General features: G+C 54.3%; 52 protein-coding genes and 1 pseudogene. 30 read left to right on the forward strand and 23 right to left on the reverse strand.

The genetic code is table 11. The features are described 5' to 3' along the window. Positions 1-543: 543 nt before the first annotated feature. The 10 genes and pseudogenes from ACT6RZ_RS08340 to ACT6RZ_RS08385 form a co-directional block, all read right to left on the reverse strand. Complete coding sequence (locus tag ACT6RZ_RS08340; RefSeq protein WP_444701662.1) at positions 544-1,557, reverse strand: D-alanine--D-alanine ligase family protein; 1,014 nt, start codon at positions 1,555-1,557, stop codon at positions 544-546. A gap of 34 nt (positions 1,558-1,591) precedes the next feature. Further along, entirely contained in the window at positions 1,592-2,098 is a 507-nt protein-coding gene (locus ACT6RZ_RS08345; protein WP_444701663.1) for a hypothetical protein, read from the reverse strand. A gap of 9 nt (positions 2,099-2,107) precedes the next feature. Next, positions 2,108-2,791, reverse strand: a complete 684-nt coding sequence (locus ACT6RZ_RS08350; RefSeq protein WP_444701664.1) for an alpha/beta hydrolase family protein — start codon at positions 2,789-2,791, stop codon at positions 2,108-2,110. Positions 2,792-2,884: 93 nt separating this feature from the next. Next, positions 2,885-3,523 carry a peroxiredoxin gene (locus ACT6RZ_RS08355; protein WP_444701665.1) on the reverse strand — a complete coding sequence of 213 codons (639 nt, stop codon included), beginning with the start codon at positions 3,521-3,523 and terminating at the stop codon, positions 2,885-2,887. 44 nt (positions 3,524-3,567) lie between these two features. Continuing rightward, positions 3,568-4,200 carry a class I SAM-dependent methyltransferase gene (locus tag ACT6RZ_RS08360; protein ID WP_444701666.1) on the reverse strand — a complete coding sequence of 211 codons (633 nt, stop codon included), beginning with the start codon at positions 4,198-4,200 and terminating at the stop codon, positions 3,568-3,570. A gap of 70 nt (positions 4,201-4,270) precedes the next feature. Continuing rightward, positions 4,271-5,299: an ABC transporter substrate-binding protein gene (locus ACT6RZ_RS08365; protein WP_444701667.1), complete on the reverse strand. Its 1,029-nt coding sequence runs from the start codon at positions 5,297-5,299 to the stop codon at positions 4,271-4,273. 170 nt (positions 5,300-5,469) lie between these two features. After that, positions 5,470-7,311 carry an ABC transporter ATP-binding protein gene (locus tag ACT6RZ_RS08370; RefSeq protein WP_444701668.1) on the reverse strand — a complete coding sequence of 614 codons (1,842 nt, stop codon included), beginning with the start codon at positions 7,309-7,311 and terminating at the stop codon, positions 5,470-5,472. Continuing rightward, on the reverse strand, positions 7,304-9,166 hold the full coding sequence (locus tag ACT6RZ_RS08375; RefSeq protein WP_444701669.1) for an ABC transporter ATP-binding protein: 1,863 nt from the start codon (positions 9,164-9,166) through the stop codon (positions 7,304-7,306). Before ACT6RZ_RS08375 ends, ACT6RZ_RS08370 begins: the two co-directional genes overlap by 8 nt. An 84-nt stretch (positions 9,167-9,250) precedes the next feature. Beyond that, on the reverse strand, positions 9,251-11,707 hold the full coding sequence (locus tag ACT6RZ_RS08380; protein WP_444701670.1) for a TonB-dependent receptor: 2,457 nt from the start codon (positions 11,705-11,707) through the stop codon (positions 9,251-9,253). A 208-nt stretch (positions 11,708-11,915) separates the two neighbouring features. Continuing rightward, a pseudogene (locus tag ACT6RZ_RS08385) lies at positions 11,916-12,386 on the reverse strand (malonic semialdehyde reductase); the annotation flags it as partial. A 115-nt stretch (positions 12,387-12,501) separates the two neighbouring features. On the opposite strand from ACT6RZ_RS08385, the gene ACT6RZ_RS08390 reads away from it, so the two are divergent. The 23 genes from ACT6RZ_RS08390 to ACT6RZ_RS08500 all read left to right on the forward strand — a co-directional run bounded on the left by ACT6RZ_RS08390 (position 12,502) and on the right by ACT6RZ_RS08500 (position 41,855). Further along, the gene (locus ACT6RZ_RS08390) at positions 12,502-12,720 is read left to right on the forward strand and encodes a hypothetical protein (protein WP_444701671.1); all 219 of its coding nucleotides are present in this window, start codon (positions 12,502-12,504) and stop codon (positions 12,718-12,720) included. A gap of 104 nt (positions 12,721-12,824) precedes the next feature. Then, positions 12,825-13,904, forward strand: a complete 1,080-nt coding sequence (locus tag ACT6RZ_RS08395) for an ABC transporter substrate-binding protein (protein WP_444701672.1) — start codon at positions 12,825-12,827, stop codon at positions 13,902-13,904. A gap of 24 nt (positions 13,905-13,928) precedes the next feature. Then, a complete protein-coding gene (locus ACT6RZ_RS08400) occupies positions 13,929-14,645 on the forward strand; it encodes a class II aldolase/adducin family protein (protein ID WP_444701673.1) in 717 nt (238 codons plus the stop codon). Between the two features lie 80 nt (positions 14,646-14,725). Further along, complete coding sequence (locus ACT6RZ_RS08405) at positions 14,726-16,081, forward strand: LLM class flavin-dependent oxidoreductase (RefSeq protein ID WP_444701674.1); 1,356 nt, start codon at positions 14,726-14,728, stop codon at positions 16,079-16,081. A 589-nt stretch (positions 16,082-16,670) separates the two neighbouring features. Next, complete coding sequence (locus tag ACT6RZ_RS08410) at positions 16,671-17,996, forward strand: LLM class flavin-dependent oxidoreductase (RefSeq protein ID WP_444701675.1); 1,326 nt, start codon at positions 16,671-16,673, stop codon at positions 17,994-17,996. A gap of 107 nt (positions 17,997-18,103) precedes the next feature. Then, entirely contained in the window at positions 18,104-18,643 is a 540-nt protein-coding gene (locus tag ACT6RZ_RS08415; protein ID WP_444701676.1) for a cytochrome b, read from the forward strand. A gap of 709 nt (positions 18,644-19,352) precedes the next feature. Continuing rightward, positions 19,353-20,414 (forward strand): microcin C ABC transporter permease YejB, encoded by a 1,062-nt coding sequence (locus ACT6RZ_RS08420; protein ID WP_444701677.1) that lies wholly within the window; start codon positions 19,353-19,355, stop codon positions 20,412-20,414. A gap of 2 nt (positions 20,415-20,416) precedes the next feature. Beyond that, positions 20,417-21,478 (forward strand): ABC transporter permease, encoded by a 1,062-nt coding sequence (locus ACT6RZ_RS08425; protein ID WP_444701678.1) that lies wholly within the window; start codon positions 20,417-20,419, stop codon positions 21,476-21,478. Continuing rightward, positions 21,478-23,079 (forward strand): ABC transporter ATP-binding protein, encoded by a 1,602-nt coding sequence (locus ACT6RZ_RS08430; protein ID WP_444701679.1) that lies wholly within the window; start codon positions 21,478-21,480, stop codon positions 23,077-23,079. The genes ACT6RZ_RS08425 and ACT6RZ_RS08430 overlap by 1 nt, the downstream gene beginning before the upstream one ends. Before the next feature lie 9 nt (positions 23,080-23,088). After that, positions 23,089-24,975 (forward strand): extracellular solute-binding protein, encoded by a 1,887-nt coding sequence (locus tag ACT6RZ_RS08435; protein WP_444701680.1) that lies wholly within the window; start codon positions 23,089-23,091, stop codon positions 24,973-24,975. Positions 24,976-24,986: 11 nt separating this feature from the next. Then, positions 24,987-26,291 carry an efflux RND transporter periplasmic adaptor subunit gene (locus ACT6RZ_RS08440; protein ID WP_444701681.1) on the forward strand — a complete coding sequence of 435 codons (1,305 nt, stop codon included), beginning with the start codon at positions 24,987-24,989 and terminating at the stop codon, positions 26,289-26,291. 13 nt (positions 26,292-26,304) lie between these two features. Further along, positions 26,305-29,421 carry an efflux RND transporter permease subunit gene (locus tag ACT6RZ_RS08445; protein WP_444701682.1) on the forward strand — a complete coding sequence of 1,039 codons (3,117 nt, stop codon included), beginning with the start codon at positions 26,305-26,307 and terminating at the stop codon, positions 29,419-29,421. Then, the gene (locus tag ACT6RZ_RS08450) at positions 29,418-32,522 is read left to right on the forward strand and encodes an efflux RND transporter permease subunit (protein ID WP_444701683.1); all 3,105 of its coding nucleotides are present in this window, start codon (positions 29,418-29,420) and stop codon (positions 32,520-32,522) included. Before ACT6RZ_RS08445 ends, ACT6RZ_RS08450 begins: the two co-directional genes overlap by 4 nt. A 1-nt stretch (position 32,523) precedes the next feature. Further along, positions 32,524-34,014, forward strand: coding sequence for an efflux transporter outer membrane subunit (locus ACT6RZ_RS08455; protein WP_444701684.1), 1,491 nt, complete (start codon positions 32,524-32,526; stop codon positions 34,012-34,014). A 16-nt stretch (positions 34,015-34,030) separates the two neighbouring features. Further along, a complete protein-coding gene (locus tag ACT6RZ_RS08460) occupies positions 34,031-34,633 on the forward strand; it encodes a nitroreductase family protein (RefSeq protein WP_444701685.1) in 603 nt (200 codons plus the stop codon). Positions 34,634-34,665: 32 nt separating this feature from the next. Further along, positions 34,666-35,373, forward strand: a complete 708-nt coding sequence (locus ACT6RZ_RS08465; protein WP_444701686.1) for an HAD family hydrolase — start codon at positions 34,666-34,668, stop codon at positions 35,371-35,373. A gap of 141 nt (positions 35,374-35,514) precedes the next feature. After that, the gene (pyrF, locus tag ACT6RZ_RS08470; RefSeq protein ID WP_444701687.1) at positions 35,515-36,363 is read left to right on the forward strand and encodes an orotidine-5'-phosphate decarboxylase; all 849 of its coding nucleotides are present in this window, start codon (positions 35,515-35,517) and stop codon (positions 36,361-36,363) included. Beyond that, a complete protein-coding gene (locus tag ACT6RZ_RS08475; protein WP_444701688.1) occupies positions 36,347-37,168 on the forward strand; it encodes a class I SAM-dependent methyltransferase in 822 nt (273 codons plus the stop codon). Before pyrF ends, ACT6RZ_RS08475 begins: the two co-directional genes overlap by 17 nt. A gap of 268 nt (positions 37,169-37,436) precedes the next feature. Beyond that, a complete protein-coding gene (locus ACT6RZ_RS08480; RefSeq protein ID WP_444701689.1) occupies positions 37,437-38,498 on the forward strand; it encodes an LLM class flavin-dependent oxidoreductase in 1,062 nt (353 codons plus the stop codon). A gap of 19 nt (positions 38,499-38,517) precedes the next feature. After that, on the forward strand, positions 38,518-39,678 hold the full coding sequence (locus ACT6RZ_RS08485) for an LLM class flavin-dependent oxidoreductase (protein ID WP_444701690.1): 1,161 nt from the start codon (positions 38,518-38,520) through the stop codon (positions 39,676-39,678). Between the two features lie 73 nt (positions 39,679-39,751). Beyond that, positions 39,752-40,273 carry an orotate phosphoribosyltransferase gene (pyrE, locus tag ACT6RZ_RS08490; protein WP_444701691.1) on the forward strand — a complete coding sequence of 174 codons (522 nt, stop codon included), beginning with the start codon at positions 39,752-39,754 and terminating at the stop codon, positions 40,271-40,273. Positions 40,274-40,358: 85 nt separating this feature from the next. Next, positions 40,359-41,255, forward strand: coding sequence for a dienelactone hydrolase family protein (locus tag ACT6RZ_RS08495; RefSeq protein ID WP_444701692.1), 897 nt, complete (start codon positions 40,359-40,361; stop codon positions 41,253-41,255). 96 nt (positions 41,256-41,351) lie between these two features. Next, the gene (locus ACT6RZ_RS08500; protein WP_444701693.1) at positions 41,352-41,855 is read left to right on the forward strand and encodes an isopentenyl transferase family protein; all 504 of its coding nucleotides are present in this window, start codon (positions 41,352-41,354) and stop codon (positions 41,853-41,855) included. Here ACT6RZ_RS08500 and ACT6RZ_RS08505 read toward each other — a convergent pair. The 4 genes from ACT6RZ_RS08505 to ACT6RZ_RS08520 form a co-directional block, all read right to left on the reverse strand. Continuing rightward, positions 41,811-42,236 carry a DoxX family protein gene (locus ACT6RZ_RS08505; protein ID WP_444701694.1) on the reverse strand — a complete coding sequence of 142 codons (426 nt, stop codon included), beginning with the start codon at positions 42,234-42,236 and terminating at the stop codon, positions 41,811-41,813. The two genes, ACT6RZ_RS08500 and ACT6RZ_RS08505, sit on opposite strands and share 45 nt — an antisense overlap. A gap of 119 nt (positions 42,237-42,355) precedes the next feature. Continuing rightward, entirely contained in the window at positions 42,356-42,862 is a 507-nt protein-coding gene (locus tag ACT6RZ_RS08510; protein WP_444701695.1) for a DUF1993 domain-containing protein, read from the reverse strand. 37 nt (positions 42,863-42,899) lie between these two features. After that, on the reverse strand, positions 42,900-44,657 hold the full coding sequence (locus tag ACT6RZ_RS08515) for an ABC transporter ATP-binding protein (protein ID WP_444701696.1): 1,758 nt from the start codon (positions 44,655-44,657) through the stop codon (positions 42,900-42,902). A 288-nt stretch (positions 44,658-44,945) separates the two neighbouring features. After that, the gene (locus ACT6RZ_RS08520; protein WP_444701697.1) at positions 44,946-45,410 is read right to left on the reverse strand and encodes a MarR family winged helix-turn-helix transcriptional regulator; all 465 of its coding nucleotides are present in this window, start codon (positions 45,408-45,410) and stop codon (positions 44,946-44,948) included. A gap of 44 nt (positions 45,411-45,454) precedes the next feature. Between ACT6RZ_RS08520 and ACT6RZ_RS08525 the strand changes: the two genes are divergently transcribed. Next, positions 45,455-46,174 (forward strand): siderophore-interacting protein, encoded by a 720-nt coding sequence (locus ACT6RZ_RS08525; protein ID WP_444701698.1) that lies wholly within the window; start codon positions 45,455-45,457, stop codon positions 46,172-46,174. A 79-nt stretch (positions 46,175-46,253) separates the two neighbouring features. Here the strand turns inward: ACT6RZ_RS08525 and ACT6RZ_RS08530 are convergent, their stop codons facing one another. Continuing rightward, entirely contained in the window at positions 46,254-47,057 is an 804-nt protein-coding gene (locus ACT6RZ_RS08530; protein WP_444701699.1) for a hypothetical protein, read from the reverse strand. A 307-nt stretch (positions 47,058-47,364) separates the two neighbouring features. On the opposite strand from ACT6RZ_RS08530, the gene ACT6RZ_RS08535 reads away from it, so the two are divergent. After that, positions 47,365-47,859, forward strand: coding sequence for a hypothetical protein (locus ACT6RZ_RS08535; protein WP_444701700.1), 495 nt, complete (start codon positions 47,365-47,367; stop codon positions 47,857-47,859). A 48-nt stretch (positions 47,860-47,907) separates the two neighbouring features. On the opposite strand, the gene ACT6RZ_RS08540 is transcribed toward ACT6RZ_RS08535, so the two are convergent. The 5 genes from ACT6RZ_RS08540 to ACT6RZ_RS08560 all read right to left on the reverse strand — a co-directional run bounded on the left by ACT6RZ_RS08540 (position 47,908) and on the right by ACT6RZ_RS08560 (position 51,209). Then, the gene (locus ACT6RZ_RS08540) at positions 47,908-48,399 is read right to left on the reverse strand and encodes a hypothetical protein (protein WP_444701701.1); all 492 of its coding nucleotides are present in this window, start codon (positions 48,397-48,399) and stop codon (positions 47,908-47,910) included. Positions 48,400-48,425: 26 nt separating this feature from the next. After that, positions 48,426-48,824: a hypothetical protein gene (locus tag ACT6RZ_RS08545; protein ID WP_444701702.1), complete on the reverse strand. Its 399-nt coding sequence runs from the start codon at positions 48,822-48,824 to the stop codon at positions 48,426-48,428. A 164-nt stretch (positions 48,825-48,988) separates the two neighbouring features. Further along, the gene (locus tag ACT6RZ_RS08550) at positions 48,989-49,816 is read right to left on the reverse strand and encodes an alpha/beta hydrolase (RefSeq protein ID WP_444701703.1); all 828 of its coding nucleotides are present in this window, start codon (positions 49,814-49,816) and stop codon (positions 48,989-48,991) included. After that, positions 49,791-50,426: a glutathione S-transferase N-terminal domain-containing protein gene (locus tag ACT6RZ_RS08555; RefSeq protein WP_444701704.1), complete on the reverse strand. Its 636-nt coding sequence runs from the start codon at positions 50,424-50,426 to the stop codon at positions 49,791-49,793. Before ACT6RZ_RS08555 ends, ACT6RZ_RS08550 begins: the two co-directional genes overlap by 26 nt. A gap of 33 nt (positions 50,427-50,459) precedes the next feature. Next, positions 50,460-51,209: a glucose 1-dehydrogenase gene (locus ACT6RZ_RS08560; protein WP_444701705.1), complete on the reverse strand. Its 750-nt coding sequence runs from the start codon at positions 51,207-51,209 to the stop codon at positions 50,460-50,462. 139 nt (positions 51,210-51,348) lie between these two features. Between ACT6RZ_RS08560 and ACT6RZ_RS08565 the strand changes: the two genes are divergently transcribed. From ACT6RZ_RS08565 to ACT6RZ_RS08585, 5 genes are all read left to right on the forward strand, one after another. Next, the gene (locus ACT6RZ_RS08565) at positions 51,349-52,269 is read left to right on the forward strand and encodes a LysR substrate-binding domain-containing protein (protein ID WP_444701706.1); all 921 of its coding nucleotides are present in this window, start codon (positions 51,349-51,351) and stop codon (positions 52,267-52,269) included. A gap of 172 nt (positions 52,270-52,441) precedes the next feature. Continuing rightward, positions 52,442-53,245, forward strand: coding sequence for a MipA/OmpV family protein (locus ACT6RZ_RS08570; RefSeq protein WP_444701707.1), 804 nt, complete (start codon positions 52,442-52,444; stop codon positions 53,243-53,245). A gap of 231 nt (positions 53,246-53,476) precedes the next feature. After that, a complete protein-coding gene (locus ACT6RZ_RS08575; RefSeq protein WP_444701708.1) occupies positions 53,477-54,358 on the forward strand; it encodes a LysR family transcriptional regulator in 882 nt (293 codons plus the stop codon). A gap of 125 nt (positions 54,359-54,483) precedes the next feature. After that, a complete protein-coding gene (locus ACT6RZ_RS08580; RefSeq protein WP_444701709.1) occupies positions 54,484-54,858 on the forward strand; it encodes a DsrE family protein in 375 nt (124 codons plus the stop codon). 37 nt (positions 54,859-54,895) lie between these two features. Beyond that, positions 54,896-55,375, forward strand: coding sequence for a nuclear transport factor 2 family protein (locus ACT6RZ_RS08585; protein ID WP_444701710.1), 480 nt, complete (start codon positions 54,896-54,898; stop codon positions 55,373-55,375). A gap of 58 nt (positions 55,376-55,433) precedes the next feature. Here the strand turns inward: ACT6RZ_RS08585 and ACT6RZ_RS08590 are convergent, their stop codons facing one another. The 3 genes from ACT6RZ_RS08590 to dinB all read right to left on the reverse strand — a co-directional run bounded on the left by ACT6RZ_RS08590 (position 55,434) and on the right by dinB (position 57,569). Continuing rightward, the gene (locus ACT6RZ_RS08590) at positions 55,434-55,961 is read right to left on the reverse strand and encodes an SRPBCC family protein (RefSeq protein ID WP_444701711.1); all 528 of its coding nucleotides are present in this window, start codon (positions 55,959-55,961) and stop codon (positions 55,434-55,436) included. A 40-nt stretch (positions 55,962-56,001) separates the two neighbouring features. Then, on the reverse strand, positions 56,002-56,337 hold the full coding sequence (locus ACT6RZ_RS08595; protein WP_444701712.1) for a DMT family transporter: 336 nt from the start codon (positions 56,335-56,337) through the stop codon (positions 56,002-56,004). Between the two features lie 77 nt (positions 56,338-56,414). Beyond that, entirely contained in the window at positions 56,415-57,569 is a 1,155-nt protein-coding gene (dinB, locus tag ACT6RZ_RS08600) for a DNA polymerase IV (RefSeq protein ID WP_444701713.1), read from the reverse strand. Between the last annotated feature and the right edge of the window lie 102 nt (positions 57,570-57,671).

Genomic DNA, 57,671 nt, shown 5'->3' on the forward strand with positions numbered 1-57,671 from the left:
TTATTAAAGAAATTTAACTATAATCCACTGTTAACATAAGTTAAACCCGTAATTATTTTTCTAGCAGAAGTGATGAAAATTTGATTTTTATGTAGTTTAATTGCCGAATCTAGGCAATTAATCGCGTAGCTGGTCACCGCCTGTTAAGTTACTTGTCTACCGAGGTTCTTGAAATCAGAGACACATGAGGGTGCTTGATTGAACTGGGCTTTCCAGTCACTGGTTTTTGCCTGAATAGCAATCAAAGGCCCACGACTATTTGAATCAAATAATCGTTGTGACAAATCACCGGAAGCCCGGTATCCAGGCAAGTCACAATCCAGGCTTGCCTATTTTTATCTACACATCGCTAAAATTGAACCTCGCCTGGATTCCCGCCTGCGCGGGAATGACGGCAACGGGAGGAACTACTTTATGGTGAATCGTCATAAGGGGAGCTAAAGGTATGCGCTGTAAACCCCGAGGCAACTTTTTGCCAGTATGGTGTCATTTTCTGATAGAAAGCAGGTCTTTACTGTAAAACGCATTGGCTTTGAACAAAGGTTACGTTTTGCGGTTTTGCAACGCAAGCCGGCAGATGCGGTCACATAGCTCGGCAAAAGAGATTCCAGACACCTGCGCCGATTGCGGCATCAGGCTGGTAGCGGTCATACCTGGCAAGGTGTTGGTTTCCAGGCACCATAGTTTGCCGTTCTCATCCAGCCTGAAATCCGAGCGGCTATAGCCAGCTAGCTTTAATGTCTTGTGCGCCAGTGCTGCCAGGCGCTGCGCCTCGGCATAAATATCTGCCGGTAATTCAGCCGGGAAGATCTCGCGCACTTTGCCGGCCTGATATTTGGATTCATAGTCAAAGATCAATGCCTGATCGAGCACGATCTCGCCTACGCCCAGCGGTTCGCCGTCCAGTACGCCTACACTTAATTCCCTGCCGGCAATGTACTGCTCCAGCATGACTTCGTCGCCGAACTGGCTGGCCAGGGTGATGGCCGCATTCAGCGTGGTCAGGTCATGGATGATGGACAGGCCGACCGTAGAGCCCTGAGCGTTAGGTTTGATCACCAGCGGCAAACCCAGAGCCTGCAGTTCTTTTTCTGTGTAGTCCGCGGCCATGCGCCAGGCCGGCGTGCGGATATTGGCCATTGTATACAGCCGTTTGGAAATATCCTTATCCATAGCCACGGCGCTCGCTAACGCGCCGCTGCCGGTATAAGGCATATCCGCCATAGACAGCATGGCCTGTATGCTGCCATTCTCGCCGCTACCACCATGCAAGGCGAGAAAATACACATCAACATCGTTCACTTGCTGGGCAGGCAGGATATGCGTCTGGCTGATCAGTGCCAGCGTATCGTTATCCGGCGGCAGTGCCGCGACCTTGCCTGTCAGCAATAAGGATTCTTGTACGCTGCTGAGTACGCCAGTGGCGGTATCGATGGCGATCACTTGATGGCCGATCTCGCGCAGTGCGCGGATGACCTGGGCCGCGCTGGCGATAGAGACATCACGCTCTTCGCTGACACCGCCAAACAAAACAACGATTCTTAAATTGGGCTTCATGGGGTGTATGGTGTCAGCAAGGCAGGCTGGCTGCTCAGTCTGGTACTGGGTCTTTGAATTTTTTCAGAATAATGCTGCCGGCCACTGTCCACACCAGTTCCGGCTCATGGTTGAATTCGCAGTCGTGGTTATTCACTGTTCTGTAGTAATAAGCTTTGACGGTATTGCTGTCCACCTTGGTCAGGTTCAGGTTCCAGGTTTCTACCCATGCACAATCGGCATCTGTGCCTGACACCGTGTGGTACATGACGGCATTGGTCTCATATGAAGCAACCGTGAATGTCACATTTCTGATCCCCCAGAATCTCTGCCAATGATCTGTTTTCCACTCGGAGATGATGCCCTTGGCACCGTTGATATCTATCCTGAGTTTTTTCTTGACCATAGGGGTAGTGCTTGGGCTGAGATTGGCACCGCTGATACGCTCGGGTTCGCCCACCCATGCACCGTCAAACTCTGGCGAACTTAAATCAGGTGTGGCCTGCGCTGCTGCATGAAACAGCGTGAACAGTATGGTCAGAAGATAGGTTGTTATTTTCATCGCTAATCTTTAATTCTTGCTTAAAGTCTTGATAAAGTCAGCCGAGAATTCTGCTGTTAAATGGCTGGTCGCATCGCCAGCCAGGCCATGGTCACCAGTCACTATCGCTGCTCTGGCCGTGCCGCCTGCCTTTGCCAGAAAGCCATATAGCGTTTTGATGTTGCAAGCTGAGTCAGCGTCGCCTGCGATCCACAGTGAGGGTCTGCGTTCGCTGGCAAGGTCAGGGTAGAGCTGGTCGGCGGTGTAGCCTTCTTTGCTGCACACCGGGGTGAGCTGCAAGATGCCTTTTAAAGTCGGGTCGTTGCGCAGTATCTGCCAGGCGATGACAGTGCCGCGTGATTTGCCGCCGACGATAATGGCTTTGGGGTCTACGTGTTTATCGGCTTTCGCGAGTGCGACTACTGTAGAAAAATCTTCAAGCTCTGGACTGCGATCAGTGTCGGACGGTTTGTTGTTCTTGTCTTTGACATAAAAGGCCCATTCAAACCGATAGACGGCGATATTATTTTTTAGCAGTTCGCGTTCGACGACGTCATTGATCTTCTGTTTCATGGTGCCTGTGCCTGGCCCCAGGATCACGGTGGTGAATGGTCCCGGACCTTCAGGGAAGTTGGCTACCACAGTGATAGGCGCGCCACGCGGCGTAGTCACCGTCACTGGGTCAGCTGCCTTTGCGGGCAGGCTGGCTAACATAAGGGCTGTGATCAAACAATGTATGGATAAGCGCATTGAAGTTATTCCGCTAGTAGATAAAAGGTCCGGGGCTCATGCGCCGGACCTTGCGTGTTATTTATTCGGTTGCGGTGTAAGACGCAAATAAGGCTTCACTGCCTTATAACCTTTGGGAAATTTGGTTTTTAGCACCTCGGGGTCGGTGATGGATGGCAGGATGACCACGTCCTGGCCGTCTTCCCAGTCGGCGGGTGTAGCCACACTGTGGTATTCGGTCAGTTGCAATGAGTCGATCACGCGCAACAGTTCATTGAAGTTGCGGCCTGTGCTGGCCGGGTAGGTGAGCGTGAGGCGGATCTTTTTGTTGGGGTCTATCACGAATACCGATCGTACCGTTGCCGTCGCGCTGGCATTCGGGTGTATCAGGTCGTAAAGCTCTGAGACTTTTCTATCCGCATCGGCAATGATGGGGAAGTTGACTTCGGTAGACTGGGTCTCGTTGATATCCTTGATCCAGCCATGGTGCGACTCTACCGGGTCGACGGACAGGGCGATGGCTTTCACATTGCGCTTTTTAAACTCACCCGCCAGCTTGGCAGTCGCGCCCAGCTCGGTGGTGCAAACCGGGGTGTAATCAGCCGGGTGCGAGAAGAATATGGCCCAGCTACCGCCCAGCCACTCGTGAAACGAGAGCGGGCCTATGCTGGAATCCTGTGTGAAATCAGGGGCGATATCACCTAATCTTAAACTCATGTTGAAGCTCCTTTTGAAGGTAGTCGTTATATGGATGACGCCAGCTATGTATGACAGTGGGCCTGATGCAATGCCAGGCCGCCTTTGTTCAACAGCAGCTCGACCTGGCTGAATCCGGCAGCCAGTAAGGCCGAGCGTTGTTCGGCCACCGACATATACAGCTCGGTGTTTTGCATGCCGCCGGCATCGCTATGGTGGTCACAGAGCAAATAGTGACCATCGCCTTGCAGCAGGCTTTTGACCTGCTGGTGCAGCGTAGTGGCGCGTGTCTTGTGGCGCAGCTCATGCACGGCTTGCATGGTGACCACCACATCAAATACACCCAAACCCTGCGACCAGTCGGCGCTGAGGAAGTCTCTTTCCAGAAAGTGGATATGCTCTTTGCCCAGGCTGATGCGCTGCCTTGCCAGCGCATGCATGGCGGCAGAAAAGTCCAGTGCGACGTATTGGCTTTTTGGCAAGGCCTGCAATAAATGCTGGGCCAGAAAACCTGGCCCTGAACCCAGTTCAAGGATGCGCACGGCGCCAGTCGGAAAGTGGTTGAGTATGCTGTCGGCAAAAGCCTGGAAAAATTCCGGCCGCCATGGGCGTTTGACCAGGGCTGATTGTGCCCAGTCTGCGGCAGTGGCAGGGTCTCTTAAATCGATAGGGCTGGGGATCTCAGGCTGCATGTTCATCTATCAGTTAAAAGTAAAAGTGGCAGGTGCCAAGGCGCACCTTGAGCAGCTGCCACATCAGTGCTAAAAATTAAGCAGCTTTTTTCTTCAGGCGTTGTACTTCTGCCAATGCTGAAGGGTCTATCCAGGCCTGTACATCAAAGTCTTCCTTGATGAAACCCCATTCCAGCAGGAAGTTCTTGTAACCTTCCAGTGCGGCAATAGATTCAGGGTTCAGGTCTGTGCCCTGGTGCAGGTGCACGTCGTGGCCATAGGCTTCACGTACCCATTGGTCAGTAGAGCCGGATTCCTTGGCGATGTAAGCCACGGTTTCCGCTTCGTGGTGGGCAGCCCAGTCAGATACTTCTACGATCTGGCTCAAAAAGCGCACCACCAGGTCAGGACGGTCACGCAGCAATGCGGCGTCGACCGTGATCGGGCGTGGCGCGCCATTGTTGGCTCTGACTTTAGGGTCCGGGTGCTGGCGCACATCGTAAACAATGGTCACGCCGTGTTCGTTGGCGCTTTCATAGCCACGTGCACCTTTAACGAAGATCGCATCGACCTCGCCGTTTTTCAGCGCGGCGTATTCAGCGGCATAAGCTGCGCGCTTGCCTGATTGCCAGCCTATGGTAGGCGGTTGTCTTTCAACGGCCACATCGACCAGTTCTACATCTTTAGGGCTCAGGCCGCCGACTTCCAGCGTCACGACGATGCCACGCAAAGCGCTGGCACGTTGGTGGTCTATGCTGATCACGTGTTTAGGCACGGCAATGCGTTTGCCTTTCAGGTCTGCCGGTTTGCTGATGCCAGAGTTTGGCAGGGTGACGATCAGTTGTGCTTCGTCTACCCAGTTCAAACCGATCACTTTAGTATCGGTGCCTCTGGATTTTGCCCAGATAGCCGGTACGTTACCGCCCTGACGGAAAGAGTGCGGCAAACGGTGGTCGTAGTGTGACTCCAGCAATTCCGGGTCTTGCGTTTCTTGCAAGGTGTTGATGGTGATGCCATCTTGTGCAAATTCCTGGCTGATCCAGCCTTCACGAGCGGCCAGTCCCAATGGGGTAGGCACCGGGCAGCGTGTGTACCAAATGCTATCAATCTTGTCTTGTGCAGACATATCATCTCTCCTGATGAGTAAATAAGTTTGGAACACCTGCTATTGCAGGAAGCATGCCAGTGTCATTAGTTGTTTATAATCAAACGCATACGATATTCACGTGTTGCCGGGCTAGCGTATTTTGTTTGCCCAGCAACATCCGTCTCAGGCTAACTGTTGTTCTGCCAGCATCAGGCAGCCACGCTGGCTTCAGAGGCTTCCTGATAGGCTTTATACAATCCTGAATAATGGCCGTGCAGGGCGATCAGTTCGCTATGCGAGCCTTTTTCAACGATCTGGCCGTCGCGTATCACAGCGATGGCATCGGCATCACGTATGGTAGACAGCCGGTGCGCGATGATGATGGCGGTGCGGCCTTCGCTCAGTCGCCGGAAAGCGTTCTGGATCTTTCTTTCCGTGTGCAGGTCGACCGCTGAAGTGGCTTCGTCCAGCACCAGGATGGCCGGGTCAGCCAGGTAGGCGCGGACTATGCACACCAGTTGCCGCTGGCCATGGCTGAGAAAAGCGCCCAGCGGGCCGACTTCGGTGTAATAGCCTTGCGGCAATCTTTCCAGGATCTCATCGGCGCCTAATTCTTTCACCGCTTGAATGAGCGTTTCGTCAGTGGCTTCAGGCGCGGCCAGGCGCAGGTTATGCAGCACACTGCCGCTGAATAGCACGTTGTCCTGCAATACCAGGCCCACCTTACGCCGTAGCACGGTCTGCTGGTAGTCTTTGACATTGACGCCATCGACCAGCACCTCGCCGGCATTCACCTCATAAAAACGCGTCAATAACTGGACTATGGTGCTTTTGCCATGCCCGGTCGGGCCGACGATGGCCAGGACCTGGCCGGCCGGGATCTCCAGGTTAAGCCCCTGTATCACCAGTTTTGCCGCATCCGGGTTGTATTTGAAATGCACATTGTTAAACGCTACATGGCCGCTGACCGGCGGCAACTGCGGTTGCGGCGGGTCTATGATCTCAGGCTCGGTATCCAGCAGTAAAAAGATACGCTGCGCTGAAGAGGCGCCGGTGGAATAACGTTCGAACAAGTCATTCAACTCCTGCAATGGGCCGAGGAACAGTTGCACGTAAAACAGGCTTTGCGCGATCTGGCCTACGGTCAGTTGCTGCTCGACGATGCCCAGGGCGCCGGTGCCGAGCAGGAATGCCATGCCTACCGTGCTTAACACCTGGGTGAACGGCAGGAACCAGCTGGTGCGGATATTGCCTTTGATCAGCGTGGTGTTGAAGTCGTGCAACAGGTTGCGGTAACGCTGCGCGTTATCTGCTTCGGTCACGGTCTGCTTGATGATGCGCACGCCGGATACCGTCTCGACCAGGTGGGCGGTAAACCTGGCCCTGGCTTCAGCGACTTTGGCCCAGTTTTTTTCCGAGATACGTTTGAATAGCCAGGTGGCGGCAAACAATGCCGGCACTATACTGGCCAGCGCCAGCAACAGCTTGGGCGATATCCACCACAGGGCGACTGCGGCGACCACAAAGCGTAGCAGGGCAGATAACAGCTCGGGTGGCCCCTGGATAAGCAAGGGTTCCAGGGCGTCGATATCGCGGTCGGCACGCGAAATGATGCGTCCGGCCTTGGTCTGGTCAAAATAACGCATACTCAGGTGTTGCAAATGTGCAAATACCTGCACGCGCAGACTGTTGAGGATATGCACCGCAGCACTGCCGGACAGGTATTGCGACAAGCCGGAGATACCGAAGCGTACTATCCAGCTCACAGCCATGCCTATGCTCATCCAGGTCAGCAGTGGCGTATTCAGCACTATGCCTTGCGCGGTCTGGATAAAGCCATTGTCTATCACCTCGCGCAAGAACCAGGGCCGGATAAAGATCACACCGACCAGCACTGCTTCAAGCAGGATGACGGTGGTGACCTGCTGCCACACCTGTTTCAGCAGTGGCAGCAGGCGCCAGAACATATTACGGTCCAGGCTTTTTTTAGCCAGCGCCTGTTCCAGCTCTATATCATTGAGTGCGCGTTCTTGTCTTAATTTTTCAGCCATGTTGAACTCCAACTAAATCCCGGTAAGCCCAGCTGGCGCCGGAAGAAGAATCCGCATTGATCAGGGATTCGTGCGTGCCTTCTGCAATGATCTTTCCATCAGCAAGCATGGCGACACGGTCGGCCAGCAGGATGGTGGAAAGCTTGCTGGCGATGATCAACACCGTGATGTTCTTGCCGGTGTGCTCGCGCAAATGACGGATGTTATCCAGCACCGTGCGTTCGGTGATCGCATCCAGCGCACTGGTGGAATCATCCAGCACCAGGATAGAAGGCTGCGACAGGAATGCCCTGGCCAGACTGATGCGCTGGCGCTGCCCGCCAGACAGGGTGATACCGCGGTCACCTATCTTGGTGTGCAGGCCATCACTGAGTTTTTCCAGCACCTCGTCAGCGGCGGCCAGGTGCAGCGCTGCTAACAGTTCTTCGTCAGTCGCATCGGGTTTGGCCAGGCGTAAATTGGCCGCCAGCGTATCCGAGAATAAAAAGCTTTCTTGCGGAACTACATGCACCAGTTTGCGCAACTGGTGCAGGTCCAGCGTCTTCACATCATGCCAGCCTGCCCAGGCCGAGCCGACTTCGACGCTGCCTTGCGCTGCATCGAGCAGGCGGGGTAGCAAGCCTGCCAGCGAGCTTTTGCCGGCGCCGGTGGCACCGACGATGGCAATAGTCTCGCCGGGGCTGACTTCCAGGCTGCAATGCTGCAGGATGGCTTTGTCGCTGTTAGGTGCCAGGGTGGTGATGTCCAGCAAGCGAAAGCCCATCGCCTGTGGTTGTATCTCTGTGTTGCCGGAAAGGATCTTGGGTTGTTCGTCCAGCAGTTCCCATATCCTGGCGGCCGAGGCGCGGGCATCGGCAAACACCTGCATGACCCGGCCTATGCCTTCTACCCTGAATACCAATGCGTTGGCGATCAGCAATGCAGCCACCAGCTGGCCGACATTGAGCACGCCTTTGCTGACCAGATAAGCACCCAGGGCCAATATCCACACCTGGCTGAAGCCGATCACGATCTGCGGTAAAGGGATGCGTTTTGCCGCATAAGCCAATGCCGCTCTGGCATGGGTGACAAAGGTATCTACCAGACTGGTGAAGTGCACAGTGCGTTGTGTCTCCAGGCCGAATGCCTTGATCACGCGTATGCCGTTCACCCCTTCACTGAGCTCCTGGTTGACCTGGTCATAGGCATCGCCCACTTCACGGTCCAGTAATACCAGGGCATTGGTGTGCCTGATGAACAGCAGCATGCCGGCCACCACCAGCAACAATGTGCCTATGCCTATCAGCGGGTGGTAAATGCTGAGTACGGTGACAGAGATGACTACCCAGATGCTGGCTTCAAACACCTGGCGCCAGAAGTTGATCAGCGCATCGCGCACTTTGTCAGCGTCACGCGTGGTGCGCGTCACGATCTCGCCTATGCCATGCTGCCAGTGGTAGGCCAGGTCCAGTCTCTGCACCTGGTAGAGGATGCGCTCGCGCAGTATGTACAGCAGCTCCTGGCCTATGATCAGCGACATCACGCCGCCTATGTATTGCAATACCGCCCGGCCTATGGCGACCGCGATCAGCAGTGTCAGCCAGTAGCGGGCGTTAGAAAAATCGAGTATGCCCTGGGCATTACGGGTAATGAACTCACCGATATGTATGGATTGGATCACCTGGCCGACCAGCCATAATTGCCAGGCCATGCCGGCGTTCACCAGTATGAACAGCAGGGCGGTGATGCTGAATTGCCATGGCATGTACGCGTACAGTGTCAGGCAGCGTATGAGTGGGTGTGTGCGCTGGAAATCAGCAAAGCGTGACGCGGTTTGCGTCTGCCCCTGGATTTCGGTCTCTATGTAGGACTTCAACAGGCGCTCCTTTAAGTAGGGTCAATATCAAAAAACGCCAGAACACACAGGGTGCTCTGGCGCTATCACTAGGGTGTAAAACGATCAGAATACAGCGGTGAATGAAGCTCCAACCACTCTTACGCCACCCTGGATGATGTTGTCACCAAAGATACCCTGGCCAGCGTTATAGGATGGGGTCGAGTGCTGCAGATACTCTTTGTCGAACAGGTTGTTGGCATACGCGGTCAGCGTGTACTTGTTGCCTGGTGTGACATAAGAGATACGTGCATTGACGATGGTGAAACCACCTTGTTCCAAACCTGTACGGTTCACGCCACTGGCATCAAAGCCTTGTGGTGTCACATAGTAGTATTGTTGTGAAACATAACGTGCATCACCACCCAGCACCACTTTGGCACCGTTATCGACGTGGAAAGTGTAGTTGGTCAGGATGTTGGCCGTGACGTTAGGTGAACGCACCAGACGGTTGCCATCAAAGTTACCACCGTTGTTGAGGATCTCGGCATCTTCAAACTTGGTACTTAACAAGCCCAGGCTGCCACTGACGAACCAGTCGTTGGTTGGCAACGCCTGTATCTCCAGTTCCAGACCGTAGGTCTTGGCCTTGTCTACGTTTTGCAGGTAAGAAACGGTTTGACCTGCCAGCGCGTTAAAGCCGACCACGTTGACTTGTGCATCCTGGTAGTCATAGTAAAACGCAGTCGCGTTAAAGGTCAGGCGGCCAGCCAGCCACTCAGACTTGTAACCCACTTCGTAGGAATCCAGTTCCTCTGGTTTCACCGTATTCACCGCAGCCAGGTTAGTCGCAGCCGTGTTGAAACCACCAGACTTGATACCGTGTGCGTATTTGAAGAACACGCGGTCACTCGGGCTTAATTTGTATTCAGGTGTGAAGTCGTAGCTCCAGCGATTCCAGGTAGCTGAATCACTCGTGCTGAATGTGCCTGAGCCTAAAGTACCGGCAGGTGTAAAGCCAGCGCCAGACGGGGTGAATGAGTTCCACCATTGTGCCAGGTTAGAGAAGCTGCCATTCACACCAGTGTTGCCAGTACCTCTACGGTTCAGGTCATAATCTTTTTTCTCGCGGCTCCAGCTCAAACCGGCTGAAGTTGCAAAATCATCAGTCCAGTTGTAGGTGGTGTTACCAAACAAGGAGAAGCTGGTTGTTTCGTGCTTGAGGTTGGTTTCGTTAAAAGTCACCGCTGTGCCAGAATCGGCAGGGCTGGAGTTAGCTACCTGGCCAGCAGGCAACTTGGCGTTCTGGCTATCCAGGTCCAGTGTTTCTTTAAACAGGTGTACACCACCCAGCCAGTTCCATCGGTCTTCACGTGGTGAAGTGATGCGGAACTCTTGCGAAACCTGGCGTGACTGGCTGTCGGTATGGCTGCGGGAAAGTTCCAGTGGGGAGTTATCACCGTCACTCAAACCTTCGTTCTTGAAACCTTCAAAACCGGTGATGGAGGTGAAAGCCAGTTTGCCCACGTTCCATTTCAGGTTCAGGTTGGCACCTGTTTGTGACGCATCACTCCAGTTATCGGCGTTGGTGCTGACATCGTTGTAACCAGTGCTAGGTCTGTAGTTGGCGCGTAATACGCCATCCCCACGGTAGCTGTTGGTGTTGGTGATGGCACCATCGGTCTTGTATTTACGGTAGTGGACATTCAGCAATGCTTCAAAGTCATCGGAGATCTTGCCCAGCAACTGGCCGCGCAATGCGCCATCTTGCAGGCCGCCATCTTTGGTGCCTTTGAACTGGTTGCGGAAACGGCCATCGGTATCTTCGTTATAGAAAGAGATACGTGCACCCAGACGGTCTTCGATCAGTGGAATGTTGACGCCGCCCTGCAAGATCTTGTCGTTGAAAGTGGCATATTCAGCTTTGACATAATCATCGCTTTTGCCTTCTTTCAATGAAGGTTTTTGCGAGATGATATTCACTGCACCACCAGTGGTGTTCTTGCCGTATTTGGTGCCTTGCGGGCCACGCAGCACTTCTACGCGCTCCAGGTCAAATAACGGGAAACCAGTCGCGTTGGCGTTACTGATATACACATCATCCAGATAGAAACCGATAGGGCTGGCCAGATCCTGCTGTTGCTGACCGGCGCCGATACCACGTATCCACCAGCGTGGCCTGCCGTGCTGTTGACCGACCGCAGTCGCGTTCGGCACGTAGTTAAAGATCTCTTGTGATGAGCGGCCTACACCTTGTTGCAGCAAGTCTTTGCCTTTGAGCACCGTGATAGGTGTCGCGATCTTTTGCGCGTTTTCTTTACGTCTGTTGGCCGTAACCGTCACGCTACCCAGTGAAGACTCTTGTGCCTGGGTCTCTTCGGCAGCTTTCTTGGTCTCATCGCTGGCCGCAGTTTCTGACACTTGCGCTTCCTGGCCTTCAGCCACTTTTTCTTCTTCGGCAGCCCAGGCCGGGTTCAGTGCCAGTGATCCGGCAAAGGCACTCAGCACGGCAACTTTAACCGTTCTTAGTTTCCATAAATTTCTCGGCTGTTCTGCGCCGATAGTCTGACTCGTTCTTTTCATAATGTTCCCTTGAGTTTGAGATGAAGCACTTATAAAAGTGTTGCAAGCTCAAGGGCACGAATCATGCCAATCGAAAAATATATCTTTAACTGTATGATTTATATATATATTTTAAATTTAAGGCTGAATTTTAAAATCTGCTGAATTGTTTTGTCAGCAACATTACCGGGGATAACTGTTTTGCCGGAATGTTGCTGAATAAACACTTTTAAGAAATGTTCACTGCTTTTTCAAAGGGCAATCTGGGTCCGCGTTTGTGGGTGGTCTGCTGTGCCAGATAGCCGATATTCAGCAGTAAAAAAGCCTTGTATTGGCCATCTGCAAAAAAGGTCGCATCGATCTGTTCAGGGTTAAAACCTGACATAGGCCCTACCGATAATCCCAGTGCGCGTGCCGCAATGATCAGATAGCCTGCCTGTAATGCCGCGTTCAGTTTGGCGGTAGGCTCTATCCAGGCCGGTGACTGCTCAAAAAAGCTGCGTGCATCATAGGCAGGAAACTGCTCGGGCAGCTGATGATGAAACTGCGTATCGTAAGCGACGATCACGTTGACAGGTGCGGCCAGTGTCTTCTCGCGGTTAGCGGAAGACACATGCGCAACCAGTTTCTCTTTGTGCGCCTGACTGCGAATAAACAGGTATCGGGCCGGTTGTGCGTTAAAGCCGGTAGGGCCCAGCGTGGTTAATTCATATCACTGGTGGATGACTTCATCTGAAACCGCGGCGTCACTAAAGTAATGTTCTGTGTGTGCTTCGGTGAGCAGATGGGCCAGGGCTTTTTCTGTGACTGCTGGCATGCGGTGGCTTTATTTTTATTCAGCTATGGATATGGAAAGCCTGGTGCGGGCAAATCGCATACCAGTCTGGTTGCCGGTTTTCTTGTTGCAGCAGCAACAAAAGAAGCGCTTGCTGTTGCCACGCCAGCAGCAAAATGTTGAAGCCGACACTGGCTATTTCTCACTCAACAGCTGGTCATGGGCTGGCAATCTCATTAAATATCAAGCACATACCTGAATCATCCACCAGGCGGCAAATGCCTGGATAAGAGTTGGCATGCCGTTTGCAAATGCAGTGATGTTTATGCAGTTCTTATTCAGACAAGATCAAAGGGGTAGGGTATGAGTTCACATTCTTCAGTCTCGAATCAGGTAGTCAATCTGTGGTACACCCGCTGCGGCGCGGCGACTGCTTCCGCATTGGCTATCCGTCAGCAATGGTTGCAGCAGGAGTTTGCAGGCAATGGCACGCAGTTGCATTCATTGCGTGATTCCGAAAGCCTGGAAGTCAGGAACTCGCATTTCCACCACAAGCAGTCCGGCATGTTCAGAGAAGGCGGCAATATCCCGCCTATCTGGGCCAAAGGCCTGGGCCACGATACCGTGGTGGTCGGCATCACCTGGCTGGATGAATACCAGGGCATCATCGTGCGCGAAGACAGTGATATCCACTCCGTCAACGACCTGAAAGGCAAGCGCGTGGGTATCCCTGAGCATGCGGATGCAGTGATCGATTTTCAGCGCGGCGCCGCCCAGCATGGTTTTGCCACTGCCTTTGAATTGCATGGCCTGGTGCCAGCCGATGCCAAATGGGTAGATATCGCTGCCCCCAGTTATGACCTGACTGACGGACCAAGACGCGAGCGTTCAGAGTACAGGCATGTAGAGCTGGAAGCACTGAACGAAGGCCGCGTCGATGCGATCTTTGTCCGTTTTGCCCGCGGCGTGCGCCTGGCGAACACGCCTGGCTACCGCCAGCTGATCAATATTAACGAACACCATGACCCGTTTGTACGCGTCAACAACGGCACGCCACGCCCGGTCACGGTAGACCGTGCTTTCCTGCACAAACACCCGGATGTGGTCGATCGCTACCTGGCAGTATTGTTGCGTACTGCTGCCTGGGCTGCCACCCATCCACAAGAGGTCGTGCAATTGCTGGCACCAGAAAACCAGAGTAGCAGTGAAGCCGAAGTCATTGCATCGCATGGTGCCAATGTGCATCTGTCATTCACGCCTGCGCTGAGCAATCAGTATGTCAAAGGGCTGGAGATCCAGAAGAACTTCCTGCGTGACTGGGGCTATGTGAAACAGGATTTCGATATCCAGGACTGGATAGATCCGGCACCGCTGGCCAGGGCAGAAAAACTGGTCAGACAACAACCCGAATTTACCGTTTTTGCGGCAGCGCAAGCTGCCTAACCACCTTAAAACAGGAGACTTATCATGAGCGATACTTTTACCGAAGCAGAATTAGTGAAATATGTAGAGCAAGCCAAGGCTGATGCTTTGCATTCATTCAACTTTTTGAAAGAAACCGGCACCCTGTCCGCCACCTGGACTTATCACATCACGCATAAGATCCCAGGCCAGGACAAACTGCTGAACATCCGTTTCCCATGGCCATGGGAGAGATCACGTGACCCGGTAGTCAGCATAGATACTTTCTCAGAAAAGAAAGACCATATCCTGCAAGAGTCACGCATTGATGCGGACACCGTGATCCATGCCCATACGCCTTACCTGGCAGCATGGTCACTGGCACAGATCAATTTTCCTATCCTGTATGTGGCGGCACAGCGTCACCTGCTGGCCCGCGAGATCCCTAACCACCTGGACCGCACCCGCAGCATCCTGTCCATCATTTCAGAGCGCCTGGATAACCATCCTGAGCTGGCACCACCGCCAGCACTGCTGGAATCCAACGGCGGCGCCAATATCTGGGGTAAAGGCATTATCGGCACTTCGCAACTGGTATTGCTGATAGAAGAGGCCGCACGCTTCCAGTCACTGGCTGAACAAGTCGGCGGCGCCAAGGATTACACCCCGGGCGCACTGGAAGTGCAGTGGAAACGCACTGGCCTGGTCGAAAAAGCCAAGCAATACACAGGCCGCTTTATTGCCGACCTGTTAAAAACGGAAGACAAACAAAAGGCTGCCTAACACCATACTTCTGGTGCAGCTTTTACATTATGTCGGGGCAAGTTTTTCTTGCACCCGACTTTTTATTGAAAGTGTTGATAATGAGTCAGAGCAAAAAAAGACAATTAGCCCTTAATGTATTTTTGTTACGTTACGGGCATCACCCGGCGGGCTGGTTACACCCGACCTGGACAGAGAACGGACGCCCGGATCTGCAATGGTGGATACGCGCGGCCAAGATCGCCGAAGCAGCCAAGTTTGATACTTTTTTTGTGGCTGACTTTATCGGCCGTTCAGGCGTGATCGATAAACAATCGGTCAAAAATCCGAACAACTTTCATTTTGAACCGTTCACATTGCTGTCAGCCATTGCCGCACAAACCAAGGACATAGGCCTGGTGGCAACCGTAAACACCAATTTTTCCGATCCTTACAATGTCGCACGCCAGTTCACCTCGCTAGACCATCTGAGCGGCGGCCGTGCCGGCTGGAACGTGGTGTCATCACTCAACCCGGTGACAGCCAAGAACTTTGGCATTGAAGCGCCTATCACGCATGAAGAGCGCTATGAGCGTGCCAGTGAATTCATACAGCTGACCAAGGCACTGTGGGATAGCTGGGATGATGACGCCTTTGATCACCCTGACCGCCATAGCGGCCAGTTTTACGACCCGGCCTCCGGCCATCCTGTCGATTTCAAGGGTGAGTACTTCAAATCAGAAGGCCTGCTCGACTTCCCCAGACCTATCCAGGGCTATCCAGTGTTCGTGCAGGCCGGAAACTCCGAGACCGGGCGTGAATTCGCCGCGCGCGAAGCGGAAATGACCTATAGCTCGGCCACCTCACTAGACGTCGCCAAAGCCTATTATGCCGACGTGAAATCGCGCATGGCGAAATATGGTCGTGATGAAGACCAGCTCAAGATCACCCCTGGCCTCAATGTGGTGGTCGCCGAGACCGATCAGGAAGCCCAGGACAAATATGGTGAACTGCAGGCGCTGGTCGATTTCTCCGAACTGGAATTCGGCGGCAAGGACCTGAGCAAATACCCGCTGGACGGCCCATTACCAGACCTGGATTATGACCCCGGCGAAAATGGCCGTGGCCGTTTCCAGCAACAACTCGAACTGGCCAGGCGCGAAAACCTGACCATACGTCAGTTAGTGCTTAAATTCCGCGTCGCCCGTGGTCATTTACAAGCGATAGGTTCCGCTAAATCAGTGGCCGACACCATAGAACAATGGTTTGTTGAAAAAGGCGCCGACGGCTTTAACGTGGTGCCACCATACTCGATCAAAGGCCTGGAAGACTTTACCCGCCTGGTCGTGCCCGAACTGCAACGCCGCGGCATATTCCGCAAAGAATACGAAGGCAAGACCTACAGAGAGAATCTGGGTTTAAACCGGCCGCAAAACCCGAATACGGTAAGCAAAACCAAGTTGAAAGTTGCGTCTTAGTGCGTCAACTGGTCTTGCAGCTGACGCCTGGTATTTCTCCGCGATTCGTGTGTTAGTGATGTAGGTTAAAAGACAATCATCAAGGAGGAGGTCTGTTAACCAGCAGCATTTGAATTTGCTTGTGCCTGTATGACGGGTCAGTTGGATGTATTTTCACACATGCCAAAGCGTAGTGGTGTTGACTTCGGGCCCCTATCTGACGCGCCGAGTAGCGGAGTCAAAATAAGGAAAAAGGGAGCGACTGTCTGAGCTCCGCGGTGGCCTGCGTTCTGTGCAGGCCGCTAGGGCGAGTTTCGCGACCGCTTATTTTGACGAGCAACGCAGGAAACAAGCGGAAGCTAGGGTGCATTTCTTTTGGTTACATTTTCTTTGTGCAAGCAAAGAAAAGTAACTCGCCTACAGGCGAAAAGCAGCGTCGCAATACTGAACAAACAGTCATGAAGCTAAATTGCTAAAGTTGACAGATAGCTTTCCACGACGAAGCCGACCAGGCAACGTCGTCACACTAGTGTTATTTAATAGAACGGATTTATCAGAATAACAAGCTGCCCCAGGCAGCAGTTTCATTTCAATCAGATCAGGAACAACCATGGCCAGTACTCCGCGCCAACTTATCTTAAATGTCTTTTTTCAACGGTTTGGACACCACCCCGCCGGATGGCGTCACCCCAGCTCCAGGGATGATGGCAGACCAAACCTTGCCTGGTGGCTGCGCGCCGCCAAGCTGGCCGAAGACGCTAAATTTCATACCTTTTTCCTGGCCGATTTTATCGGGCGCTCGGCGGCAGTGGATAAACAGACCGGCCGCAGTGGCCTCAGTTACCAGTTTGAGCCTTTGACCCTGCTTTCGGCGATTGCCACGCATACGCGACACATAGGCCTGGTCGGCACTGTCAATATCAACTTTTCTGACCCTTATAACATCGCGCGTGAATTCACTTCACTGGACCATATCAGCGGCGGCCGCGCAGGCTGGAATATCGTTTCTTCGTTTAATGAAGCGACTGCCGCTAACTTCGGCATAGCAGCCGCGCGCGGGCATGATGAGCGTTACGCCAGGGCAGCAGAGTTTCTCGACCTGACCAAAGCGTTGTGGGATAGCTGGGATGATGATGCGTTTGATACGCCTGACCAGCAGACTGGCACTTATTTTCAGCCGGAAAGTGCACACCCGGTGAACAAACAGGGCGTTTATTATAAGTCTGAAGGCCTGCTGGATTTCCCGCGGCCTATCCAGGGCTACCCGGTATTCGTGCAGGCAGGCAACTCGGATACTGGCCGCGAATTTGCCGCCCAGCACGCAGAAATGACCTATTGCTCAGCCACCTCACTCAAGGTGGCGCAGGAATACTATGCCGACGTTAAAGGCCGTATGGCGAAATATGGCCGCGACCCCGATCAATTGAAGATCTCGCCCGGGCTGTCTGTGGTGGTCGGTGAGTCTGACCAGGAGGCGCAGGACAAATTCGGCGAACTGCAGTCGGCTGTCGATTTCAGCCATATCGAATTCGGTGGTTATGATTTAAGCCAGTATCCACTGGATGAACCACTGCCAGATCTGCCGTACCAGCCGTCCGAGAACGGTAAAGGCCGCTTTTTGCAGCAACTGGAACTGGCGCGCCGGGAGAACCTGACCATACGACAGTTAGTCCTTAAATTCCGCGTGGCGCGCGGGCATCTGCAAGCCATAGGTTCAGTAAAAACCGTGGCTGACCTGATAGAACAATGGTTTGTCGAAAAGGGCGCTGACGGTTTCAACGTCGTGCCGCCATTGCTGCCGCAAGGGTTTGAAGACTTTACCCGCCTGGTCGTGCCCGAATTGCAACGCCGGGGTATCTTCCGCAAGGAGTACCAGCAGGGCACCTATAGGGATAATCTGGGGTTGAAACGCCCAGCCAATCCAAATAGCCGGTGATGACATTAACACAATACTTCTGAACAGGCACTGACTGCCGCCGGGGCGGTTCAGGTGTTCACATCCATGTCTGAAATACAAAAAATAATTCTATAAAGGATAAACCCATGTCGACTGCAAGCCCGCAACGTTATAACAACACCGCCATCCTGTTGCATTGGGGGTTGGCGATCTTAATTATCGGCTTACTGATCATGGGCTACTTTATGCCTGATCTGCCCAAGACGCCATTGCGTAAACTGATCTACAACACGCACAAGTCGTTTGGCCTGATCGTGTTCGCACTGGTACTGTTCCGCATCTACTGGCGGCTCAGCTCTGCTGTGCCCGAACATGTACCCGGCTCGCCATTGCAAGTACGGTTGGCGCATTATGCGCATATTTTTATCTACGCCCTGATACTGGTCGTGCCTGGGGTAGGCTTGCTGGCCAGCTCATTTAATCATGGCTTTAACCTGTTTGTTTTTCATTGGGATCCATTGTTTGCGGTGGATAAAGAGCTGGCGCATGCCATTATGGGTTGGCATGGGGTGACGGCTTATGTGCTGGCGGGGTTGTTGGGTCTGCATGTTGCTGCCTTTGCCTGGCACCAGTTTGTGCAAAAAGATGGGTTGATACGCAGAATATGGTTTGGGGTAGCGCAATAAAGGGTCACGGAATACGTGGTTGTGTGTTGCTCAAATGCACAGCTGCTGATTGTGGTGTTGCTTTTCGCCTCTAGGCGAGTCCCTTTCCTTTGCTTGTCCAAAGGAAAGGAACCAAAGGAAAAGACACCCCAGCCGCCGCTTGTTTGCTGCGTTGCTCAACTTAGGACTTTCGTCCGTTGCTTTGCCGGACTTAGGCATAAGCGGTCACGAAACTCGCCCTAGCGGCCTGCACACAACGCAGGCCACCGCGGAGCTCAAACAGTCGCTCCCTTCCTCCTTATTTTGACTGCGCTACTCGGCGCGACAGATGGGGACCCCAAAGTCAACACCACCTCGCTGTAGCATTAGTGAAATATAACGGCATCATATGCTCGTCATACTGGCGCAGGCCAGTATCCAGACCAGATAAATAGTAGCTTCATCGCGATAATCGCATCCGGCCCGGTCACGGCTGAATGTTTGTTCAAATGTCCTTCCTGCAACAGCAGTCAGTGGTCGCTGTTGTTCCCGCATCAGACCTCCCACTTTTTTTGTTTAAGTAAATCATGTGGTGATTTTATTAAGTCATTGATATTAATGACTTAATTAATATATTTCTTAAAAAAACCGCGCATTTAAACAGTTGGTACGGAATCTGCAGTATTACGCCAGGCGGTCGACCCTAGTGTAGCGGCATGCCGGCATCCAACAACCTGAAAAATACAACAATATGTGGCATTACTTATTAAAGCGACTGCTGATCATGATCCCTACTTTGGTCGGGGTGATGACCTTAACTTTCCTGGTGACGCAGTTTGTGCCCGGTGGCCCGGTAGACAGTGCCATTGCGCAGCTGGATTCGCAGGATAGCCGCTCAGGCACGGATGGTTCTTCCGGCTCGGGCGGCTGGAGCTACAGCGGCAGGCAGGGTATAGACACGCAACAGGTGGAACAGCTCACTGAGTTGTACGGTTTTGACAAGCCGGTACTGGAACGTTACTGGCAGATGATCACCCGGTATGCGCAGTTCGATCTGGGCGACAGCTATTTCCGTAACCAGAGCGTGCTGGAGCTAATCAAGGACAAACTGGGTGTTTCTATCGCGCTAGGTTTCTGGACTTTTACCCTGACTTACCTGATCGCCGTGCCGCTGGGTGTGGCCAAGGCAGTGCGGGCAGGAACCAGTTTCGATTTTTTCACCAGCCTGGTGGTGTTGATAGGCTATGCCATTCCCGGTTTTGTGCTGGGGGTGCTGCTGATCGTGCTGTTTGGCGGTGGCTCGTTCTGGGATGTGTTCCCGCTACGTGGCCTGACTTCGGATAACTGGGCCGAGTTGAGCACCCTGGGCAAGATCACCGATTATTTATGGCATATCACCTTGCCAGTGACTGCTTCGGTGGTGAGTACTTTCGCCTTTAAGACCCTGCTCACCAAGAATACTTTTCTCGAAGAGATCCGCCGCCAATATGTGCTCACCGCGCGTGCCAAAGGTTTATCCGAACGGCAAGTGCTGTGGAAGCATGTGTTCAGGAATGCCTTGCTGCCGTTGATCACCGGCTTTCCCGCCACATTCATCACCGCGTTCTTTACCGGCAGCCTGCTGATAGAGACCCTGTTCTCGCTTGATGGCCTGGGCCTGCTTTCCTACGAATCTATCAACAGCCGTGATTACCCGGTGGTGCTGGGCACGCTGTACCTGTTTACCCTGATCGGTTTGCTGATCAAGTTGCTGGGCGATTTTGCCTATGTGCTGGTAGACCCCCGAATCAAGTTTGATGCCCAGGAGTCATAAAAGTGAGTCAAGTCATTCCCCATCTTTCTCCTGCCCGCCGTAACTGGCAGCGCTTTAAGCGCAACCGCCTGGGTTACTGGAGCCTGGTCGTGTTTGTAGTGCTGTACCTGGTCAGCCTGGCGGGGGAGGTGATCTCCAACGACAAACCGTTGCTAGTGCGTTACGAGCAGCAATGGTATTTCCCTTTGCTCAGCGATTACCCGGAGTCGGTGTTTGGCGGCAATCTGCCTATCAAGGCCGATTACCATGACCCGTTCATCAAGGCGCAGCTGGCTAAATCCGGCAATTTTGCCTTGTATCCACCTAACCCTTATTACTACGATACCCTGAATTATTTCTCCAAGGCCGAGCATTATCCAGGCCGGCCAGATGACGAGAATGTGCTGGGCACCGATATCGCCGGTTATGACATCCTGGCGCGCCTGATCTATGGCTTCAGGGTATCGGTGACGTTTGCGCTGGGGTTGACCGTGGTAGGCGTGGTGCTGGGGATCTTTTTCGGGGCTATCCAGGGCTATTTTGCCGGTAAGGTCGATCTGATCACCCAGCGGCTGATCGATATTTGGGGTTCCATGCCCGAGCTTTACCTGCTGATCATTTTTGCATCGATTTTTGATCACAGCCTGTTGCTGTTATTCGGCCTGCTGGCGCTGTTTGGCTGGATCACTTTGTCTGACTACGTGCGTGCCGAATTCTTGCGTAACCGCCAGCTGGAATATGTGAAATCAGCCAGGGCGCTCGGCTTGTCCAATTTTCAAATCATCTGGCGGCATATCCTGCCTAACAGCCTGACGCCGGTGATCACCTTTTTACCTTTCCGCATGAGTGCCGCCATCATGGCACTCGCCAGCCTGGATTTTCTGGGCCTGGGCGTGACCGCCCCTGCACCCAGCCTGGGGCAGTTGCTGTTGCAGGGCAAAGAGAACCTCGATGCATGGTGGATAGCCGTGTCAGCGTTTAGCGTGCTGGTGTTGACCTTGCTGCTGCTGACTTTCACCGGGGAGGCGCTACGCAATGCGCTGGATACCAGGATCTCTGATGCCAGACAAGGCGGGGCACTGTAATGACGCAGCCACTATTATCCATAGAAGATTTCTCGGCCAGCTTTGAGGCCAAAACCGTGGTCGATCAGCTCAACCTGAGCATACAGAGCGGTGAACGGCTGGCGCTGGTGGGTGAATCCGGCTCAGGCAAAACGGTGACTGCCTTATCAATTTTGAAATTGGTAGAAGCAGCCAAACTGAGTGGCAAGATCATTTTTCAGGGGCAAGACCTGCTGCAAAAATCCGCACAGGAGATACAGCGGGTGCGTGGTGCCGATATCGCCATGATATTCCAGGAGCCGATGACGGCGCTGAATCCGCTGTTCACCATAGGCGAGCAGATCATAGAGACCCTGGTGGCACATCAGGCATTATCACGCACCGATGCCAGGGCAAAAACGCTGGAACTGCTGACACGCACCGGCATACGCCAGCCGGAAAAGAATATCAATAGCTACCCGCACCAGTTATCTGGCGGCCAGCGCCAGCGCGCCATGATCGCCATGGCCCTGTCGTGCAAACCCAAGCTGCTGATCGCCGATGAACCGACCACGGCGCTGGACCTGACCATACGCGCGCGCATCGTCAAATTGCTGATCGATATCCAGGAAGAAGAAGTGCGTAAAGAAGGCGCGCAGGGCATGGCTATCCTGCTGATCACGCACGACCTCAACCTGGTGCGCAAATTTGCCCACCGTGTAGCGGTGATGGAACGCGGCAAACTGGTAGAGACCGCCGATACGCAGACCCTGTTTGAGCAACCGCAGCACCCTTACACCATCAAACTGATCAACAGCATCCCGGTACGCAATGTGTTGCCGGTGGCCAGCGATGCCAAAACCCTGCTCGAAGCCAAGCAGTTGCGGGTGGAGTATCCGCTGCCAAGAAAAGGCTGGCGCGGATTATTCGAATCGCACGCATTCACAGCGCTGCATGGCGCGGATGTCGTACTGCGTGAAGGTGAGACGGTAGGCATCGTGGGCGAATCAGGCTCGGGCAAATCGACCCTGGCGCAAGCGGCGCTCAACCTGATCAAGGTGAAATCCGGCGCCATAGAGGTAGAGGGCGCGCCGGTCTACAGCCTGAGCAAACGGCTGCAACGCGAGCTGCGGGCCAGGCTGCAGGTGGTGTTCCAGGACCCGTTCGGCTCGCTTTCGCCACGGCAGACCGTGCGCCAGATCGTCGGTGAGGGGCTGGAGCTGCACTTCCCGGAGCTGACTGAAGAACAACGCTATGAGCGCATCGTGCAGATATTGTCTGAAGTCGGTTTGAGCGCCAATGTGCTGGATTCTTACCCGCATGAGTTTTCTGGAGGCCAGCGGCAACGCATCGCCATTGCGCGGGCCTTTGTGCTGTCACCCAAGGTGGTGATCCTGGATGAGCCTACATCGGCGCTGGATGTGTCTATCCAGAAACAGGTGCTGGAACTGCTGGTGTCGCTGCAGAAAAAATTCGGCCTCAGTTATCTGCTGATCAGCCATGACCTGACCGTGATCCAGGCGCTGGCACATCGCGTCTATGTGCTGAAAGACGGCGAGATCATCGAGTCCGGCGATACCGAACAAGTGATACAGCAACCCAACCACCCTTATACCCAAGCCCTGGTACAAGCTTCTCTCTAGTGAACTCACATGACTGATCGTTATAAAAATAAACCCGCCGCCACCCGACCAGCTTACTCATGGTTGCTGTTGATCATTTTGTCTTTTGTGTCCGGCATATTATGGCCGGGGCAGAGTGCGCTGGCGGCACATGCGGTGGCCCAGTTCGGCGAGCCTAAATACCCGGCCGATTTCACCCATTTTGAGTATGTGAACCCGGCCGCGCCCAAAGGCGGCCAGATCAGGTTCGCCATTATCAGCCAGAACAGCGGCTTTGATAAATTCAACCCTTTCAGCCTCAAGGGCAAACCGGCGCCCGGCCTGATAGAGCAGATGTTTGAAACGCTGACGGTATACAGCCTGGATGAGATCAACACCCAGTACGGCTTGCTGGCAGATGATATCAAACTGGCGCCGGACTTCAGCGCGGTGACGTTTCATATCAACCCGTCGGCCAGGTTCTCCAACGGTGACCCGGTCACGGCCAAAGAGGTTAAATACTCATTCGATACGCTGACCAGTAAAGAGGGCAATCCGCGCTTTAAAGCCTATTTCTCCGAGATAAAATCGCTGACGGTGATAGACGCGCAAACCGTGCATTTTGAATTCAAGCGCAAAGGCCGTGACCTGTCATTTGTGGCCGGCAGCCTGCCGGTGTTTTCGCCCAAATGGGGCTTAAAGCCAGATGGCACACGTGTGCCGTTTAACAAGATAGGCCTGGAAGTGCCGGTGACTTCCGGCCCTTATGTGATAGACCGTGCGGTCAGCGGCCAGGCAGTCACTTACCGCAGAAACCCGCACTACTGGGGCGCGCAAGTCCCCTCACGCGTAGGCAGTTACAACTTTGAACGCGTGGTTTACCGCATCTACAAAGATACCGACACCATGGTGGCGGCCTTGCGCGCCGGCGATTTCGATTTTCTCAGTGAAAACAAGATGCGCTACTGGTGCTGCCAGTACATAGGCAAGCGCTTTGACGAAGGCGAGCTGGTCAAGGAGCTGGTGCCGCACCAGAACCCGGTCGCCATGAACGGCTGGATAGTCAACCTGCGCCGCGAAAAGTTTCAGGACCCGCGCGTGCGCCTGGCGCTCAACTACGTCATGGATTTTGAGTTCATGAACCAGAAGATCTTTGATAACGAGTTCACCCGCGTCAACAGCTTTTTTGCCTATAGCCCGCTGGCGGCCAAAGACCTGCCTGGCCCGGAAGAGCTGGCGATCCTCGAACCCTATCGCCAGCAGTTACCGCCTGAAGTGTTCGGCCCCATGTTTGAACAGCCGAATACCAAGCCGCCCGGCAGCATACGCAACAGCCTGACCAAGGCGCTGGAGCTCTTTGCACAAGCCGGCTGGCACAACCGCGATGGCGTATTGCGCAATGCCAAGGGTGAACCTTTTGTCATCGAGGTGACCACCGCCCGCGGCCAGAACCCGTATATGGACCCTATCTACCTGAATATGAGCAAGCTGGGCATCAAAGTGGTCAAGCGCGTTTCAGATGCGGCCACGGCGCGTAGCCAGTTGAAGACTTTTGATTACGACTACACCACCATCGCCCTGCGCGAAGGCCGTATGCCGGGTGCCGAGTTGTGGCGCAGCTTCAATAGCAAGGACGCCGATAAACCTGGTTCGGAGAATTTCATAGGCACCAAGTCGCCGGTGATAGATGCGCTGATACAGAAGTTATTGAATGCCGACAGCCAGCAGGAACTGGAACTGGCAGCACATGCGCTGGACCGGGTACTGGTACACGGCCATTATGTGACGCCCTGGCGCTACCTGACCAAGCATTACCTGATTTACCACCACAGGCTGCAACGCCCGCAGGTGCTGCCCAAATACTACGGCGCACAGGAATGGGCACTGACCTACTGGTGGGACAGCCAGGCTGATAAAAAAAATCTTAAATCTAAATAAGTGTGATGCAGATGCGATTGCAGAAAAAAATATTCATAGCTCTGGCTGGGGTGCTTCTATTTGCCGGGGTAGGCAAAGGCTGGAGCGAGTTACGCAGCAGCGATGCACAAAAAAGCGAGGCGGCGTCAGCTGAGGCTGGCCCGGATAAAGGGGCAGGAGATAAAAATCCTAATGATAAAAACGCTGGCGATAAAGGCCCCGGCAAAAAAGGCGGCAAACCTTTATTCGTGGCTGTGGAACAGGTCAGACCCGGCATCATCCATGTCTATCACCAGGCACTGGGCACAGTGACCTCTTTTGCCACCGTGGCGGTGAAAAGCCGGGTCAACGGCCAGCTCACTGCGATCAACTTCAGGGAAGGGCAGCTGGTCAAGGCCGGGGATGTGCTGGCCAGGATAGACGCCAGACCGTTTGAAGCCCAGTTGTCGCAGATCCAGGGCCAGCATATCAGGGACAAGGCCTTGCTGGCGAATGCGGTCGCCGACCTGGACCGCTACCAGACGCTGCTGAAACAGGATTCTATCGCCGGCCAGCAGGTGGATGCGCAGGCTTCACTGGTGCAGCAATATAAAGGCACGGTGCTCTCGGATAGCGGTGCGGTGGAAAATGCGCAGTTGCAGGTCGCCTATACCAGGGTCATTGCGCCCGTCAGCGGCAGGATAGGCCTCAGGCAGATAGACGCCGGCAACAATATCACCACGGCAGATACGGTGGCGGTGATCAACCAGATATCGCCTATCGCGGTGACCTTCACCTTGCCGGAGAACATGGCGCAGGAGATCAGCCGCCTGCTGGACCAGCGTGCGGCCCATGGCCTGCCGGTGCAGGCGCTGGATAAAGGCAATACCCGCCTGCTGGCAGAAGGCAAACTGCTGACGCTGGATAACCAGATAGACCCGGCCACCGGCACCATCAAACTGAAAGCGCAGTTCGCTAACGCTGATAGCGCCTTGTTTCCTAACCAGTTCGTCAATATCAAGATATTGCTGAATACGCTGCAACAGGTGAATGTATTGCCGCAAGTGGCGATCCAGCATGGCAGCCAGGGGCATTTTGTCTATTTGGTGGATGCGCAGGACAAATTGCATATACAGCCAGTCACCACCGGCCCTGCCGATGGCGACAGCGTGGCGGTGTTGCAAGGCGTGAATGTCGGTGACCGCGTGGTGGTCAGCGGCCTGGATAAATTGCGTGATGGTGCCAAAGTGGTGGTTACCGGTGCAGGCAAGGACAAAGGTGCTGGCAAGGACCACGGTGCAGGCAAAGACCAAGGCAAGCACTCCAAAAGCGGTGAGTCCAGAGCACCGCATTCGTAAACCGGGATAAATCATGAATCCCTCACGAATATTTATTGAGCGCCCGGTAGCGACCCTGCTGTTCATGCTCGCCATCCTGCTGTCCGGGCTGATGGCCTATCGCTTGCTGCCGCAATCGGCGTTGCCGCAAGTCGATTACCCGACCATACAGGTGGTCACCATGTATCCCGGCGCCAGCCCGGATGTGATGGCGACGGCGGTCACCGCGCCGCTGGAACGCCAGTTCGGCTCCATGACCGGCCTCAGCCAGATGTTTTCTTCGAGCTCGGCCGGTGCTTCGGTGATCACCTTGCAGTTCGCTCTGCATCTGAGCCTGGATGAGGCCGAGCAGTATGTGCAGGCCTCTATCAATGCCGCCGACAATTACCTGCCTGCCGATCTGCCGGCGCCGCCGGTGTTTAATAAAGTCAACCCGGCCGATGCCGCGGTGCTGACGCTCGCGGTCAGTGATGAGACCTTGGCATTGCCGGATATGCAGGACCTGGTGGAGACCCGCCTGGTACAAAAGATCTCGCAGGTCAGCGGGGTAGGGCTGGTCAGTGTCAGTGGTGGCAACCGCCCGGCAGTACGTGTGCGCGCCTATCCGCAGGCGCTGGCTGCCTATGGCATCAGCTTTGAAGCCCTGCGCCTGGCCATTGCTGCCTCCAACTCCAACCAGGCCAAAGGCAATATCGATGGTACTTTTCTGTCTATCGCGCTGGACGCCAACAGCCAGCTGAAAAAGGCCAGTGAATACCGTACGCAGATCATTGCTATCCGCAACGGCACACCGGTGCGTCTGAGTGATGTGGCCGAGGTGACTGACGATGTCGAGAACCCTTATCTGGGGGCCTGGGTCAATCAGCGGCCGGTGATACTGCTCAGCATACAGCGCCAGCCTGGTGCCAATGTCATCGATGTGGTCGACAGGGTACAGTCGCTGCTGCCGGATCTGAAAGCCGGCATCGCTTCCGATATCCAGATAGAGGTGATCTCGGACCGCACCACCAGTATCCGCAGTGCCATCCATGATGTGCAGTTTGAGCTGATGCTGGCGATAGGGCTGGTGATCATGGTGATCTTCCTGTTCCTGCGTACGCTGTCCGGCACGCTGATCCCCAGCCTGGCCGTGCCCTTGTCGCTGCTGGGTACCTTCACGGTGATGTATTTTGCCGGATTCAGCGTCAATAACCTGACCCTGATGGCGCTGACCATCGCCACCGGCTTTGTGGTGGATGATGCGATCGTGATGATAGAAAACATCTCGCGCCATATCGAAGAGGGCGCCAGCCCAATGCAGGCGGCGCTGCAAGGCTCGCGTGAGATAGGCTTTACCATTATCTCGCTGACGTTTTCACTGATCGCCGTACTCATCCCGCTGCTGTTCATGCAGGATGTAGTCGGACGGCTGTTCAGAGAATTCGCCAGCACGCTGGCGATCGCTATCCTGATCTCGGGCATAGTATCACTGACGCTGACCCCTATGCTGAGCGCCCGCTTGTTAAAGCCGCTGGACCCTCAGCGCAACAAAGGCTGGCAGCATGCGATAGAACAACGTTTTAATGCGCTCAACCAGGCCTATGGCCGTTCATTACGCTGGGTGCTGGCGCACCAGCCGCTGGCGCTGGCGGCCACACTGGCCACGGTGGTGCTGACTTTTCTGCTGGTATGGAGCATCCCGAAAGGGTTTTTTCCGGCACAGGATAACGGGCTGATACAGGCGGTGATAGAAGCGCCGCAAAGCTGGTCGTTCCGGCAGGTGTCTGAAAAACACCACGCCATGGTAGACAGCATCATGCAAGACCCGGATGTGGCGAATGTCTCTTCGGTGGTGGGCGTGGATGGCGTCAACAAGACGCTGAATCAAAGCCGCCTGCTGATCGCACTCAAACCGATAGCGCAACGTAAAGCACGCGTGCCGCAGATCATAGCGCGCATACAGCAACAGGTGCCTGATGATCAGGGCTTCAGTATCAGCATGCAGCCGGTGCAGGATCTGACAGTGGAGACCCGTACCGGCCCCACCAGCTACCAGCTGACCGCAGTCAGCCTGGATGCGGATATCCTGCAGCAAAGTATCCCCAGGCTGGTAGAGGCACTGGAAAAATCACCGGCGCTCAGCGATGTCTCCAGCAGTGACAAGAGCGCCGGCCTGAAAGCCTATGTGCAAGTGGACAGGGATGCAGCCAGCCGGCTGGGCATCAGCATGGCGGCGATCGATGACGTGTTGTACAGCGCTTTTGGCCAGCGCTTTATTTCCACCATCTTCACCCAGACCAACCAGTACCGGGTGGTGCTTGAGGCCAGCAGCGATGCGGATGCCGGCGTGCGTGCGCTGGAACAGCTGTATGTGACCAATGCCGCTGGCGAATCTATCCCGCTATCGGTGATCGCCAGTCTCAGCGAGCGTTCGGGCAGCCTGGTCGTGCACCGGCAAGACCAGTTTCCGGCGGCTGTGGTCTACTTCAACGTCGCCAGCGGCGTTTCCCTGGGTGAGGCGGTGACCGCGATCGAATCAGCCACCGCCAGGCTGGGGCTGCCTTCCAGCGTGCAGATCGGTTTTCAGGGCGCGGCACTGGCTTTCAGGGCGGCGCTGGATAACGAGTTGCTGCTGGTCATTGCGGCCATCATCACCATGTATATCGTTCTGGGCGTGCTGTATGAGAGTTATGTGCACCCGCTCACCATACTTTCCACCTTGCCTTCTGCCAGCGTGGGCGCTTTGCTGGCGCTGTATATCAGCGGCCATGCACTGTCTATTATCGCCATTATCGGCATCGTGCTGCTGATAGGCATAGTGCAGAAGAACGCCATCATGATGATAGATTTTGCGCTGGATGCCGAGCGCCGGCATCACAGCCAGGCGCCACAGGCGATCTACCAGGCGGCGCTGTTACGCTTCAGGCCCATCCTGATGACCACCTTTGCCGCATTGCTGAGTGCCTTGCCGCTGATGTTCAGCCACGGCACCGGCTCTGAACTGCGCCAACCGCTGGGCATAGTCATGGTCGGTGGTTTGCTGTTCAGCCAGGTATTGACGCTGTATACCACGCCGGTGATCTACCTGAGTTTTGACCGCCTGGCGCGCCGATTTAAACGCGAACAGCCTGCGCCTGCAGCTGCAGGCGCCACGCAGCTGGAAAAGTCATGAGTCTGCTCAATGTATTTATCCGGCGGCCGGTAGCAACCTCGTTGCTGACCCTGGCGATCGCCTTGCCCGGTGTGCTGGCTTTTAATGCCTTGCCACGCGCCGCCTTGCCGCAGGTGGATTACCCGACTATCAACGTTTCGGCCAACTTGCCCGGGGCCAGCCCGGAAACCATGGCCGCGACCGTGGCCACCCCGCTGGAACGCGCTTTCGGCCGCATCGCCGGCATAGAGGAAATGACCTCGACCAACACCCAGGGTGCCACGCGTATCAATCTGCAATTCGAGCTGGACCGTGATATCGATGGTGCTGCCAGAGATGTGCAGGCAGCCATTAATGCCGCGCGTGCCTTGTTGCCGCGCAATATCCCCTCCAACCCCAGCTACCGGCGTATCAACGCCTCTGCGGCGCCTATCCTGGCGATCTCGCTGACTTCGCCTACGCATACCAAAGAGCAGTTGTATGACTATGCTTTCTCTATCCTGGGCCAGAAGATCTCCCAGGTCAAAGGTGTGGGGCAGGTCAGCATCAATGGCAGCGCCTTGCGTTCGGTGCGGGTAGAAGTCAACCCCAACGCCTTGAACCAGTATGGTGTCAGCCTGGAACAGTTACGTACGGCGATAGCCGCCGCCAACCAGAACCGGCCCAAAGGCCAGATCCAGTCGCAAACGCGTGTCTGGCAGATAGAAGTCAACGACCAGGCCAAACGTGCGGTGGATTACCAGCAGCTGATCGTCGCCTATAGAGGCCAGTCGCCTATCCGTTTATCCGAAGTGGCGACAGTGAAAGACTCAGTGCAGGAAGTGCGCAATGCAGGCTCCGCCAATGGCAAATCCACCGTCATGCTGGTGGTGCTCAGCCAGCCGGGTGCCAATGTGATTGAAACGGTGGATGCCATCCATGGCATGCTGCCTAAGCTGAAAACGCTGATCCCGAGTGCGATCGACCTCGATGTGATCATAGATAGAAGCACCACGGTCAGGAAATCCATCACCGAGGTGCAGCACACCTTGTATATCTCTATCGCCCTGGTGATCCTGGTGACCTTTGTTTTTTTGCGCAACGGCCGCGCGACACTGATCCCTACCATTGCCATCCCGGTGTCATTGCTGGGTACGCTGGCAGTGATCTACCTGCTGGGTTACAGCCTGAATAACCTTTCGCTGATGGCGCTGATCATCTCTGCCAGCTTTGTGGTGGATGACGCGATCGTGGTGGTGGAAAACACCATACAACACCTGGAAAAAGGTGAAACACCGCTGGAAGCCGCTACGCGTGGCATGCGTGAGGTCGGCTTCACCGTACTGGCTATGAGCCTGTCACTGGTGGCGGTGTTTGTGCCCTTGCTGTTTATGGATGGCATACTCGGACGCCTGTTCCGCGAGTTTGCCGTGACTTTGTCTGTCGCGGTGCTGATCTCGCTGGCAGTGTCACTGACCACCACGCCTATGCTGTGCGCCAGGTTCCTGAAAGCACATCCGCCGCAAAGCAGCAAAGCCACCCCGGGCTGGTTTGCCCGCCTGGCCGACCTGCCTTTCAGAGCCTATAGACGCACACTGGGCTGGACGTTGCGCCATGGCTGGCTGATGCTGATACTGTTGCTGGGCGTGATAGCACTCAATGTGCACCTGTACCGCATCATCCCCAAAGGTTTTTTCCCGCAACAGGATACCGGCCGCCTGCAAGGCTCTTTTCAAGGTGACCAGAGCCTGTCTTTTGCCGAGATACGCAAGCGCATAGATAAACTGATGACTATCGTCAGCCAGGACCCGGATATCAAAACCTATTATGAATATACCGGCGGCGCTGGCGGCGGGCAGACCAACACCGGCACCATGTTTGCCAGCTTGCGGCCTGCCGATGAACGTGAGGCGACGGCGGCAGACGTGGTGGCCAGGTTGCGGCCCAAGTTAATGAAAGTGCCTGGCGTGTCGCTGATGGTGATGTCGCAACAGGAACTCAGCATAGGTGCCAGACAGGGCGGGGCGCAGTTCCAGTACACCTTGCTGGCGGATGATATCGCCACACTGGAAAAGATCACCCCCAGGTTGCGCGGGGTGATGAATCGCCTGCCTGAGCTGACTGATGTCAACACCGATTTTCAGACCCAGGGCTTGCAACTGCAGCTGCAAGTGGACAGGCAGGCGGCTGCGCAATTGGGTATCACTGCAGCACAGCTGGATGCGACCTTGAATAATGCCTTCAGCCAGCGGCTGATCTCGACCATTTACGAACCGCTCAACCAGTATTACGTGGTGCTGACGCTGGCGCCGGAATTCACCAAAGGCCCGCAGGCGCTGGACCAGATCTACCTGAGCGGGCTTAACAATACACGTGTGCCATTGTCTGCCATCAGCCGCTGGCACCTGAAAAGCGCGCCGCTGGCGGTCAATCACCAGGGGCAGTTTGTGGCAGCCACTATTTCTTTCAATGTGGGGGAAGGCTATGCACTGGAGCAGGCCACCGCCGCGATCGAACAGGCTTTTCAGGGCATAGGCGCACCTGATAATGTCAATGGCACTTTCTCGGGCGCGGCCAAAATGTTCAAGGCCTCGCTGGATAGCCAGCCCTGGCTGATCCTGGCCGGTTTGCTGACGGTGTATATCGTGCTCGGTATTTTGTATGAGAGCTTTATCCATCCGCTCACCATACTTTCCACCTTGCCTTCGGCAGGCATAGGCGCTTTGCTGGCACTGATGGTGTGCGATACCGAGTTCTCTATCATCGCGCTGATAGGCGTCATCCTGCTCACCGGCATCGTGATGAAGAACGCCATCATGATGATAGATTGCGCCTTGCAACTGGAGCGCGAATCCGGCTTTTCGCCCTATGAGTCTATCCGGCAGGCCTGCCTGTTACGCTTCCGTCCTATCCTGATGACCACGCTGGCCGCGATGCTGGGCGCCTTGCCACTGGCCCTGGGTTCTGGCGATGGTGCCGAGATACGCCAGCCCCTGGGTATCTCTGTGGTCGGCGGGCTGGTGTTCAGCCAGTTGCTGACGCTATATACCACGCCTACCGTATACCTGGCGCTAGACCGCATGCGGCATTACTTTATCCGTCGTTTCAACCTCAACCCTTATTCGCATTTAAAACAGGCTTGATATGCATCATTCACTACAACGTATAGCGTTGTTCCCTTTTTTACTGCTAGGCGCATGCTCGCTGTGGCCGGAATATGAAAAGCCTGCCGTCGCCATTCCGCCAGCCTTCAAGCAGGCCGATACAGTCAATGGCTGGAAAGCCAGCCAGCCTGGCGATGAGCAGCTACGCACTGCCTGGTGGGAGAGTTACCATGATACGCAACTGAACAGCCTGGTCACGCAAGCGATCGCCGCCAATCAGACGCTGGTACTGGCTGAAGCCAATTTCCGCCGCGCTTCCGCTGCCTCGTCGGTCAACCGTTCGGCATTGTGGCCAACGGTGACTGCCAATGGCTCTGCCACACGCGCCAAACGCAGTACCAACGCCGTCAGGATAGGCGCTGACCCTATCATTGAAACATATAACCTGAGCCTGAATGCCTCGTGGGAGCCGGATATCTGGGGCCGCATCCGCAAACAGATAGAATCCGGCGACGCGCTGTTGCAGGCTAGCAAAGCCGATATCGAAGTCAGCAAACTATCGCTGATCGCCAGCCTGGTGCAGGAGTACTTCCAGTTAAGAGTGCTGGATACGCAACTGCTGTTGCTGGATGACACCCTCAAGGCGCTGGACCGTTCCAAACAGGTCACCCTCAACCGCTACCGTGCCGGAGTGGCGACTAAAACCGACGTCAACCAGGCTGATGCGCTGCACAAAAACACCCTGGTCGTGGCGGCTGAGACCCGGCTGCAACGTGCGCAGAGCGAACATGCGATCGCCTTGTTGCTAGGCAAAGCGCCAGCTGAGCTTGCCATCGCCGCCAGCCCTTTTAACATGCAGACGCAACTGACGCCACCTGCAGTGCCGGTCAGCCTGCCCGCTGCCTTGCTGGAAAGGCGGCCGGATATTTCTGCTGCCGAACGGCGTGTCGCTTCAGCCAACGCCGAGATAGGCATCGCCAAAACCGCCTATTTCCCCTCATTGAACCTGACCGCCGGTGCCGGCTACCAGAGTAACGCCTTCAGCAACCTGATCTCCACACCCAGCCGCATCTGGTCCATAGGGCCACTGATCGCCCTCAATGTGTTTGATGGCGGCTTGCGCAAGGCACAAACCGAGGCCGCCATTGCCGGTTACGACGCCACGGTGGCCCAATACCGGCAAACCGTGCTGACCGCCTTCCAGGAAGTTGAAGACCAGCTGGCCGCCATCAGCCTGCTATCCGAACAGGCCGGGTTCCAGCAGGCTGCGATCAAGGCATCCAGTGACGCGCTGCAGGAATCCACCAACCGCTACAAAGCCGGCACGCTGGATTACCTCAACGTCATCACCTGGCAGACCAACACCCTCAACAACCAGCGCAACCTGATCGCCATCCACGGCAGGCAACTGCAAGCCAGCGTTGCCCTGATCAGGGCCATAGGTGGCGGCTGGAGCAATCAGCGCAATGCCCTGAATACCACAGGCCAGCCGGAAGACACCGGCGGCCAGCATAGGCAAACCCCTCATTAATCATCAGGAGAATGAAATGACACAAGCTAGCAGCAGAAATGCACAACACACCATAGAACCCATTTTTATAGACCGCTGGTCACCACGCGCCTATACCGGCGAAGCCATAGATGACACCACCTTGCGCAGCCTGTTTGAGGCAGCAAGATGGGCGCCTTCTGCCAACAACTCGCAGCCATGGCGCTTTATTTACGCCAAAAATGGCTCAGCGCATTGGGATACCCTGTTCGCATTGCTCAATGAGAACAACCAGCGCTGGGTCAACCGCGCCGCGGTACTGATCGCACTGGTCTCCAAGAAGACTCATGTACGCCAGGGCGACACAGCGCCATCCCCATTAAAAAACCATTCCCTGGATGCAGGTGCTGCCTGGGCCAGTCTGGCTTTTCAGGCCTATCAATCCGGCTGGCGCACGCGTGCCATTGGTGGCTTTAACCGTGACGCCGCCCCCGCAGCATTAGGCGTGCCAGAAGGCTACCAGGTCGAGATCCTGATCGCCGTCGGCAAACAGGCGGATAAATCAGTGCTGCCGGAGGACTTTCACGAACGCGAGCAACCCACGCCGAGGAAAGCGATAGAGCAGTTTGTGGCAGAAGGCAGTTTCAGTTTTGCTGACTAAGCATTCAGCCCGGGTGTGAGCGGGCGCTGAGCATGCGATCGCGTCCACACAGGCAGGCAGTGCTGTTTGACCTTGACGGGACGCTGCATGATAGAGCTGCAGGCCTGCTAGCATTTGCCAGCGATCAGTTTAGGCGTCTAGGCCGCGACCCTGATCTACTGGACAGCTTTGTCAGTCGTTTCATCGCACTGGATGGCAAAGGCAAGGTTTGGAAAACCGAAGTCTATCGCCAGCTCAGCAAAGAATTCGAGTTGAAGGGCAACCCTGCAGTTGAAACCTTGGTGCAAGAATACCTGGGCCTTTATCCGGGCTTTGCAGTGCCTATGGCAGATGCCCATGATGTTCTCGCACGCTTAAAAGCACGCCGCATAGCCGTTGGCATCGTGAGCAATGGTCGCACTGAGCTGCAACGTTCAGTCATCACCGCACTGGGTTTTGATGCATTTGTTTATGCGATTGTGATCTCGGAGCAGCTAGGGTTTCGTAAACCGCAACGCGAGATATTTGATTCAGCACTCACGCAACTGGGTGTGACGGCCGCTGAAACTATTTTTATTGGCGATGACCCGGTCGCAGATATCCAGGGCGCATGCAATGCCGGCCTTTATCCGCTGGCATTCAACTGCGAGGCTGCTGAGGGCATCACCAGGCTCACTGCTTTAAAGGATGTGCTGGCGGTGATCGAGATCCGTCATTCCAGCGCAGGCAGGCATGGTTATCTTGATAAAGGGACCCTATGAAATTTAAATGCATAGAATTCTCGTGGCGCGCGGCCTTTATCGGCTTTTACCTTAGCCCTGAAGGCGACCGGCTCTGGGTGGCTGTCATCCCTTTCTTTCCACTTTATTTCAAGAGAGCCTGAGGCAGGGAGGGCAGTGTCCATGCGTTTTATCCAGCAACTGCAGGCGGCCTGGCAAAGCAGCGATTCTTTGCTTTGTATCGGCCTGGACCCTGACCTGGAGCGCTTTCCACCGTCACTGGCGTCAGGAAATGGCAACATCTTCAGTTTTAACCGGGCTATCATCGACGCCACGCACGATCTGGTTTGTGCGTACAAGCCGCAGGTCGCTTATTTTTCTGCGCTGGGCGCTGAACGGCAACTGGAGCAAACCATCGCCTATATCAAGTCCAGTTATCCGCATATCCCGGTCATTCTGGATGCCAAACGCGGTGATATCGGTAGCACGGCGACACAGTATGCCAAAGAGGCATTTGTCCGTTACCAGGTGGATGCCGTCACAGTGAACCCCTATATGGGCTTTGATTCAGTGCAGCCTTTCCTCGACTATCAGGACAAGGGCGTGATCATTCTGTGCAAGACCTCCAATACCGGGGCGGCGCAATTGCAGGAGGTCCAGCTGCAGCGATCCGGCCACAATAGCGAGCCTGTGTATGAGTATATTGCGCGACTGGTGGCTGAAGAGTGGAATTTTAATCACAACTGCCTGCTGGTGATGGGCGCCACCTGGCCGCAGCAGGTGGCCAGGGTACGAAGCATAGTGGGTGATATGCCTTTTCTGGTGCCAGGCGCCGGGGCGCAGGGCGGGGATGTAGGCAGTATCGTGCAGGCCGGTCAGACGGCACAGGGTAGCGGGCTCATCATCAGTGCCTCCAGGAGTATTTTGTATGCCAGCGCGGCCACAGACTTTGCCCAGGCGGCGAGAGCGCAGGCTGGTGCTTTAAAAAATGCGATCAACAACTACAGAAAGAAGCATGCAGCCGCTTTATGACAGGATAGGCACTAGCTACAGCCGCACGCGTTGTGCGGATGCGGCTATCACCGCCACACTGGCGGAGTTGCTGGCGGTGCAAACAGAAGGCAATTACCTGGACCTGGCCTGCGGCAGCGGCAATTACACACTGGCGCTGGCCGCGCTGGCAGGCACCTGGCATGGCGTGGATCTCTCGGAGACCATGCTACGGCAGGCCAGGGTGCAACGCCCCTGGCATACACATGCTCAGGATACCAGGGGGGACTCGAGGGTGCACTGGCAACTTGGCACGGCGAATGCGCTGCCTTACAAGAATGGTTTTTTTGATGGCGCGCTGTGCACGCTGTCTATCCACCACTTTGCCGATCTGCATACATCTTTCAGGGAAGCCTATCGCGTCATGCGGCAGGGGCGCTTTGCGTTGTTTACCGCTTTTCCCAAGCAGATGCGCGGCTACTGGCTGTGCCATTACTTTCCGCAGATGATGAAGCGCGCCATAGAGCAGATGCCGACCGAAGCCCGGGTCACGGCTGCGTTGCAGTCTGCCGGTTTTGAGATCGAGCGCATCGTGCCATTTTGTGTGAACAATCGCCTGACAGACCTGTTTCTGTATTCAGGCAAAGCGCGGCCAGAACAATACCTGGACCCCGAGGTGCGCGCCAATATCTCTTGTTTCAGTGAGCTATGCAGCAGTAAAGAGCTTGCCAGCGGCTTGCAACACCTGCAGCAGGATATCGCTTCTGGTGCCTTTGCACAGGTGGCAGACAGCTATCGCATAGGTCAGGGTGATTATGCCTATGTGGTGGCACGCAAGTCGCTGTAGCTGCGCTTGAACTTGCCGCTGATATTTGGCCACCCTAAAGTTGCCTGAACAACACCTTTGATGGTGGCGTTGTTGCTCAGGCAACAGCTTGTTCGCCGTATTGATTATTCCGCTAATTAATTTTTAAAAATCACCTTTAAATTCATGTGGTTATTTTAAATTTCTCAAGTGATAGCTCGCTGTTGATGTTGGCACGGAAACTGCAATAAAAGCCTTAGCCCGTAATTGAAAAGCACAGGTTTGTGCTGACATCATGAAGGAGAAAACAATGGCTAATCAATTTTATTGGCAGCTTCCTACCTCTGGCGATGCACGCTATGGCGATGCCACCAAACAGCGTCGCGGAGAAGCATCTGACCCCCATTACCCGGTATTCGGCAGTGGCGTGACCGACCCGCGCAAAAACGCATTCAACTATTACGACTATATCCACCAGGTCACCAAAGCGGCGGATATCTCGGGCTTTACCGGTGTGTTTATCCCGGATGATCCTGCGGGTGAAGAGCCGTGGATAGTTGCCGGCTATATCGCGAGAAGTACACAGCGCCTGCGTCTGTTGACGCAGTTTGATGCCTCCAGGGGCTCTGCCGTGTATGCCGCGAAAAATGCAGTAAGTTTTCAGCGTTACACCGGTGGCCGCTTTGCCTGGCACATTACCGAAGGCACCAGTGACGAGCATACCCGTAAACAGCTGGGTGACTTTGTACCTAAAGAAGATATTCTGGCACGCATCGATGAATTCATCACCGTGGCCAAAGGCGTATTGACCACTTATCCGTTTAACTTTGTCGGCCGTTTTTTTGAGGTGCAGGATGGCGGCTTTCAAGGGCCATTATCCAACCGTGAAGTGCCGCTCGTTTATCTGGGTGGCAACTCGCCTGAACAGCTTGCGCTGTCAGCCAAACATGCCGATGTGCATGTGCTGGAAGCCGCGGATCACGCCCGGATAGAGCAGCAGATCGCGCAATACCGTCAAGCAGCCAAGGGTGACACTGAATTCGCACTGCGTATCGATGTACTGGCGCGTGAAACACGCGAAGAAGCCCTGGCAGATGCCAAACGCTTTCTTGGCCAGACCGATGCCGCTATCTCTAAAGATGAGTCAGCCGTGCTGTGGCCAGGCTTTGCCGAGAGTTTCACTGGTGCCAAAGCCTCTTTGATCGGCAGTTACGACGAAGTAGCCGTGGCTCTGGCCGCTTATGCCAACCTGGGCGTGACGCAATTCGTATTAGCCGCCGTGCCGCATTTTGAAGAAGCCTACCGCGTGGGCAGCTATGTGTTGCCATTGGTGCGTCAGTTAACAAATCCGGCACAAAAGCAGGCTGCCTAGGATTATTGAGGAGATAAAAATGACAATAGATGTTTTCTGGAGAATTCCCACCCACGGCGAACCCACATCACACCGTGCCCGTTCACCTTTCCGTGGCGACTGGTTCCCCGGCAATGATAACCAGACACTGAGCGGTTTGAGCGGTGGTGGCGATGATGGCTTCACCTATATTGATTACCTGGCAGAAATCGCGCGTGCCGCAGAGATCTCCGGCTTTCAGGGCGGGCTGATCCCTTCTTTCCCCAATACCGATGAGCCGTGGGTGATTTCAGCCTTTTTGGCGCGCGAGACCAAGAATTTCCGCTTTATGATCCCGTTCCAGCCTGGTTTTCTCAACCCGGTGACGGCTGCGCGCATGACCGCCAGCCTGCAACGTGCCACAGGTGGCCGTGCGCTGTATAACGTGATCACTGGTGGCGGTGGCCCATCACAATTGTGGTGGGGAGACCCTGTCAAACATGACGACCGCTATGGCCGTACCACTGAATTCCTCGATGTGCTGAAAGGCATCTGGGCAGGTGGGCCGTTCTCTTACAACGGCCAGTTTTACCAGGTGGAAGATGCCGGCCTGCCAGACCCGCTGTCTAAAGAAGAGTATCCCGAGATCTATTTCTCAGGCTCTTCTGACGCGGCGCTGGCTTCGGCTTCCAAACACGCGGATTACTACCTGACATGGCTGGAACCATTTGACCAGATCAAGGAAAAGTTTGCGCGCGTGAAAGAGCGTACTGATGGTCTGGGCCGCAAGATCAAGTGCTCTATCCGTGTAGACATCGTGGCACGCCCGACCGAAGAAGAAGCCTGGCGTGAAGTCAGCCGTGGCTTTGATAACATCCCGCGCGATGTGCTTGAGCGTTATAAAGCGCAAAACGCTGGAGATTCAGTCGGTGCCAGCCGCCAGCGCGGCCTGAGACCGCAAACCATTAACAGCTACAAAGACTTTATCCTGGCACCCAATATCTGGACTGGTTTCAGCCTGTTGCGTGGCGGCCAGACCCTGGGCATCGTCGGCAGCTACGAAAACGTGGCCGCCAGGCTGGATGAACTGGTGCAACTGGGTACGGATGCCTTTATCCTGGCCAGCACACCACACCTGGAAGAAGCCTACCGCGTAGGTGAAGAAGTCTTGCCACTGGTACGCGGCAAGACCGGCGCGGGTAATTTACGCGCGGTCGCCTAAGTTAAAGTGTTGTTCGCAGCCCTCATGAAACCTTGGCTTCATGAGGGCTTTTTATTACCCTGATGGAAACGCAATGAGTCTGGCTAACCGCATCAAGCAAAGCTCGCAATTATCCGGCGACTTCTTACTCAGGTCAGGCAAACGTAGCCAGACTTATTTTGATAAATATCGTTTCGAGGCCGACCCGGCACTGCTGAAAGACATCGCACAAGCATTGATCCCACTGATCCCTGCCGGCACACAAGTCCTTGCAGGCTTAGAGTTAGGCGGGATCCCGATTGTGACGGTGCTTAGCCAGTTAACGGGATTGCCCACCGCGTTTATCAGGAAAGAAGCCAAAGCCTATGGTACCTGCCGCTATGCAGAAGGTGCCGAATTAAACGGTAAACGCTTTGTCTTGATAGAAGATGTGGTCTCCAGCGGCGGCGCCATTTTAGATGCGATCAAACTGCTGAACGCAGATGGGCTGTCAGTAGACCATGCTATCTGTGTCATAGACCGCGAGACAGGCGGGCAGGCAGCATTGCAAGCCGCAGGGGTGACCCTGAAAGCGCTTTTAAGCATGTCTGATATTGAACAGGCAGATGTGATCTGAATACTGGTCACTCACGGTATCGCCAGTATAAAAAGCGCGCATCGCAACCGTTTTTGTAAAAAATACACTCAGCCAGGAGAAGCAAATGTCCCACTCGCCCCAGTACACCGCCAACGATTTTCACCCTGAAGTACTACGCCTGTTCGACAGGCTGGTGCATGGTGATATAGACCGGCGCGAATTCATCGCCAAAGCCACCCGGTTCGCCGGTGCATTTACCGCAGTCGGCTTGCTGGAAGCATTAAACCCGAAGTTTGCGCATGCACAGAAAGTTGCCAGTCAGGACGTCAGGCTGCAATCGCATCATGTGGAGATAGCCTCACCCAAAGGCTATGGCAAGGCAAGGGGCTACCTGGTCAAACCGGCCGAGGTCAAAGGCAGGCTGCCTGTGGTGCTGGTGATACACGAGAACCGCGGATTGAACCCGCATATTGAAGATATCGCGCGCCGCATCGCACTAGAGAACTTTATTGTGTTTGCGCCTGATGCATTATTCCCGCTAGGTGGTTACCCCGGCGATGAAGATGCCGCGCGTGAGCTATTCAAACAACTGGAGCAGCCCAAAGCGCATGAGGATTTTGTCGCCGCTTTCCACTGGCTAAAGCAGTTGCCTGAAGGTAACGGTAAAGTCGGCGTGATCGGGTTTTGCTATGGCGGCGGCATCTCTAACCTGCTGGCGACGCGCCTGCCTGACCTGGCAGCAGCCGTGCCTTTTTATGGCAGCGCGCCACCATTGGAACTGGTGCCTGATATCAAGTCGCCGCTGTTGATCCATTTTGCTGAAAATGACGAAAGGGTGAATGCCAGCTGGCCGCCTTATGAGCAGGCCTTAAAGGCTGCGAATATCACCTATGAAGCGCATATCTATGCGGGCACCCAGCACGGCTTTAATAATGACACGACACCGCGCTTTGATGAAGCTGCTGCAACACTAGCCTGGCAACGCAGCATCGCCTTCTTTAATACGCATTTGAGAAAGTGATCGCTGTCAAAAAAACCAGCACTGATATTCAGGGGCAATAGGTGTGAGCATGATTGCAATAATCAACTCGCCTGACGATAAGCTAAGACACTAACCTTGAAACGTATACTGATCACAGGTAATGCAGGGTCCGGCAAGACAACGCTTGCCAGCCAGCTAGCTGCTGACACAGGCTTGCCATACATAGCTTTGGATAGCATAGTCTGGCAAGCCGGGTGGCAAAAAACGCCAAGCGCCGAGCGCATTCCACAGGAATTGCTGATTGCAAATCAGGATGCCTGGGTGGCTGATGGCGTCTCTGATGTGCTAGCAGACGCTGCAGACGCCATCGTCTTTCTGGACTTCCCAAGGTATGTCTGCCTATACCGTGTATTTCGTAGAAATCTGCCTTACCTGTTCCGCTCACGTCCGGGCCTGCCAGATGGTTGCCCGGAGATACTTATGATTCCCCGCCTGCTAAAAATAATCTGGTTGTTTCCCAAACGGGTCAGACCGAAAATCCTTGCGCATCGGTCAAAAGGCAAAGTGATCATTCATATTCAACATCACATGGAGTTAGCGGCCTTCAGGCGCTTTGGTAGACCACCAGATGCAGGCTAGCAGCAGTAGCTGCAAAGGCAATCGCAAAGTCAGCGCCCAATAGGGGACCTCTGGGAAGAGGTGCGGGTGTTGCCACATGAAGATATTGGCAGGCGTCACTGCTATCGTCAGCAGGATCAGCCCCCAGCCAGCGATACGCCGGGTAGGGCTGAATAAGATGCCTAGCGCACCTATCAACTCGAGTGCACCGCTCACCAGCACCAGCAGCCTTGGTTCAGGCAGGGAGGGCGGTACTATCTTCATTTCGAGTTCAGTGAACACAAAATGGGCGATGCCGCCTATAAAGAACCATATGAAAACCAGGGCCAGACCTAAGGTGCGTGGCAGACCTAAGGTTCTTGTCTCGCCTAAGGTTTTTGTCTCGCCTAAGGCTGGTGTCATACCGGGCTTGCTGCTGCCTGCTTTTTCCATGTTCATAGCGGATGTGTCATCACAAGTGGGAATATCAACTTGTGACAGGGCAAACGCGCTTTAGTGCGCGCCTGCCTGATCGATGCAGGTCAAGCTCTGCCCAGAAAGTCCTGCTTGCCTACATCCACACCTATATGCCGCAACACTGCATAAGCCGTGGTCAGGTGGAAATAGAAGTTAGGCAGGATGTTGTTGAGCAGGTGCGTCTGGCCTTGTACCACTCTGACCTCGGTGCCACGCGGGATGGAGATCTCGCGTTGTTCCTGGCCGTCGATCTGGCTGGCTTGCAGACCTGTCAGAAATTCGATTGAGGCTTTGATCAGGGCTTGATAGTCCGCAATGGTGGTTAACGGAAGATCAAACACCGGCGGTGGCAGCCCGGCCAGCCTGGCAGAGTAGCTGGTGGCGTGATCGGCTACGCGTTGCAGCTGGCGGCCAAAGGTGAACATATTGGGGTAGAGGCGGGTTTCGAGTAACACGCTCTGTTCTATCTTTTTCTCGGCGGCAAAAGCGCTGGCTTTGTCGAGGATCAGGGATAAATTGCCCAGGAATTTAATAAATACCGGCACGGATACTTGGTAAAGAGAAATGCTCATATTGAACTCACCATTCACAGTTAAAGTTGAATTTGGCCTAGGCGACTGCCAGATGGCCTTTGGATTGCAGGGAAAACAGCCGGGCGTAGAGGCCTTGCGCGGCTAGCAGTTCTGCATGCGCGCCACGCTCTATCACGTGCCCGTATTGCAGCACCAGGATGATGTCTGCGTTCATCACGGTGCTGAGCCTATGTGCAATGATCACTGAGCTACGGCCTGAAACCAGTTGCTCCAGCCCTTGCTGTACCAGGTGCTCGGATTCGGAATCCAGCGCGCTGGTGGCTTCGTCGAGTATGATCAGTTGCGGGTCTTTGAGGATGGCGCGGGCGATGGCGACACGTTGTTTTTCACCACCTGACAGCTTGATGCCGCGCTCACCGACCAGGGTCTCGTATTGGTGGTCCAGGTGCAGGATGAACTCATCCGCATGTGCCGCTTTGGCTGCGGCGATGACTTCGTCGGTGGTTGCGCTGGGTCGGGCAAAGGCGATGTTTTCGCCTATGCTGTCGTTGAACAGGGCGACATCCTGCAGCACTACACCCATCACGGCGCGTATGCTGCGCTGCTGGTAATCCCTGAGGTCTATGCCGTTGATCAGTATGCGGCCTGCAGTTGGGTCATAAAAACGCATCAGCAGTTTGACTATGGTGGTTTTGCCGCTGCCACTGGTGCCGACCAGCGCCAGCGTTTGCCCTGCCGTGATATGGAAAGAAACGTCTTGCAGCGCGCTGATCTCCTTGCCCGGGTAACGGAAGGTCACATTCTCAAACGTGATGGTTTCCAGCTGCCTGAGCACGATGGCATCTGCCTTGTCGTGATGTTCCGCTTCTACATCCAGCAGTTCTATCAGACGTTCGGCGCTGCTCTCTATCTCACTGGCCTGGTTCACCTGCCTGGCGATAGGGGCGATGGTGCTGATCAGGTTCTGGCTCAGGGTCAGCACCAGCAGAATGTCACCTGTGGTGTAAGCGCCTTTGAGGGCACCATTCACGGTGAGGGCTACGGCGGCGAATACACCAAATGTATTGACCACATTCAGGCCCTGTTCAGACTTCCACTGCGTTTTGTGCAGGTTGTCGCGCACGATGCGCCACTCGGCCTGTGTCGTGTCATAGCGTTGTTTTACCGCGGGTTCGCCACCAAAACTTCTCACGGTGGCGATATTGCCTACCATTTCTGCCAGCAGACCTGTCATTCTGCCTGCCAGTGCCTGCCAGCCGCGGCGGTATTTGTGCGTCCAGCCTACCGTGCGGTATGAGACCCAGAAATTGATGCCCAGCACCACGGTCATGATCAGGCCTATCACTGGCGCTTTAATTAAAAGCACGGTCAGGATAAACAGCATTTGCAGCAGGCCGGACAGCGTGCCCTCAGTCAGCGACGATAACCACATGGTGATACTGGTGATAGTGCCGAACCTGTCCATGATCTCGCCGACGCGGGTCTTCTCGAAATAGTCGATAGACTTTTGCGTCATATTGTCGAACACGCGCTGACGGAAAGTACTGACGGTGTCCAGCCACAGGTCATCTGCCTGCTTGTTTTGAATCGCACCAAAGATCACCACACCCAGGCGCAAGGCAAAAAACACGCCTAGCAGAACAGTGACGCTCCAGGTGGCTTGTGCTTGTGTGATGGCCCCGGAAAACATGCGCGAGATGACATCTACGATGAATTTGTAGATATAAGGCGTGGCGGTATTGATGAATCCAAGCGCGGTGCCTACCAGAATGACACCAACGACTTTCCCTTTATATTCGGGAATAAACTGAATGGCACGCCATACGTTTTTCATAATGATTTCTCTTTCAAACTGCTTTAATGAAAAGGGTCGTCCCTAATCCAACCGTAAGCCATATCAAACTTCGTGCCATGTTTTTCCTGAATGAAATCAGCAGGGCTAGGCTTTACGGTGGGGTGAAAATGTTGCTGTCTGAACACTAGCTGATGGTCAGCTGTTGCTTTTCCAGCAATGCGTCAGAAGATATTTCTGTAGGCCAAACGGCTGACAGCAGAAGGGATATGTCCCAGATTGGGTTTGAAACGGCAGGCTACAAAGGCAGCAGAAGAGGGCGGGTGATCGCTAGCAAGTGGCGATATTGCTTTTTATTCTGGCCAGCAGCGCCAGCAGCGTTTGATACTCTTCTTCAGTCAAGCCTTGTACTGCCAGTTCAGATAACTCCTTTTCTGCGGCCTTCAGGCTTTCAAACACCTTGCTGCCCTCGGGCGACAGCTTGAGTCTGGTGATGCGTTTGTCCGACGCATCGGCTTTGGCATCCAGCAAGCCCTTGCTGCGCACTTCAGTGATCAACCTGGCGATCTGCGCTTTGTCCTTACCTGTATACGACACCATATCGCTGAGGCTGGCATCAGGGTGACGGGCGAAAAATCCTAGTACCTTGTGTTGCATATGCGTCAGGTCCACGCCGTTTTCCTGGATCAAACGGTACTGGCGTGCGCGGAAGTGATGCATCAGGCGATGGATGGTTTCAAACACCTGCTGCTTATCATCCGGATTATGGTTGACTTTGTCTACTAGTTTATTCATCATAGTTGATATTATCAACTAAATAACTGATTACGGAAACAATGATGAAAGAACGCAACTTTGCAAGAATCCGCTTTGAGCTGCAAGCAAGGCCGGTAGTCGTGTCACGCGTAGAAAAAACCAGTGAAGGATTTATCAGCATCGTGTTTAGCGGGCCGTTGCTGGCACAGTTCAACAGCCTGTCGTTTGATGACCACATCAAATTCATTTTCACGAACGCGGCGGGTGAAACGGTCAGGCGGGATTACACACCGCGCAGCTTTGATACGGCGACACAAGAGTTAAGCATCGCGTTTGCATTGCATGCGCATGGCGACGCTTCGGATTGGGCTAAAAATGCCCAGCCAGGCGATAGCGCTGTAATCGCCGGACCTAAAGGCTCTATGGTCATCCCGGCTGATTTTGATTGGCATCTGCTGATCGCCGACACTTCAAGTCTGCCGGCACTGGCGCGCAGACTGGCTGAGCTGCCTGCAGATGCCACCGTGATCGCATTGATACAGGTCGACTATGACAGCGACCGCAGGCTGGCTGAACCTACCGACACTCAGCAGATCAGCTGGGCGCAGACACATCAGCAGGTGCTCAGGCAGCTGGAGACGCTGGAACTGCCCGCAGGTGAAGGGTTCAGCTGGGTGGCTGGCGAACATGCGTTCGCTTTAAGGGCCAGGGAGATATTGCTGGATAAAGGTCAGCCTAAAACGCTGATGAAAGCCGCCGCTTACTGGAAAAAAGGCGCAGCAGACTTTCATGAAAAGATCTAGCTATAAGAGGCGAAGGGCTGTGTTTGCACCATGCTCACATGCATGGCGAGGGCAACGCGTAACACGTATCAGGCTGTACTCAGGAGTCGTAAGGCGCGGAATCGTTTAACTTATTCAGTTCGCTGATGTTTTCTGCGGTGTGGCACTCCAGCACTTCCACATCCTTGTCTTTAAAGTTCAGCTTCTCTACCGTATTGATATTGCTGGCGAATTTGTTGTGCAACTCGCCACATTTGTGCGTTCTTTTATTCACAAACATCAGGTATTCCTTTTTCCTGGCATCGACAATGGCCGGTGGGGCTGAACCATCATTGATCAGCCTGGTGAAAGTACCACGCAGCCGCAGTTCAGACAGGCTCCAGATATTGAACACCAGGATGTTACGCGAAGGCTCTTTTTGTAGCGGATGTTCAGTTTCCTGCCTGGGGTTATTTTCAGGGCCAGACTCCGCATTGCTGGCTGGGCTGCCGGCCACTAATTCTGCCGATCTGGAATGCTCGACGACAACCGAAGCCGCTTCTGGCTTTTTACGCGGTTTGGCAGGCGTTTTTGATTCGGTTTTAGCTGGCTCTGGCTGGGCCGCAGGTTCCGGCGCGGCTTGTTGTGGCTCAAGCGCGGCAATCTCTGGCGTGGTGACGGTTTGCACCCGCACTGCCTGGCTCGCCAGCGGAGAGCTAGTCACGTCTTCTTTTGTGATCAGGGTGATCAGTATCACAATGATCAGGCCGATCAAAACGATATTCAGTTTACCGATCTCCATCAGGCCTTTTTGAAAAAAAACAGGCTTCAGCGAGGCGCTGTTTGCGCTGTTGAGCGCGGTTTTTTTTCGCGTGACAACTCTTCGCGTGACACATGTTTTTTCGGGGTGATGCGTGCTACTCATTCATTTATCCCAATGTATTTGGATAGGACCAATTGCATTTAATCGCCCACAATGCCTTAAAAGTCGACATCACTCAAGCACTTTACCGCTTGTCAGGACTTGTAAGCTGACTTTGCGGGTGAAGAAATCATCACTGCAGATACAGTTTCAGAGTGTTTATTGTAAACTCGTGATGGGAAATTGAAGCCGTGGATAAGCATGGTAAAAATGCTTTGCGGTGTTCAATTGCACTATCGTGAAACAGCAGTGCAATCACATTGCAACTACAGCACAACAACAGCACAACAACAATAAAAAAGGTTTAATCATGGCATTTTCTTCAGGTCTGCTACAGCAGCGCTTAAAGCTAGTGGCTTTATGCATATCTCTTCTGGCTACGCCCGGTTTATCAATCGCTGCCAGTGATAGCGCCCGCGTGATCAGCACCCAGCCGGAGAAAGCCGTCAGCAGGCCCGCGGCCAGCAGCAAAGCAGCGCCAGACAAAGCGACTCCAGAAAAAGCGAATGTATTGGCCTTGATCAACCTGGAGGAGGTGATGCCGGATTGTCAGCAGCAGGTCGCCAAGGTGAAAATCAAGAGCGTACAGCGCAGCGAGAGTGGCATCACCACCGAGAGCATTACTTTCAGCTGGTCCAATAGCAATGTCACACTCCCCACGCACATGAGTGACAACCCGGTATTAACGCTGGACGACCTGCTGGATGCGACCAGATTCATCAAGGTGGGCAGTAGCTACTTTATCCATTTTCAGACCTGCGAGCATACGCAAGAGCGCAGCCTGATCAATATATATGCACTTTAGGCCGGCTGGCAAAAACCGGCTGGCACAGCGCTGGAGTAAAAAACAGGATTATTTGTTGGAGATCAGGAGTTCTACGCCGCTGGCTTCAGCCATGCGGATGACGGACACATGCTCGCGCTCAAAAGCGCTGATCAGTTCCTTGAGGGTAGTATTAGGCAGGCTGCTCTCAACATTAAAGGCCAGGAACTCAAGGTCGGCTAATACCCCTAGCACGACTAAAGAGTGACGATCCTTGAAATTGATGCGGTCTATAAAGATGGCCTGGATGTTTTTGACTGAGTTACAGGCGCGTCCTACGGCTGAGATCAGGTCCCAGCCTACTTCACGGATAGCGACATCGTAATTGGCGCCATCGGCGACCGCTTGCGTTTCTGCGCGGTCGGTAAATAAATAATCAACACTGCGGAATTTACTCGAGAATGCGACATGCGGGCTTTGCTTGAGGTTTTGCTGTGGGTTTTGATTAGCCTCGCCCGCCAGCGGGCTTTGTGCCAGCAACAGACCGCTTATCAGCAACACGATAGTAGCCAGCCTTTGCATGTGGTATGCCTTAGAGAGATGGATGGTTAAGCAAAGACGTGGTTGCCTTTGATGGTCAGCTTGGGCTGTTGTATGGTTTGCTCACTGGTAGGTGTAGGCATGTGATGGGAGTCCTCACGCAGGACGGCATCAATATAGAAACTCTTTTCGTTTCTTTTGCTTGATTTTTTTACTTGCTGAAAATGGCTGTTGCCAGCAGTGTAAGTATTGCTGGCGATCACAGCAGCAGGTGAGTCATCCAACATGGCGGTAGCGGTTTGCATGCCCGGGTTGATTGAACTACCGATAGAAATGATAGTCACAATAGAACCTATCGACATGATCACTACCGCTGCGGCGACCGCCCCGGCAGTAATAGCAGCCAAGGATATGGCACTGGTCGCCTGTGGCCGTTCTGTAGCGTTAGCTGCGCTTAATTGAGTCATGATGAATCCTCCCTCGTTTTTGTATTGCTAGTAATGTTTTTTAGTAGGCTCAATCATGCTGGCTTCTCATTCTCACCTCCATACAACTTCTTCTGAATCTCTTGTAGGAATATTCGTACAAGGCGCGTCTGAATCAATTGCATTTTTACTGCTTTATCAGCCTTTTAATCAGCCATAAAATGCCTGATCAGCTGGCACACAGTCGCAAAAGACGGGTGCTGGGCTGCGCTTAGTTGATGGGCACCATCCTCCAGCCGTTGCACTTGCATCGGCACACCAGCCAGTAATAACTTACCTGCATAAGCTTCTGCCTCATCGCGCAGCGGGTGTTCATGGCTGGTGATCACCAGGGCAGGTGCCAGCCCGGCCAGCCGGCAAGAGTTGACGGGCGAGGCATACGGATGCGTGGCATTACTGTTGACATGGATATACTCTGCCCAGGCGCGCCTGCACGGTGAATCGCTGCTCGCAGCCATGTTTGCGCCCATGCTTGCAGCCATAGACCTCGAGGTTTGCAAGGCATCCAGCATGGGGTTGATCAGTATCTGGCCTGACAGCTGCATGCTGCCCATTCCCCGATCGCGAAACAGCATGGCCAGCACGGCAGCCAGGTTGCCACCTGCCTGTTCGCCGGCGACAAACACAGTTTTGCTATCAGCCCCCAGCTGTTGTGCATGCTGGCCCAGCCAGGCCAGGCATTCGTAAGCGACCTCTATGGTGTCGGGGAAGTGCATGCACGGCGCCAGCGGGTAATCCACACAGATGACGACAGCCTGCCTGCACAACGCGCCAGCGATCGCGTAAGCGTCTTCTACCTTGCCACAGTTGAACAGCCCGCCGTGAAAGTAGATCAGCACCGGCTGGCGACGCTTGCCCTCACGCTTGCCAAACACCTGCAACGAGATCGCCTGCCGGGTCTTTGAATATTCGAACGAAGTGCTCCACATGGTGTTCAGCATGCAGGGATCAAAGTCTGGGGATAGCCATGCCACGTTGGACGGCTGGCCGCGCAGCGACTTGCTGCAACCAGCGCTGGATGGCAGGTTTTGTCGCTAACGACTCCTTAAGCACCTGTTTGAGATAGGTGGTCGCCGCCATCACCCAGGGGTAACAAGCTATATCGGCTATGCTGTATTCATCGCCCGCGACATAAGCATGCACCTGCAACTGGTTTTCCAGCACGGTCAACAGCCGGTCGGCTTCTTCACTAAAGCGGGTAATGGCGAGCGCTGCTTTTTCCTCGCTCCTGACAGCGAAAAACCCCAACTGACCTAACATAGGCCCCAGGCTGCTGGTTTGCCAGTGCAGCCACGCAAGGGCGTCGTAACGTGCCTGGCCGTGGGCAGCTAAAAACTGCCCGCTTTTATCCGCCAGGTAAGTCAGGATGGCACCACTTTCAAAAATAGCTATGGGCGCGCCTTCTGCGCCGTTATCGACGATTGCAGGAATCTTGTTGTTGGGCGAAATGGCCGTGAACGCCGGAGAGAACTGCGCCAGCTTGCCCAGATCAACCGGGCTCACCGTATAGTCCACGCCTAACTCCTCCAGCATGATGGAGATCTTTCGACCATTTGGTGTCGCCCATGTATATAAGTTGATCATGATGCTTCTTTCTATATGTTTGCCTGTGGGTGATTAACGTAAGCCGCCGCCAGCCAGCAATTGCTCGCCAGTCAGCCAGTAAGCATCATCCGACGCCAGAAAAGCAGCGATAGAAGCGATGTCATTCGGCTGGCCGCTACGGCCTAATGGTGTTTGTGCCACATAGCCAGTTTCAGCTTCCGAACCTATGACACCTGCGGTATGCGTGCCTTCGGTTTCAACCAGGCCAGGGTTTAAGGCGTTGACGCGTATCTTGCGTGGCCCCAGTTCACGCGCAAGCACGCCGGTGATGGCATCCACCGCGCCTTTGGTCGCGGTATAGACGGCAGCGCCTGGGGGCGTCAAGCGGCTGATCACTGAGCCTATATTGATAATGCTGGCGCCTTCGCCCAGATGTTTCACTGCCGCCTGGGTGGTCAATAACAGGCCGAGCACATTGATATCGAATTGCCTGTGGAAATGTTCAGGGGTGATCTCTTCAATACTGCCGAATTCGTAGATGCCGGAGTTGTTGACCAAAATATCCAGCTTGCCATAGTGGCTGATAGCCGTCTCTATAATGGCTTGCGCTTCGCTCGCTATACTCACATTGCCTGCGACCGCCACGGCTTTGCCGCCAGCGGCAACGATGTCGGCGACGACTTTATCAGCGCCTTGTTTGCTGGATAAATAATTGACGACCACCGCCGCGCCATCCCTGGCAAAGCGTTTTGCGATCTCTGCGCCTATGCCTTTGGATGCGCCGGTGACGACAGCGACTTTACCGTTTAATTTTGTGCTCATGTGAATCTCCTAAATGGGAATAATGAAAGTTGTTTAAATCTGATAAGCACTATAAATAAATAAAAAAATGAGATAAATAGCCAAAATATGCAATCACTGTGCTAATTTATTGCACAATAAAGCCATTAAAGGATGCACCATGGACCGTTTTGACACCATGCTGGCGTTTACCCGGGTCGTAGAGCTGGAAAGCTTTACCAAAGCCGCACTGTCACTCAACCTGCCCAAGACCACGGTGTCGGCGCAGGTGCTGGCCCTGGAAAAACGCCTGCGCGTCAAACTGCTGCACCGAACCACCAGGCGCATCAGTGTCACCACCGATGGCGCGGCTTATTACGAGCGCGCCATCAGGTTGCTGAACGAGCTGGAAGAAACAGAAGCGGCCTTGAACCAGGCGACAGTGAATGCCAAAGGGCGCTTGCGGGTAGATGTACCGGCGCCGCTGGGCAGGATGGTGATCATTCCGGCGCTGCCGGACTTTTTCAAGCGCTACCCAGATATACAGCTGGAGATCGGCTGCGACGACAGACCTATAGATCTGCTGGAAGAAGGTGTAGATTGTGTGATACGCATAGGTAATTTACTCGACTCCAACCTGGTCGCCAGGCGTGTGGGCACCATGCAGTTCATGCTGGTCGCCTCGCCTGCATATCTTGATACTTATGGCAGGCCAGCCAGCCCCGACGATCTGCCACGTCACCACGGCGTGCATTTCTTTTCTTCCAAAACCGGCAAGGTCTATCCCTTTTTGCTGACGCAGGACGGCGTCAAGCTTGAAGTCACCACCACGCGTCAACTGGCGATCAATAATGGTGACGCCATGGTGTCTGCCTGTCTTGCTGGCCTGGGCATCTGCCAGCTACCCAGCTTTATGGTGCAGACACTGTTAGCCAGTGGTGAAATGGAGAGCGTGCTGACAGCTTTTGGCGCTGAGGGTATGCCCATGAACGCGCTTTATCCGCAAAACCGCCACCTTTCATCCAAAGTACGGGCATTTATCGAGTGGGTCGCCGAGCTGTTTTCTGTATGCCCTTTGCTGCAAGCCATCAGACAGGCATGATCCGTGGTATATTTTTCAGGCAAAGCAACTTCCTGATCGCAAAAGCGTCATCTGCTTAGTCTATCCTGCAATCAGTCAATTTCAGACGGCCAGGCCAGGTATGCGGCTGTGCGCAAGCAAGCGTGCACAAAAAACAGTCATTATTTAATCAAGCGCAAAAAAGGCATTAAACATGTTAGGCAAAAAAACCATACCATCTCTCTCATACACGCTGGGTATCTGCGTAATGCTATGCATCAACCAAAGTGCAATGGCCGAGAGCAAGATAGACCGGCAGACAGAAACCGCCATGCCACGGCAGAAGAATATGTACGGCATAGGGGTAGGCGTGATCCCGAAGACCTCAGGTTCCAAAGACCAGCGTGCCCTGATCCTGCCGGTGATCAATGCCAATTATGGTGAGCGTTTTTATATCAATGGTTTGCAGGCAGGTGTCTGGCTGGTGGAGTCTGATGATAAACGTATTCGCCTGGGCCTGTCGGCCGATGCCAGGTTTGGCTGGGATGCCAGTGACAGCAGCCGTACCAAGGGTATGCATGACAGAGACTTTTCAGTAGATGTGGGCCCGGTGCTGCGCTGGCAGACCGAGCTGGGCACCATCAATGCACAGTGGGGATTCGATGCCGGCGGCGCCAGCAACGGCCAGAATGTGCAATTGCAATTTATCCGCAGCCTCTACCGCTCAGAGCGGTTCCGCGTTAACGGCCTGGTGGGCGTGCAGTGGAACAACCGCAAATTCAATGATTATTACTTTGGCGTAGATGCTGATGAAGCCAGACCAGACCGCCCCAGCTATCAGGCAAAAGCCGGTACCCAGCTGCAACTCGGTATCAATGGCATTTACAGTGTCAGCGCGGATCAGGCAGTGTTTTTCGGCTTGATCGCCACTCGCCTAGGTAACCAGCAGGCCGATAGCCCTATCGTAGAGACACGTTTTCAACCTATGGGTTACCTAGGTTATTCCATAGGCTTTTAAAAAACGCTGCTCAGCATCTGGTTTCAGAGACAGCCCCCGGCGTGATGACGCATCAGTCACCACCATGCCGGGGGCTTTTTTATGCGCGGCGATCTCACCTTGATGATGGTTGCGCCTGGTCTGGTCTGCATTGTTGCTGGCAGCATTCTATGGAATAATCAAACGCAGCGCTGGCGCTAGTTCCAGCATAAATTCATTGCCCGGGAGAGCGACATAGACCAGATTCACCTTATGCGCGTGTTTGTCACGGTGGAAGAACAGGGTGGTTTTGCCGCCGCTTCGCGCAAACTGGATATCTCTCCCGCTGCAGTCACGCGCGCCATTGTGGCGCTTGAAGAACAACTGGGCGTCAAGCTGGTCCAGCGCACTACGCGCAATACCCGTTTAACCGATGCCGGCCACCAGTATTACGAAGACAGCAAAGCGATACTGGCCAGTATCGCTGCAGCCAATGAGGCCGTGTCGGGTGCCAATGCCGAACCGCATGGCACGCTCACGGTGACCGCTTCTGTGCTGTTCGGGCGCTTGTATGTGATGCCCAGCATCGTGGATTACATGCAGCAATACGCCAAAGTCAAAGTCATCGCCCATTTTGTAGACCGGGTCACCAACCTGGTCGAAGAAGGCATAGATGTGGCTATCCGCATCGGCGAGCTGCCGGATTCGTCATTGCGCGCCATCAAAGTCGGCCAAGTGCGGCGCGTGTTATGTGCCTCACCGGCCTATCTGGAGAAAAATGGCGTGCCGCAGCAACCGGCAGACTTGCTCGATCACGCCATCATTTCTGCGAATTCGCTGTCGCCCAGGGTCGAGTGGCGTTTTGGCGCAGCAGAAAACGCAGCAAAATTACCCCTGGAACCCAGGCTGACAGTTTCCAGCATAGACGCCGCCCTGGCAGCAGCGATAGGCGGGCTGGGGATCACACGCTTGCTGTCTTACCAAGTGAAAAGTGAAGTGGAGCGGGGCACACTGGCCCTGATACTGGAAGATCACGAACAGACGCCGTGGCCTATCCATGTCGTCCACCGCGAAGATAAATTAGGCTCCTCAAAAGTGCGTGCTTTTATCGATGGCATAGTGCATGACTTGCGCAATCACCCTAATTTGAAATAGCGCTGTTGCGCCAGACGAAATAATCAATTTCCCGGCGGGTGGTTTTTCCCTACTGGGCGGGTTTGTAGAATGCAGTCGTCAAGTGAACGACATCGCATACAACCCGCTTTATCAGGAGAGCCACAATGAAAGCAGCCATTATTATTTTCTCAGACCCAAACCATGGTGGAGAAGAAGCCTTGGGGCGTGCATTTAACGCATTAGCCGCCGCCTATGATTTCAAGCAGCAGGGCACTGAGGTCGCCGTCTATTTTCAGGGCACAGGTACGCGCTGGGCAGGCGTGATCAGCCAGCAGGACCACGCCTTGCATGCGTTGTATAACGCTGTTTCTGACACCATTGCTGGCGTATCATGCGGGTGTGCCGATGTGTTTGGCGCACGTGCAGCCGCCGAGAAAAATGGCTTTGCGCTGGTCAGTGATAACTTGGTGCCAGGCACTTCTGGTCTGCCCAGTATCGCCCAGTTGTCGGCGCAGGGTTATACCGTATTTAGTTTTTAGGATTTAATTTTCAGGATTTAATTTTTAGGAGATCGCTATGACCACCACCCCGTCCGTCCGTCCGCCACTGCCGCCGTTCACGCGTGAAACCGCGATTGAAAAGGTGCGGCTGGCTGAAGATGGCTGGAACTCGCGAGACGCGGCCAAAGTGGCGCTGGCATATACGCTGGATACGCAATGGCGTAACCGGGCCGAGTTTGTCAAAGGCCGTGAGCAGGCGCAGCAGTTTCTTGAGCGCAAGTGGAACAAGGAGCTGGAATACAGACTGATCAAAGAGCTATGGGCGTTTAGCGAGAACCGCATCGCCGTGCGTTATGCCTATGAATCCAGAGACGATTCAGGTAACTGGTTCAGAGCCTATGGTAACGAGAACTGGGAATTCGGCCCGGATGGCCTGATGATCAACCGTTTTGCTTCTATCAATGATTTGCCGATCAAGGAGAGCGAACGCTTGTTTCGCTGGCCACTGGGGCGGCGCCCGGATGATCACCCTGGGCTGAGTGAATTAGGCCTTTAGCAAAAACAAAGCCCGCTCAATATGTGCGGGCTTTGTTTATCGCATGCCTGAAAACTGATTACATGCCTTCGGATATCTTCTTCAGATTATCCAGGCCAGCGCGGTAAACCACGGTCATGGTTTTGATCGCATCATTGTCTGTCTGGTTGGCGACGGGTTTGTCGGAGAGGTCTTTACGCTTGAAATCACCACTCCAGGTGACTTTGCTTTTGCTGTCAGAAATCGCTTTCACCGTGATGGTGGAGCGATAGTTACTCACCGGCAACACCCCTTCAAGGATTTTGTAACTGAAAGTCTTTTGCGCCGGGCTAAAAGTCAGCAACTCCTCTTTCACCTGGCTGTTATCCTGCAAGGTCAACAGGCGGATAGCGCCTGGCAGGTTAGGGGTGCCACTCAGAATATGCGTGGTTTTGATCGCCGGATGCCATAAGCCCAGATCGCCAAAATTGCTGACATTGGCCCAGACCGTGTCGGCCTTGGCATTGATCTCAACCGACTCTTCCAGTTTCAGCGTCTCTGCTGCCGCATGGCTGGCGGCCGGGATCAGCCCTGCCAGTAATACAAACGATGTGAATAATGCCTTCATTCATTTCTCCTTTAAACGTTATTGTTGATTTATGGCCACTCTATGAATGAGAGACGCTTTTGGAAAATAAATTCATAATAACTACGCCAGCCAGAATAAAAGACATGCCGACCAGGGCAGGTGTGTCCAGTTGCTGGTCATAGAATACCCAGCCGACGATAGCCAGTAGCACTATGCCCAGCCCGGCCCAGATCGCGTAGGCGATCCCGATGGGGATGGCTTTCAGTGTCAGTGACAGGAAGTAGAACGACAGTGCATAGCCTATGACTACTACGATAGACGGGATGACGCGGGTAAAGCCGGCACTGGCTTTTAAACTCGAGGTGGCGGTGATCTCGGAAATGATTGCGATCGCTAAAAAAAGCCAGTACTTCATGCTGCTCTCCAAATAAAAGATGGTTTGTCACTAGGGCGTATATGGAAATCCATATCGCTGCCTTATATTACCCATACTTAATCAAAATTAAACGTGTATTGTGCAGACTGCTTGCTGGGCGGTGCATCCGGGCGTTCCAGGCCGCTGGCTTTCACGCCCAGCAGGCGTATGCTGCGGTCCAGGTCTATCCTTTTCAGGCACTTGCCGGCAGCCCGGCGTATCGCTTGCGCATCTGCCACCGCTTTGGGCAGCGTGAGGTCGCGTGTCACGGTAGTAAAGTCATCAAAACGCAGCTTCAGGCCTATCTTGCGGCAGACATAGCCTTTGCGTTGCAGATCATCGGCTACCCGCTCGCACAGGTGCGTGAATGTGGCGCCCAGCGCCTGTTTGTCACGCACGGCATGCAGATTACGTTCAAACGTTGTTTCACGGCTCATGGAAACCGGTTCGCTTTCTGTCACCACCGGCCTGTCGTCCTGCCCGCGCGATACCCGGTATAGCCATTTGCCGTAACTTTGCCCAAAATGCTGGGTGAGCCAGGCCTCGTGCAGTGTGGCGATCTCGCCTATGGTGCTTATGCCCAGAGATTCAAGCTTGGCGCTCGCCTTGGGGCCTATGCCATTGATCTTGCGCGCAGGCATGGGCCAGATGCGGGTAGGCAGGTCCTGCATGCTGATAATGGTGATGCCATCCGGCTTTTGTATATCTGAACACAATTTGGCCAGCAGCTTGTTAGGCGCGATACCGACCGAGCAGGTAAGACTGGTGGCCTCGAATACCGCTGTCTTGAGCTTTTGCGCAATGGCTAAAGAATCCTCTTCCAGCGTGGTGATATCTACATACACTTCATCTATGCCTATATCCTGCATCAGTGGGCTGACCGAGCGTATGGCCTCTTTAAATAATCGCGAATAGCGACGGTATAGATTGAAATTAACCGGCAACAGGATGGCGTCAGGTGCCAGCTTGGCGGCACGCATGGTAGGCATGGCCGAATGCAAGCCCAGCGCGCGGGCTTCATAAGTGGCGGTGGTCAATACGCCACGGCCGACATAATCGCGCAGCCGCGAAAAAACATGGCTGCCATCTGCATTCAGTTGCGGCGTATCTGAAGCGCGGCCACCCACCACCACAGGCAAACCGCGCAGTTCAGGGTATTGTGATAATTCGCAGGAGGCAAAAAATGCATCCATATCGATATGTGCGATGCGCCTTGCGTTCACATCGCACATGTTGAATGAAAGCCTGATGAGATCATGCGTGGGATTGTAGCGTTTTAAAAACGTATGCCATGTAAAAACTGGTTAATGCTGGCATGCAGCCCGCGAGCAAAG

Origin of the sequence: Methylophilus sp. (assembly GCF_052437885.1) — a bacterium.
GTDB lineage: Bacteria > Pseudomonadota > Gammaproteobacteria > Burkholderiales > Methylophilaceae > Methylophilus.

What these genes read in the sequence shown, in the direction of transcription:
- ACT6RZ_RS08340 (WP_444701662.1), bottom strand. Translation starts at nt 1,557, where the DNA reads ATGAAGCCCAATTTAAGAATCGTTGTTTTGTTTGGCGGTGTCAGCGAA.
- ACT6RZ_RS08345 (WP_444701663.1), bottom strand. Translation starts at nt 2,098, where the DNA reads ATGAAAATAACAACCTATCTTCTGACCATACTGTTCACGCTGTTTCAT.
- ACT6RZ_RS08350 (WP_444701664.1), bottom strand. Translation starts at nt 2,791, where the DNA reads ATGTTAGCCAGCCTGCCCGCAAAGGCAGCTGACCCAGTGACGGTGACT.
- ACT6RZ_RS08355 (WP_444701665.1), bottom strand. Translation starts at nt 3,523, where the DNA reads ATGAGTTTAAGATTAGGTGATATCGCCCCTGATTTCACACAGGATTCC.
- ACT6RZ_RS08360 (WP_444701666.1), bottom strand. Translation starts at nt 4,200, where the DNA reads ATGAACATGCAGCCTGAGATCCCCAGCCCTATCGATTTAAGAGACCCT.
- ACT6RZ_RS08365 (WP_444701667.1), bottom strand. Translation starts at nt 5,299, where the DNA reads ATGTCTGCACAAGACAAGATTGATAGCATTTGGTACACACGCTGCCCG.
- ACT6RZ_RS08370 (WP_444701668.1), bottom strand. Translation starts at nt 7,311, where the DNA reads ATGGCTGAAAAATTAAGACAAGAACGCGCACTCAATGATATAGAGCTG.
- ACT6RZ_RS08380 (WP_444701670.1), bottom strand. Translation starts at nt 11,707, where the DNA reads ATGAAAAGAACGAGTCAGACTATCGGCGCAGAACAGCCGAGAAATTTA.
- ACT6RZ_RS08390 (WP_444701671.1), top strand. Translation starts at nt 12,502, where the DNA reads ATGCGGTGGCTTTATTTTTATTCAGCTATGGATATGGAAAGCCTGGTG.
- ACT6RZ_RS08395 (WP_444701672.1), top strand. Translation starts at nt 12,825, where the DNA reads ATGAGTTCACATTCTTCAGTCTCGAATCAGGTAGTCAATCTGTGGTAC.
- ACT6RZ_RS08400 (WP_444701673.1), top strand. Translation starts at nt 13,929, where the DNA reads ATGAGCGATACTTTTACCGAAGCAGAATTAGTGAAATATGTAGAGCAA.
- ACT6RZ_RS08405 (WP_444701674.1), top strand. Translation starts at nt 14,726, where the DNA reads ATGAGTCAGAGCAAAAAAAGACAATTAGCCCTTAATGTATTTTTGTTA.
- ACT6RZ_RS08410 (WP_444701675.1), top strand. Translation starts at nt 16,671, where the DNA reads ATGGCCAGTACTCCGCGCCAACTTATCTTAAATGTCTTTTTTCAACGG.
- ACT6RZ_RS08415 (WP_444701676.1), top strand. Translation starts at nt 18,104, where the DNA reads ATGTCGACTGCAAGCCCGCAACGTTATAACAACACCGCCATCCTGTTG.
- ACT6RZ_RS08420 (WP_444701677.1), top strand. Translation starts at nt 19,353, where the DNA reads ATGTGGCATTACTTATTAAAGCGACTGCTGATCATGATCCCTACTTTG.
- ACT6RZ_RS08430 (WP_444701679.1), top strand. Translation starts at nt 21,478, where the DNA reads ATGACGCAGCCACTATTATCCATAGAAGATTTCTCGGCCAGCTTTGAG.
- ACT6RZ_RS08435 (WP_444701680.1), top strand. Translation starts at nt 23,089, where the DNA reads ATGACTGATCGTTATAAAAATAAACCCGCCGCCACCCGACCAGCTTAC.
- ACT6RZ_RS08440 (WP_444701681.1), top strand. Translation starts at nt 24,987, where the DNA reads ATGCGATTGCAGAAAAAAATATTCATAGCTCTGGCTGGGGTGCTTCTA.
- ACT6RZ_RS08445 (WP_444701682.1), top strand. Translation starts at nt 26,305, where the DNA reads ATGAATCCCTCACGAATATTTATTGAGCGCCCGGTAGCGACCCTGCTG.
- ACT6RZ_RS08450 (WP_444701683.1), top strand. Translation starts at nt 29,418, where the DNA reads ATGAGTCTGCTCAATGTATTTATCCGGCGGCCGGTAGCAACCTCGTTG.
- ACT6RZ_RS08455 (WP_444701684.1), top strand. Translation starts at nt 32,524, where the DNA reads ATGCATCATTCACTACAACGTATAGCGTTGTTCCCTTTTTTACTGCTA.
- ACT6RZ_RS08460 (WP_444701685.1), top strand. Translation starts at nt 34,031, where the DNA reads ATGACACAAGCTAGCAGCAGAAATGCACAACACACCATAGAACCCATT.
- ACT6RZ_RS08465 (WP_444701686.1), top strand. Translation starts at nt 34,666, where the DNA reads ATGCGATCGCGTCCACACAGGCAGGCAGTGCTGTTTGACCTTGACGGG.
- pyrF (WP_444701687.1), top strand. Translation starts at nt 35,515, where the DNA reads ATGCGTTTTATCCAGCAACTGCAGGCGGCCTGGCAAAGCAGCGATTCT.
- ACT6RZ_RS08475 (WP_444701688.1), top strand. Translation starts at nt 36,347, where the DNA reads ATGCAGCCGCTTTATGACAGGATAGGCACTAGCTACAGCCGCACGCGT.
- ACT6RZ_RS08480 (WP_444701689.1), top strand. Translation starts at nt 37,437, where the DNA reads ATGGCTAATCAATTTTATTGGCAGCTTCCTACCTCTGGCGATGCACGC.
- ACT6RZ_RS08485 (WP_444701690.1), top strand. Translation starts at nt 38,518, where the DNA reads ATGACAATAGATGTTTTCTGGAGAATTCCCACCCACGGCGAACCCACA.
- pyrE (WP_444701691.1), top strand. Translation starts at nt 39,752, where the DNA reads ATGAGTCTGGCTAACCGCATCAAGCAAAGCTCGCAATTATCCGGCGAC.
- ACT6RZ_RS08495 (WP_444701692.1), top strand. Translation starts at nt 40,359, where the DNA reads ATGTCCCACTCGCCCCAGTACACCGCCAACGATTTTCACCCTGAAGTA.
- ACT6RZ_RS08505 (WP_444701694.1), bottom strand. Translation starts at nt 42,236, where the DNA reads ATGACACCAGCCTTAGGCGAGACAAAAACCTTAGGCGAGACAAGAACC.
- ACT6RZ_RS08510 (WP_444701695.1), bottom strand. Translation starts at nt 42,862, where the DNA reads ATGAGCATTTCTCTTTACCAAGTATCCGTGCCGGTATTTATTAAATTC.
- ACT6RZ_RS08515 (WP_444701696.1), bottom strand. Translation starts at nt 44,657, where the DNA reads ATGAAAAACGTATGGCGTGCCATTCAGTTTATTCCCGAATATAAAGGG.
- ACT6RZ_RS08520 (WP_444701697.1), bottom strand. Translation starts at nt 45,410, where the DNA reads ATGAATAAACTAGTAGACAAAGTCAACCATAATCCGGATGATAAGCAG.
- ACT6RZ_RS08525 (WP_444701698.1), top strand. Translation starts at nt 45,455, where the DNA reads ATGAAAGAACGCAACTTTGCAAGAATCCGCTTTGAGCTGCAAGCAAGG.
- ACT6RZ_RS08530 (WP_444701699.1), bottom strand. Translation starts at nt 47,057, where the DNA reads ATGAGTAGCACGCATCACCCCGAAAAAACATGTGTCACGCGAAGAGTT.
- ACT6RZ_RS08535 (WP_444701700.1), top strand. Translation starts at nt 47,365, where the DNA reads ATGGCATTTTCTTCAGGTCTGCTACAGCAGCGCTTAAAGCTAGTGGCT.
- ACT6RZ_RS08540 (WP_444701701.1), bottom strand. Translation starts at nt 48,399, where the DNA reads ATGCAAAGGCTGGCTACTATCGTGTTGCTGATAAGCGGTCTGTTGCTG.
- ACT6RZ_RS08545 (WP_444701702.1), bottom strand. Translation starts at nt 48,824, where the DNA reads ATGACTCAATTAAGCGCAGCTAACGCTACAGAACGGCCACAGGCGACC.
- ACT6RZ_RS08555 (WP_444701704.1), bottom strand. Translation starts at nt 50,426, where the DNA reads ATGATCAACTTATATACATGGGCGACACCAAATGGTCGAAAGATCTCC.
- ACT6RZ_RS08560 (WP_444701705.1), bottom strand. Translation starts at nt 51,209, where the DNA reads ATGAGCACAAAATTAAACGGTAAAGTCGCTGTCGTCACCGGCGCATCC.
- ACT6RZ_RS08565 (WP_444701706.1), top strand. Translation starts at nt 51,349, where the DNA reads ATGGACCGTTTTGACACCATGCTGGCGTTTACCCGGGTCGTAGAGCTG.
- ACT6RZ_RS08570 (WP_444701707.1), top strand. Translation starts at nt 52,442, where the DNA reads ATGTTAGGCAAAAAAACCATACCATCTCTCTCATACACGCTGGGTATC.
- ACT6RZ_RS08575 (WP_444701708.1), top strand. Translation starts at nt 53,477, where the DNA reads ATGCGCGTGTTTGTCACGGTGGAAGAACAGGGTGGTTTTGCCGCCGCT.
- ACT6RZ_RS08580 (WP_444701709.1), top strand. Translation starts at nt 54,484, where the DNA reads ATGAAAGCAGCCATTATTATTTTCTCAGACCCAAACCATGGTGGAGAA.
- ACT6RZ_RS08585 (WP_444701710.1), top strand. Translation starts at nt 54,896, where the DNA reads ATGACCACCACCCCGTCCGTCCGTCCGCCACTGCCGCCGTTCACGCGT.
- ACT6RZ_RS08590 (WP_444701711.1), bottom strand. Translation starts at nt 55,961, where the DNA reads ATGAAGGCATTATTCACATCGTTTGTATTACTGGCAGGGCTGATCCCG.
- ACT6RZ_RS08595 (WP_444701712.1), bottom strand. Translation starts at nt 56,337, where the DNA reads ATGAAGTACTGGCTTTTTTTAGCGATCGCAATCATTTCCGAGATCACC.
- dinB (WP_444701713.1), bottom strand. Translation starts at nt 57,569, where the DNA reads ATGTGCGATGTGAACGCAAGGCGCATCGCACATATCGATATGGATGCA.